This is a genomic window from Cryobacterium sp. TS_SC_7 (assembly GCF_056156285.1).
This window is the reverse complement of record NZ_CM149589.1, coordinates 3,141,444-3,198,163: the sequence shown is the minus strand read 5'-3', so window position 1 is coordinate 3,198,163 and position 56,720 is coordinate 3,141,444. Positions and strand designations below refer to the sequence as shown.

Annotated in this window: 50 protein-coding genes and 1 pseudogene (2 of these 51 cut by a window edge); 22 read left to right on the top strand and 29 right to left on the bottom strand. The window is 69.6% G+C overall.

Annotated elements, in window-relative coordinates; translation table 11 throughout:
• Both AC0J5J_RS14695 and AC0J5J_RS14690 read left to right on the top strand, forming a co-directional pair.
• Positions 1-34: the final stretch of a 3-oxoacyl-ACP reductase gene (locus AC0J5J_RS14695; protein ID WP_166785575.1), read on the top strand. Its footprint begins 758 nt before the window's first position; 34 of the gene's 792 nt are visible here — the last part of the coding sequence; the start codon falls outside the window, past its left edge; it ends in the stop codon at positions 32-34.
• 64 nt (positions 35-98) lie between these two features.
• The gene (locus AC0J5J_RS14690; protein ID WP_241972852.1) at positions 99-848 is read left to right on the top strand and encodes a FadR/GntR family transcriptional regulator; all 750 of its coding nucleotides are present in this window, start codon (positions 99-101) and stop codon (positions 846-848) included.
• A gap of 25 nt (positions 849-873) precedes the next feature.
• Here the strand turns inward: AC0J5J_RS14690 and AC0J5J_RS14685 are convergent, their stop codons facing one another.
• The 3 genes from AC0J5J_RS14685 to AC0J5J_RS14675 all read right to left on the bottom strand — a co-directional run bounded on the left by AC0J5J_RS14685 (position 874) and on the right by AC0J5J_RS14675 (position 4,567).
• Positions 874-1,179 carry a hypothetical protein gene (locus tag AC0J5J_RS14685; RefSeq protein WP_241972853.1) on the bottom strand — a complete coding sequence of 102 codons (306 nt, stop codon included), beginning with the start codon at positions 1,177-1,179 and terminating at the stop codon, positions 874-876.
• Between the two features lie 154 nt (positions 1,180-1,333).
• Positions 1,334-2,728 (bottom strand): NCS2 family permease, encoded by a 1,395-nt coding sequence (locus AC0J5J_RS14680; RefSeq protein ID WP_166785576.1) that lies wholly within the window; start codon positions 2,726-2,728, stop codon positions 1,334-1,336.
• Between the two features lie 228 nt (positions 2,729-2,956).
• Complete coding sequence (locus AC0J5J_RS14675; RefSeq protein WP_474898670.1) at positions 2,957-4,567, bottom strand: carboxylesterase/lipase family protein; 1,611 nt, start codon at positions 4,565-4,567, stop codon at positions 2,957-2,959.
• A gap of 60 nt (positions 4,568-4,627) precedes the next feature.
• On the opposite strand from AC0J5J_RS14675, the gene AC0J5J_RS14670 reads away from it, so the two are divergent.
• Positions 4,628-5,908 carry a uracil-xanthine permease family protein gene (locus tag AC0J5J_RS14670; RefSeq protein WP_134425694.1) on the top strand — a complete coding sequence of 427 codons (1,281 nt, stop codon included), beginning with the start codon at positions 4,628-4,630 and terminating at the stop codon, positions 5,906-5,908.
• Between the two features lie 256 nt (positions 5,909-6,164).
• Here AC0J5J_RS14670 and AC0J5J_RS14665 read toward each other — a convergent pair whose 3' ends face one another.
• From AC0J5J_RS14665 to AC0J5J_RS14655, 3 genes are all read right to left on the bottom strand, one after another.
• Positions 6,165-6,497, bottom strand: coding sequence for a peptidase (locus AC0J5J_RS14665; protein WP_474898669.1), 333 nt, complete (start codon positions 6,495-6,497; stop codon positions 6,165-6,167).
• On the bottom strand, positions 6,494-7,684 hold the full coding sequence (locus AC0J5J_RS14660; protein ID WP_474900242.1) for an inorganic phosphate transporter: 1,191 nt from the start codon (positions 7,682-7,684) through the stop codon (positions 6,494-6,496). Before AC0J5J_RS14660 ends, AC0J5J_RS14665 begins: the two co-directional genes overlap by 4 nt.
• 86 nt (positions 7,685-7,770) lie before the next feature.
• A complete protein-coding gene (locus tag AC0J5J_RS14655) occupies positions 7,771-8,244 on the bottom strand; it encodes an 8-oxo-dGTP diphosphatase (RefSeq protein WP_134425696.1) in 474 nt (157 codons plus the stop codon).
• A 60-nt stretch (positions 8,245-8,304) separates the two neighbouring features.
• Between AC0J5J_RS14655 and AC0J5J_RS14650 the strand changes: the two genes are divergently transcribed.
• Complete coding sequence (locus tag AC0J5J_RS14650) at positions 8,305-8,559, top strand: mycoredoxin (protein WP_134425697.1); 255 nt, start codon at positions 8,305-8,307, stop codon at positions 8,557-8,559.
• Between the two features lie 103 nt (positions 8,560-8,662).
• Here the strand turns inward: AC0J5J_RS14650 and AC0J5J_RS14645 are convergent, their stop codons facing one another.
• From AC0J5J_RS14645 to AC0J5J_RS14625, 5 genes are all read right to left on the bottom strand, one after another.
• Positions 8,663-9,691 (bottom strand): 6-phosphofructokinase, encoded by a 1,029-nt coding sequence (locus tag AC0J5J_RS14645; RefSeq protein ID WP_134425698.1) that lies wholly within the window; start codon positions 9,689-9,691, stop codon positions 8,663-8,665.
• Between the two features lie 112 nt (positions 9,692-9,803).
• Positions 9,804-11,984 (bottom strand): DEAD/DEAH box helicase, encoded by a 2,181-nt coding sequence (locus tag AC0J5J_RS14640; RefSeq protein ID WP_474898668.1) that lies wholly within the window; start codon positions 11,982-11,984, stop codon positions 9,804-9,806.
• A 204-nt stretch (positions 11,985-12,188) separates the two neighbouring features.
• Positions 12,189-12,524, bottom strand: a complete 336-nt coding sequence (locus tag AC0J5J_RS14635) for a DUF6804 family protein (protein WP_134425700.1) — start codon at positions 12,522-12,524, stop codon at positions 12,189-12,191.
• Positions 12,524-14,416 carry a DUF2207 family protein gene (locus AC0J5J_RS14630; RefSeq protein ID WP_474898667.1) on the bottom strand — a complete coding sequence of 631 codons (1,893 nt, stop codon included), beginning with the start codon at positions 14,414-14,416 and terminating at the stop codon, positions 12,524-12,526. Before AC0J5J_RS14630 ends, AC0J5J_RS14635 begins: the two co-directional genes overlap by 1 nt.
• Before the next feature lie 37 nt (positions 14,417-14,453).
• Positions 14,454-16,694, bottom strand: coding sequence for a heavy metal translocating P-type ATPase (locus tag AC0J5J_RS14625; protein ID WP_474898665.1), 2,241 nt, complete (start codon positions 16,692-16,694; stop codon positions 14,454-14,456).
• Positions 16,695-16,790: 96 nt separating this feature from the next.
• On the opposite strand from AC0J5J_RS14625, the gene AC0J5J_RS14620 reads away from it, so the two are divergent.
• Both AC0J5J_RS14620 and AC0J5J_RS14615 read left to right on the top strand, forming a co-directional pair.
• A complete protein-coding gene (locus tag AC0J5J_RS14620; RefSeq protein WP_134362981.1) occupies positions 16,791-17,069 on the top strand; it encodes a metal-sensitive transcriptional regulator in 279 nt (92 codons plus the stop codon).
• A 128-nt stretch (positions 17,070-17,197) separates the two neighbouring features.
• Complete coding sequence (locus tag AC0J5J_RS14615; protein ID WP_166785577.1) at positions 17,198-17,365, top strand: hypothetical protein; 168 nt, start codon at positions 17,198-17,200, stop codon at positions 17,363-17,365.
• Positions 17,366-17,420: 55 nt separating this feature from the next.
• Here the strand turns inward: AC0J5J_RS14615 and AC0J5J_RS14610 are convergent, their stop codons facing one another.
• On the bottom strand, positions 17,421-17,981 hold the full coding sequence (locus tag AC0J5J_RS14610) for a GDSL-type esterase/lipase family protein (protein ID WP_474898664.1): 561 nt from the start codon (positions 17,979-17,981) through the stop codon (positions 17,421-17,423).
• Positions 17,982-18,060: 79 nt separating this feature from the next.
• Positions 18,061-19,611, bottom strand: coding sequence for an SDR family oxidoreductase (locus AC0J5J_RS14605; protein ID WP_474898662.1), 1,551 nt, complete (start codon positions 19,609-19,611; stop codon positions 18,061-18,063).
• Positions 19,612-19,733: 122 nt separating this feature from the next.
• Between AC0J5J_RS14605 and AC0J5J_RS14600 the strand changes: the two genes are divergently transcribed.
• Positions 19,734-20,600 (top strand): TOMM precursor leader peptide-binding protein, encoded by an 867-nt coding sequence (locus tag AC0J5J_RS14600; protein ID WP_474898660.1) that lies wholly within the window; start codon positions 19,734-19,736, stop codon positions 20,598-20,600.
• Here the strand turns inward: AC0J5J_RS14600 and AC0J5J_RS14595 are convergent.
• The 4 genes from AC0J5J_RS14595 to nudC are packed head-to-tail and all read right to left on the bottom strand — an operon-like array spanning position 20,593 to position 24,687.
• Positions 20,593-21,234, bottom strand: a complete 642-nt coding sequence (locus AC0J5J_RS14595) for a nucleoside/nucleotide kinase family protein (RefSeq protein WP_474898659.1) — start codon at positions 21,232-21,234, stop codon at positions 20,593-20,595. The two genes, AC0J5J_RS14600 and AC0J5J_RS14595, sit on opposite strands and share 8 nt — an antisense overlap.
• Before the next feature lie 11 nt (positions 21,235-21,245).
• Positions 21,246-21,986 (bottom strand): SGNH/GDSL hydrolase family protein, encoded by a 741-nt coding sequence (locus tag AC0J5J_RS14590; protein ID WP_474898657.1) that lies wholly within the window; start codon positions 21,984-21,986, stop codon positions 21,246-21,248.
• A gap of 26 nt (positions 21,987-22,012) precedes the next feature.
• A complete protein-coding gene (locus tag AC0J5J_RS14585) occupies positions 22,013-23,728 on the bottom strand; it encodes an ATP-dependent helicase (protein WP_134425707.1) in 1,716 nt (571 codons plus the stop codon).
• Positions 23,719-24,687: an NAD(+) diphosphatase gene (nudC, locus tag AC0J5J_RS14580; RefSeq protein WP_474898655.1), complete on the bottom strand. Its 969-nt coding sequence runs from the start codon at positions 24,685-24,687 to the stop codon at positions 23,719-23,721. Before nudC ends, AC0J5J_RS14585 begins: the two co-directional genes overlap by 10 nt.
• 90 nt (positions 24,688-24,777) lie before the next feature.
• Here nudC and AC0J5J_RS14575 point away from each other — a divergent pair.
• Positions 24,778-25,542 (top strand): annotated as a pseudogene (locus tag AC0J5J_RS14575) (phosphotransferase); the annotation flags it as partial.
• Between the two features lie 281 nt (positions 25,543-25,823).
• Here the strand turns inward: AC0J5J_RS14575 and AC0J5J_RS14570 are convergent.
• Entirely contained in the window at positions 25,824-29,306 is a 3,483-nt protein-coding gene (locus tag AC0J5J_RS14570; protein ID WP_474898654.1) for a UvrD-helicase domain-containing protein, read from the bottom strand.
• The gene (locus tag AC0J5J_RS14565) at positions 29,303-32,641 is read right to left on the bottom strand and encodes an ATP-dependent helicase (protein WP_474898653.1); all 3,339 of its coding nucleotides are present in this window, start codon (positions 32,639-32,641) and stop codon (positions 29,303-29,305) included. Before AC0J5J_RS14565 ends, AC0J5J_RS14570 begins: the two co-directional genes overlap by 4 nt.
• 98 nt (positions 32,642-32,739) lie before the next feature.
• On the opposite strand from AC0J5J_RS14565, the gene AC0J5J_RS14560 reads away from it, so the two are divergent.
• Positions 32,740-32,964, top strand: coding sequence for a DUF3107 domain-containing protein (locus AC0J5J_RS14560; protein ID WP_134362971.1), 225 nt, complete (start codon positions 32,740-32,742; stop codon positions 32,962-32,964).
• A 6-nt stretch (positions 32,965-32,970) separates the two neighbouring features.
• Entirely contained in the window at positions 32,971-33,279 is a 309-nt protein-coding gene (locus AC0J5J_RS14555) for a hypothetical protein (RefSeq protein WP_474898651.1), read from the top strand.
• Between the two features lie 65 nt (positions 33,280-33,344).
• On the opposite strand, the gene AC0J5J_RS14550 is transcribed toward AC0J5J_RS14555, so the two are convergent.
• Positions 33,345-34,058, bottom strand: coding sequence for a ferritin-like fold-containing protein (locus tag AC0J5J_RS14550; RefSeq protein WP_134425713.1), 714 nt, complete (start codon positions 34,056-34,058; stop codon positions 33,345-33,347).
• 201 nt (positions 34,059-34,259) lie between these two features.
• Between AC0J5J_RS14550 and AC0J5J_RS14545 the strand changes: the two genes are divergently transcribed.
• Together AC0J5J_RS14545 and AC0J5J_RS14540 are read left to right on the top strand one after the other, a co-directional pair.
• A complete protein-coding gene (locus tag AC0J5J_RS14545) occupies positions 34,260-35,822 on the top strand; it encodes a DEAD/DEAH box helicase (protein ID WP_474898649.1) in 1,563 nt (520 codons plus the stop codon).
• Between the two features lie 246 nt (positions 35,823-36,068).
• On the top strand, positions 36,069-38,105 hold the full coding sequence (locus AC0J5J_RS14540) for a glucose PTS transporter subunit IIA (protein WP_474898647.1): 2,037 nt from the start codon (positions 36,069-36,071) through the stop codon (positions 38,103-38,105).
• Positions 38,106-38,173: 68 nt separating this feature from the next.
• Here AC0J5J_RS14540 and AC0J5J_RS14535 read toward each other — a convergent pair whose 3' ends face one another.
• Positions 38,174-39,043 (bottom strand): PHP domain-containing protein, encoded by an 870-nt coding sequence (locus AC0J5J_RS14535; RefSeq protein ID WP_134425716.1) that lies wholly within the window; start codon positions 39,041-39,043, stop codon positions 38,174-38,176.
• A gap of 74 nt (positions 39,044-39,117) precedes the next feature.
• Between AC0J5J_RS14535 and AC0J5J_RS14530 the strand changes: the two genes are divergently transcribed.
• Together AC0J5J_RS14530 and AC0J5J_RS14525 are read left to right on the top strand one after the other, a co-directional pair.
• Entirely contained in the window at positions 39,118-40,155 is a 1,038-nt protein-coding gene (locus AC0J5J_RS14530; RefSeq protein ID WP_474898645.1) for an endonuclease/exonuclease/phosphatase family protein, read from the top strand.
• Between the two features lie 72 nt (positions 40,156-40,227).
• A complete protein-coding gene (locus tag AC0J5J_RS14525; RefSeq protein ID WP_474898644.1) occupies positions 40,228-41,784 on the top strand; it encodes an aminopeptidase P family protein in 1,557 nt (518 codons plus the stop codon).
• A gap of 74 nt (positions 41,785-41,858) precedes the next feature.
• On the opposite strand, the gene AC0J5J_RS14520 is transcribed toward AC0J5J_RS14525, so the two are convergent.
• Positions 41,859-42,431, bottom strand: a complete 573-nt coding sequence (locus AC0J5J_RS14520; RefSeq protein WP_134425719.1) for a YflT domain-containing protein — start codon at positions 42,429-42,431, stop codon at positions 41,859-41,861.
• 54 nt (positions 42,432-42,485) lie between these two features.
• Here AC0J5J_RS14520 and AC0J5J_RS14515 point away from each other — a divergent pair, with 54 nt between their 5' ends.
• Genes AC0J5J_RS14515 through AC0J5J_RS14500 form a run of 4 tightly spaced genes read left to right on the top strand, consistent with a single transcriptional unit; the run spans position 42,486 to position 47,136 of the window.
• On the top strand, positions 42,486-43,817 hold the full coding sequence (locus AC0J5J_RS14515; RefSeq protein ID WP_134425720.1) for a magnesium transporter MgtE N-terminal domain-containing protein: 1,332 nt from the start codon (positions 42,486-42,488) through the stop codon (positions 43,815-43,817).
• Positions 43,804-44,400: a DUF1003 domain-containing protein gene (locus AC0J5J_RS14510; protein WP_134425721.1), complete on the top strand. Its 597-nt coding sequence runs from the start codon at positions 43,804-43,806 to the stop codon at positions 44,398-44,400. The genes AC0J5J_RS14515 and AC0J5J_RS14510 overlap by 14 nt, the downstream gene beginning before the upstream one ends.
• Positions 44,363-45,559 carry a P-loop NTPase gene (locus AC0J5J_RS14505; RefSeq protein WP_474898642.1) on the top strand — a complete coding sequence of 399 codons (1,197 nt, stop codon included), beginning with the start codon at positions 44,363-44,365 and terminating at the stop codon, positions 45,557-45,559. The genes AC0J5J_RS14510 and AC0J5J_RS14505 overlap by 38 nt, the downstream gene beginning before the upstream one ends.
• A gap of 26 nt (positions 45,560-45,585) precedes the next feature.
• Entirely contained in the window at positions 45,586-47,136 is a 1,551-nt protein-coding gene (locus AC0J5J_RS14500) for a succinic semialdehyde dehydrogenase (protein WP_474898640.1), read from the top strand.
• 40 nt (positions 47,137-47,176) lie between these two features.
• On the opposite strand, the gene ppk2 is transcribed toward AC0J5J_RS14500, so the two are convergent.
• Positions 47,177-48,151, bottom strand: a complete 975-nt coding sequence (ppk2, locus tag AC0J5J_RS14495; RefSeq protein ID WP_134425724.1) for a polyphosphate kinase 2 — start codon at positions 48,149-48,151, stop codon at positions 47,177-47,179.
• A 104-nt stretch (positions 48,152-48,255) separates the two neighbouring features.
• On the opposite strand from ppk2, the gene AC0J5J_RS14490 reads away from it, so the two are divergent.
• Positions 48,256-49,032 carry an IclR family transcriptional regulator gene (locus tag AC0J5J_RS14490; RefSeq protein WP_474898638.1) on the top strand — a complete coding sequence of 259 codons (777 nt, stop codon included), beginning with the start codon at positions 48,256-48,258 and terminating at the stop codon, positions 49,030-49,032.
• Here the strand turns inward: AC0J5J_RS14490 and AC0J5J_RS14485 are convergent.
• Positions 48,999-49,379 (bottom strand): sec-independent translocase, encoded by a 381-nt coding sequence (locus AC0J5J_RS14485; protein WP_134425726.1) that lies wholly within the window; start codon positions 49,377-49,379, stop codon positions 48,999-49,001. The two genes, AC0J5J_RS14490 and AC0J5J_RS14485, sit on opposite strands and share 34 nt — an antisense overlap.
• A gap of 86 nt (positions 49,380-49,465) precedes the next feature.
• On the opposite strand from AC0J5J_RS14485, the gene AC0J5J_RS14480 reads away from it, so the two are divergent.
• Positions 49,466-50,098, top strand: a complete 633-nt coding sequence (locus AC0J5J_RS14480) for an O-methyltransferase (protein ID WP_474898636.1) — start codon at positions 49,466-49,468, stop codon at positions 50,096-50,098.
• Here the strand turns inward: AC0J5J_RS14480 and AC0J5J_RS14475 are convergent.
• The 5 genes from AC0J5J_RS14475 to dapE all read right to left on the bottom strand — a co-directional run bounded on the left by AC0J5J_RS14475 (position 50,095) and on the right by dapE (position 54,764).
• Entirely contained in the window at positions 50,095-50,289 is a 195-nt protein-coding gene (locus tag AC0J5J_RS14475) for a hypothetical protein (protein ID WP_474898634.1), read from the bottom strand. The genes AC0J5J_RS14480 and AC0J5J_RS14475 overlap by 4 nt on opposite strands.
• The gene (locus AC0J5J_RS14470; protein ID WP_474898632.1) at positions 50,286-51,827 is read right to left on the bottom strand and encodes an HNH endonuclease signature motif containing protein; all 1,542 of its coding nucleotides are present in this window, start codon (positions 51,825-51,827) and stop codon (positions 50,286-50,288) included. Before AC0J5J_RS14470 ends, AC0J5J_RS14475 begins: the two co-directional genes overlap by 4 nt.
• A gap of 364 nt (positions 51,828-52,191) precedes the next feature.
• A complete protein-coding gene (locus AC0J5J_RS14465) occupies positions 52,192-52,368 on the bottom strand; it encodes a DUF3117 domain-containing protein (RefSeq protein ID WP_104099180.1) in 177 nt (58 codons plus the stop codon).
• A 63-nt stretch (positions 52,369-52,431) separates the two neighbouring features.
• Positions 52,432-53,703: a hypothetical protein gene (locus tag AC0J5J_RS14460; protein ID WP_474898630.1), complete on the bottom strand. Its 1,272-nt coding sequence runs from the start codon at positions 53,701-53,703 to the stop codon at positions 52,432-52,434.
• Entirely contained in the window at positions 53,679-54,764 is a 1,086-nt protein-coding gene (gene dapE, locus AC0J5J_RS14455) for a succinyl-diaminopimelate desuccinylase (protein WP_134425776.1), read from the bottom strand. The genes AC0J5J_RS14460 and dapE overlap by 25 nt, the downstream gene beginning before the upstream one ends.
• Before the next feature lie 26 nt (positions 54,765-54,790).
• On the opposite strand from dapE, the gene dapD reads away from it, so the two are divergent.
• Together dapD and AC0J5J_RS14445 are read left to right on the top strand one after the other, a co-directional pair.
• Positions 54,791-55,771: a 2,3,4,5-tetrahydropyridine-2,6-dicarboxylate N-succinyltransferase gene (gene dapD / locus AC0J5J_RS14450; RefSeq protein WP_474898629.1), complete on the top strand. Its 981-nt coding sequence runs from the start codon at positions 54,791-54,793 to the stop codon at positions 55,769-55,771.
• A 78-nt stretch (positions 55,772-55,849) separates the two neighbouring features.
• On the top strand, positions 55,850-56,720 hold the beginning of the coding sequence (locus tag AC0J5J_RS14445) for a penicillin acylase family protein (RefSeq protein ID WP_474898627.1). The gene runs 1,835 nt beyond the window's last position; only the first 871 of its 2,706 coding nucleotides appear in the window; the start codon lies at positions 55,850-55,852; the stop codon falls past the right edge of the window.

The following is a 56,720-nucleotide window of genomic DNA, read 5'->3' as shown; positions in this document are numbered from 1 at the left end:
CGGCATCAGCTCGGCCTACGTGACGCCGATGTAGCGGTCCGGGAGGGCAGGCAAACCGTGATGGGATGGGAGACCGACCAGAAGCCAGGACCAGGACAGTGACCGACGACGAACAGCCCGGACTCGACAGCGGACTGCTGCTGCGCCCCGTGCACAGCGGCAACGCCTTCGAGGAGACGGTGCAGCGGCTGTTGCAGACCGTTCGTCTCGGCCTGATCGCACCCGGTGAGCGGCTTCCCGCCGAACGTGAACTCTCGACCATGCTCGCCGTGAGCCGGGACACGTTGCGGGATGCGATCGCGTCCCTGGCCGAGGCCGGCTACCTGGTCTCCCGGCGCGGCCGCTACGGCGGCACTTTCGTGAGCGAGTCCCTCCCCCGGCAGACCCCCGGCCCGGGCGCCGAGGGCGGCCTGGCGGCACGCCGGGACATCCCCGTGGCCGAGATCGAGGATGCGCTCGCCCTGCGGGAGATCCTAGAGGAGGGCGCCGCCCGGCACGCCGCCGCACGCACCCTGTCCCCCGCCGAGCGCGAGGTGCTGTGGAACAGCCTGGCCGATTCGATCGGCGCCACCGGCGAGGACTATCGCCGCCTGGACTCGAGGCTGCATCTCACGATCGGCGAGCTGGCCGGCGCCCCGTCGCTGGTGCCGCTGCTGGCCGAGGTCCGGATGCGGGTGAACGAGCTGCTCGACAGCATCCCGTCGCTCGGCCCGAACATCGCGCACTCGGACCGGCAGCACGAGCAGATCGTGACCGCGATCCTGACCGGCCGGCCCGATGCCGCCGCGCAGGCGATGGCCGAGCATCTGGCCGGCACCGCCCTGCTGCTGCGGGGCTTCCTGGAGTAGGAGTGCAGCGTTGGGCTGCCGTACGTCAGATCAGGAACGCGAACGGCAGGGCCAGCAGTCCGAGCGCCAGTGCCAGCAGCACCAGCAGCAGCGAGCCGGCCAGCAGCACCGCGTTGAGCACGATGCCCCAGATCGCGAGGGTGCGCGCCTGCGGTTCCCGGCCGAGGGCGAGGATGCCGGCGACGAGGCCCGCGATGGGCACGAGGAAGGTCCAGCCGGCGAGGATCGACACGAGGCCGAGCACGAGGCTGGACACGGCCAGGGGGCTGCTCGCCGCGGGGAGGGGTTCGGCGGTGTAGGCCGGCGCCTGGTCGGGAGCGATGCGTGACATGGGTGGTTCTCCGTTCGATGGTTCGGTGGGGAGCAGCGGATGCCACTCTCCCACCGACACTACGGAGCATCCGTGCCGGCGCCCATGGGGTTAGCCCCCGAATCGAACCGGGGAGAACACGGTTGCGCCGCAGGGTGCGTCCCGGCCGACCGGGTTACGCGCCGAACCAGACCTCGATCGGGCCGCGCACGAAGAAGACCAGGAAGCCGACCGCGACCGCCCAGAGCAGCGGGCTGATCTCGCGGGCCTTGCCGGAGAACGAGCGCACCAGCACCCAGGCGATGAAGCCCGCGCCGATGCCGTTGGCGATGGAGTAGGTCAGCGGCATCACGATGATCGTGAGGAACACCGGGAGCACGATGGAGAACTCGGAGAAGTCGATGAACCGGATCTGGGACACCATCATGGCCCCGACGATGACGAGGGCGGCAGCAGCCACCTCGAGCGGCACGATCTGGGTGAGCGGGGTGAAGAACATGGCGGCGAGGAAGAGGAGGCCGGTGACGATGTTGGCCAGCCCGGTGCGCGCACCCTCGCCGATACCGGCGCCGGACTCGATGAAGACCGTGTTCGAGGAGGCGGAGCTGGCTCCGCCGACGACGGCTCCCACTCCCTCCACGATCAGGGCCGACTTCAACCGGGGGAAATTACCCTTCTCGTTGGCGACGCCGGCCTCATTGGCCAGGCCGGTCATGGTGCCCATGGCGTCGAAGAAGTTCGTGAACACGAGCGTGAACACGAGCATCGAGGCCGCCAACACGCCGATCCGGTCGAAGGCGCCGAAGGAGACCTGGCCGACGAGGCTCAGGTCGGGCAGCGAGACGATGGAGGTAGGCAGCACCGGGGCGTTCAGGTTCCAGCCGTCCGGGTTCTGCCCGAACGACGGCCCCACTTTGAAGATGGCTTCGAGGACAACGGCGATCAGCGTGGTGGCGACGATTCCGATCAGCAGCGCTGCCTTCACCTTGCGGGCGACCAGGATGCCGAGGATGATCAGGCCGAGCACGAACACGGCCGTCGGCAGGCTCACGACGGAGCCGTTCTCGCCCAGCTGCACGGGCGGCGACGCCACACCGCTCGAGCGCACGAATCCGGAGTCGACCAGGCCGATGAAGGCGATGAACAGGCCGATGCCGACCGTGATGGCGATCTTCAACTGACGTGGCACGGCGTTGAAGATGAGCTCCCGCATGCCGGTCGAGGCCAGCAGCACGATGATGAGCCCGTTGATGACGACGAGCCCCATGGCCTCAGGCCAGGTCACCTGGCCGACGACGCTCACGGCCAGGAATGAGTTGATCCCGAGACCGGCGGCGAAACCGAACGGCAGCCGGGCGATGGCGCCGAACAGGATCGTCATGACGCCGGCGGTGAGAGCGGTGACAGCAGCGACCTGACCGTTCGGCAGCCAGCCGCCGACCACGTCGACCGCCGCCTGGTCGGCGCTGAAACCGCCGAGGATGAGCGGGTTGAGGATGACGATGTAGGCCATCGTGACGAACGTCACCAGGCCGCCGCGGATCTCACGGCCGTAGGTCGAACCGCGCATCGTGATTTCGAAGTAACGGTCGATGCGGGCCTTGAGCCCGGGGTTGGGCGTGCCGACCGGGGTGTCCGGCTTCGGGGCAGGCGTGGATGACGTGTGGGTCTCTGTTTCAGAAATGGGGTGCTCCTGGTGTCCGACTCAGCTAATTCTCAGTTGTCCAGTTTACGGCCCCGGAGAACGCGCCGAGAACGCCGGGAGTGTCGGACGGTCGGCGGAGCCGGCGCATGCGGGTCAGATATGCGGCACGAAGGCGTCCCAGGCCCGTCGCCGCTCACGGTGCGGGTCGGCTTCCACGGTGTCGACGGCGTCGATGACCAGGGTCAGTCGTTCGGCCTCGTCGTAGAGCGGCCACGCGTCATCCGGAACCCCGGTGGTTGCGAAACCGAGCCACCAACCCTGCATGCGGGCGCCGATCCGCTGCAGGTCGCGGCGCCCGCCGAGCACGGTCATGCCGCGGCCGAACCAGCCGTCGAGCCGGTCGAACAGCGGGAACAGCTCGAGGCCGTGGGTGGCGTCGAGCCCCATCAGGCGCACCAGGCGCGGCGCAGCGTCGAATCGGTAGAACCGTACAGGCGCATACCGGGAGTGCCGTTCGCCCACGCGCACACTCGGATACCAGAACGAGAAGTCACCGCCGAAATCGAGTGCCGGCCGCAGGGCGGGGATGCCGGGGTACTGCGCGTTCAGCCGCGAGCGGGCCTTCTTCGTGGTGTTCGCGAAGACGGCACGGATGCGTCGGGGCGTCGTGGCGAGGATGTCGATGCGCCCGCTGAACAGCGAGCCCTCCCGGGCGTTCGTGCCGATGATCAGGGGGATCCGGTGGGCGCGTCCGTCGCGGAAGGCGTCAAGGGGGCGTTCGGGCAGGAAAACGCCGTCGATCACTGGTGAGAGCGGGATGGTTCCCGGGTAGCGGTCCGGCGCACGTCGGGTGAGGTCGCCGGTGGCCTCCGCCAGCCGGGCCGGGTCGGCCTGACAGAGCAGAGCCGCGGCATCCGTCACCGCGTGCGCCGGGGCCGGACCGGTAGGGGTCGGGCCGGCGGTCCGGCCGGCGGCGGGCAGGTCGGCCTGTCGTGTGCGTTTGGCCAGGAGCCGCACGAAATGCGCCGCCCACTCCGCGGTCACCTCGGGCGCGTAGACGGCGTTCGGCGGGGCGCTCTGCGCGATCGCGCGCTGGAACAGGCCGGCCGCGGCCGGCACGGTCATCAGGGTGGTCACGGCGTTGGCGCCGGCGGATTCACCGAACACGGTGACGGCGTCCGGGTCGCCGCCGAACGCCCGGATGTTGCGCCGCACCCAGGCGAGCGCCGCCACCTGGTCGCGCAGCCCCAGGTTGCTCTCGATCGGCCGCTCCGCGGTGGAGTAGCGACTGAAGTCGAGGTAGCCGAGCGCCCCCAGCCGGTAGTTGAAGCTGACGTAGACGATGCCGCCGCGCCGCACGAGCCCCTCCCCCTGCCGAGGCACCTCCCGCGAGGACCCGACGCTGTAGGCGCCGCCGTGGATGAAGACCATGACGGGCCGCAGCATCCGGGGGTCGACCGGTTCGTCGGGAGCGATCACGTTGAGGTTGAGGCAGTCCTCGCCCTGCGGGATCGTGGGCTTCGCTCCGATGAACTGGCCGCGGTGGCTCTGCGGGGCGACCAGGCCGAAGTCGCGCGCGTCGCGCTCGCCCGACCAGGGCTCGGCCGGCTGGGGGGCCCGGAATCGAAGGTCACCCACCGGCGCCAACGCGTACGGGATTCCCCGCCACGCACGCACCCCGCGTACCCGGATCCCACGCAGCGAACCGGTCTCAATCTGCACCGAGAGGGGTTCTGTGTGGGCAGGCTGAACGGATGGTTTCACCGTCCGAGCCTAATTGTTCACTACCATCGGGAATACGTACGACACGGAAACGAGAATCACATGGCACTGCCCTGGACCCTGCACGGTGACGGAAAAACGGTCGGAGCCACGGATGTCGTCGGTCCCGGCGAGCGCCTCAACTGGCCGCTGACCATCGGGATCGGCACCCAGCATGTCGTCGCCATGTTCGGCGCCACGTTCCTGGTGCCGCTGATCACCGGCTTCCCGCCCAGCACGACGCTGCTCTTCTCCGGTATCGGCACTTTGCTGTTCCTGCTCATCACCCAGAACAGACTGCCCAGCTACCTGGGCTCCTCGTTCGCCTTCATCGCGCCGATCACCGCCGCGACCGCCACGGCCGGTATGGGCAGCGCCCTGTTCGGCATCATCGTCGTCGGTCTGCTCCTGGCCCTGATCGGCCTGATCGTCCAGCTCACCGGCACCGGCTGGATCGACGCCCTGATGCCTCCCGTGGTTTCCGGGGCCATCGTCGCCCTGATCGGGTTCAACCTGGCGCCCGTCGCGAAGTCGAACTTCACGGAGGCTCCGCTCACCGCGATCATCACCCTTCTCGCCGTGGTCCTTTCCACCGTGCTGTTCCGCGGCATCCTCGGCCGGCTGTCGATCTTCATCGGTGTGATCGTCGGTTACGTGGCTGCCGTCGTGGCCGGCGAGGTCGATTTCAGCGGTGTTGGCGAAGCAGCCTGGATCGGCCTGCCCCCGTTCACCGCCGCGATGAACCCGTTCGCGGATCCGTCCGCCGCCTTCGGCGTGCTGCCGGCCTTCCTGCCGGTCGTGCTGGTGCTGGTGGCCGAGAACGTGGGCCACATCAAGGGCGTCGCCCAGATGACGGATGCGAAGGTGAACCGCTTCACGGGTCGCGCCCTGATGGCCGACGGCCTGGCCACCATGCTCGCCGGCTTCAGCGGCGGATCGGGCACCACCACCTACGGCGAGAACATCGGTGTCATGGCCGCCACCCGCATCTACTCCACGGCCGCCTACTGGGTGGCCGGCATCACCGCGGTGCTGCTCGGGCTCTCCCCCAAGATCGGCGCGGTCATCAACACCATCCCGGCCGGCGTGCTCGGCGGCGTCACAACGGCCCTGTACGGCCTGATCGGCATCATCGGGGTCAAGATCTGGCTCGACAACAAGGTCGACTTCAGCAAGCCGGTGAACCAGTTCACGGCGGCCACCGCGCTGATCATCGGCATCGCCGACTACACCTTCTCCGCCGGCACCCTCAGCTTCAACGGCATCGCGCTGGGCACGGTCGCCGCCATCGTGATCTACCACCTGATGACGTGGGTGGCCCGGGTGCGCGGCACCGCGCGGTAGCCGCCGCGTACAGCCACCGAGAGTGCCCGTTCCGGTCGACAGTGACCGGCGTAACGGGCACTCTCGACCGGAACGGGCACGCTAGCAGGCCCGACGGCTGCCGAGGTTCACCCCTCCACCCCGTGCTCAGCGTTGCGCGCGTGCTGCGCCGCTGTGCGCACGGCGTGCCACCCGCGCCCAGGCGCAGCCTCGGCGCAGACTCGGCGCACCGCCGAGTCGGCGCACGACCGGAACGGTGCGGACGGCGCAGCGCCGGTCAGCGGTGCAGAGCCGGCACGATCAGGTAGACGCCGTAGAGCACGGCCGCGCTGCAGAGCACGAAGCACGCGTACGCGCCCATCAGGGCGATCTGCTTCTGCTGGGGACTCAGCGGGCTGGCGGACGCCGCTTTGCGCGCACGCTTGGCTTCCTTGGCCGCACGTTTGGGGGTCAGCACGGTGATGGCCCCGGTGAACTCGGCCGGCTCGACCACGGGAACGCGGCCGGCGGTGGTGAGTAGTCGCAGCCCGAGCGAATACAGGCTGACCACGACCGCGGAGGACAGGAGCGACGCGAACGCGACGACGAGGAATGCAGACCAATCGATCACAGCGCGATCTTCTTTCGATCCGAGTGGGACGCCTTGCGGGGGGTCTTCCTGATTTTCACGACCCGTCCGGCATCGTCGATGTCATGCAGGTTGTCGTGCGTGACCCGGGTCGCGAGGGACCTGCGGAACAACAGCGCAACGACCAGGGAGCCGACCACCAGGTCGAGCACGATGCCGATCGGGCCGATCAGGGCCAGTCCGGCCGCGAAGGCACCCATGATGGCGGACGCCGGCAGGGTGAGCACCCAGCCGAGGGCGATCTGGCCGGCCATCCCCCAGCGCACGGTCGAACCGCGTCGGCCGAGGCCGGAGCCGATCACCGAACTGGATGCGACCTGCGTGGTGGACAACGCGAAACCGAGGTGGCTGGACGCGAGGATGGTGGCCGCGGTGCTGGTCTCCGCCGCGAAGCCCTGGGCCGGCTTGATCGCGGTGAGTCCGCGACCCATGGTGAGGATGATGCGCCAGCCGCCGGTGTAGGTGCCGATCGCGATCGCGAGGGCGCAGGTGGTGATGACCCACAGCTGCGGGCCCGTGCCGACGTCCTGCATCCCGCTGGCGATCAGGGTGAGGGTGATCACGCCCATGGTCTTCTGGGCATCGTTGGTGCCGTGCGCGAGGGCGACCAGCGATGACGAGAAGATCTGCGCGTAGCGGAAACCGCCGCGGCCATCCGCTTTGCCGGCGTCGCGGCGGGTGATGGAGTAGGCGAGCTTGGTGGCGAGGAAGGCCACGATGCCCACCGTGAGGGGGGCGATCAGCGCGGGCAGGATGACCTTGGCCAGCACGACGTCGTAAGCGACGGCCTGCGAGCCCACGCCGATCACCGTGGCGCCGATGAGCCCGCCGAACAGGGCGTGGCTCGAGCTGGACGGCAGACCGCGCAGCCAGGTGATCAGGTTCCAGACGATGGCGCCGATCAGCCCGGCGAAGATGATCTCGGGGGTGATCTGCACTCCCGATTCACCCTCCTTGATGATGCCGCCGGAAATGGTCCTGGCCACCTCGGTGGAGAGGAAGGCCCCGACCAGGTTCAGGATGGCGGCGAGTCCGACCGCGACCTTCGGGCGCATGGCGCCGGTCGCGATGGGCGTGGCCATCGCGTTCGCGGTGTCCTGGAAACCGTTGGTGAAGTCAAAAATCAGTGCGAGCGCGATCACGAGCGCCACGATCAGGGTGAAATCCACCGTTGTCATCCTCTGGGTGTGCGACAGCCGGGATTATCTCAAGCTGCAAAGAGACAAGCGTGACACTCCCGGGCAGGCAGGTCAATTCAGAGCCGGTCGACCACCGTGGCGAGGTCCTCGCCGAACGTGAAGGTGGCGCGCACCGGCACGCCGGCCAGCACGCCCGGCAGCCAGTGGCGGGCGTCGTCCCACATCTCGTCGACCGGCAACGCGGCCACGTCGAACCAGACCGGGTTCAGTTCGTCGGACTCGCGCGGCGTACCCGTCCATTCGGTTGCGACGAACACGCTCGACTCCTGGCTCCACGCCTCCCGATGCGGGAACAGGTAGGTCAGCAGCCCCAGCGGCGTGAGCGCGGAGGCCGCCACGACCAGGCCGGACTCCTCCTCGATTTCGCGCACCATCGCCTGCTCAGCGCTCTCCCCCGGCTCGAGCTTGCCGCCCAGCCCGACGATGTTGCCGAGACCCAGGCCCTTCTTCTTACGGCCGAGAAGAACCTGCAGCTCCCCCGACGGGGAACGGCGGGTGAGATAACACACGCAGACCTGGGGAAGCGACATTCCTCCATGGTAGCGACGGTGAACCGGCACTCCGTCAGTGGGACTTGTTAGGCTGCGCACATGAACTTTGTGCCTGAATCCGGAACCATCACCATGTTCACGACGACCTGGTGCGGCTACTGCACGCGCCTGAAGACCCAGTTGGTCAAGGCCGGCATCGCCTACACCGAGGTCAACGTGGAAGAGGTCGAGGGAACCTCGGAACTCGTGATGAGCCTGAACAACGGCAATCGTACGGTTCCGACCATCCTGTATCCGGACGGCTCGAGCGCCACGAACCCGTCGCTGGCCCAGGTTCAGGCCAAGCTCGCCTGAGCCGCACCCGAACATCCGAACGAACAGAAACGAACAGAGGGGTCCGGGTCTGGTTCGCCGAGCGGCGGAATCGGACCGGGACCCCTCTGGGTCGCGTGCGGGTTTAGCCGAACAGCACCGCGGCCTCGTCGTAGCGCGCCTGCGTCACGGTCTTGAGACCGATGGTCGCGTCGGCGATGCTGACGATTTCCATGTCGGTGCCGCGCAGGGAGACCATGGAGCCCCACTGGCCGGCGTAGACGGCGTCGACGGCTGCCATGCCGAGGCGGGTGGCGAGCACCCGGTCGTAGGCTGACGGGGATCCTCCGCGCTGGGTGTGGCCGAGGACGGTGGCGCGGGTTTCGATGCCCGTGCGCTCCTCGATCATCGGGGCGATCATTTCGCTGATGCCGCCGAGGCGGGGGCGGTTGAACGCGTCGAGGCCCTTGGTGGAGAGCGCCTCGTCCATCCCGGCGAGCTTGAAGCCCTCGGAGACGACGATCACCGGCGCGCGGCCACGGTCGCGAACGTGCATGACCCACTCGCAGATCTGCTCAATGGTCTGCGGCTGCTCGGGGATCAGGATGGCGTGGGCGCCGCCGGCCATGCCGGAGTGCAGGGCGATCCAGCCCACGTGGCGACCCATGACCTCGACGATCATGCAGCGGCCGTGCGACTCGGCGGTGGTGCGCAGACGGTCGATGGCCTCGGTGGCGATCTCGACGGCGGTGTTGAAGCCGAACGAGTAGTCGGTGGCCTCGAGGTCGTTGTCGATGGTCTTGGGAACGCCGACGATCTGCAGGCCGGCATCCGTCAGACGGCGTGCCGCGGTGAGGGTGCCCTCACCGCCGATCGCGATGATCGCGTCGATTCCTTCCGCGTCCATCGTCTTCTGAATGTTAATGGGGCCGCCGTTTTCGCCCTCGAACGGGTTCGTTCGGGAGCTGCCGAGGATGGTTCCACCCTGACGGGAAAGACCGCGCACGCTGTGCCGGTCCAGTGTCATGAAGTCGCCCTCGACCAGGCCTTTCCAGCCGTTGCGAATGCCGACGAATTCGGCATCGAGGACGCGGATGCCTTTAAGGACGGAGCCGCGAATAACAGCGTTCAGTCCGGGGCAGTCTCCGCCGCTGGTGAGGATACCAATTTTCATTTGTCGTTGCTCCTTGTTGCGCAATTAATGTAATTGGCGCCCACACCGCCGCCACTCAATCATGGACCCCAAGCGGGGCCCGGTTCAAATCCACGCCGGTGAGGGGCGCGTTCTACAACTCCCCGTCGAGTGCGAGGGTGAGCAGGTAGATCAGGGCGCTGGCCTGCACGGAATCGGCGGACGAGACTTCTTCCGCGACGCCGTCGAGGGCCCGGGCCGCGAGGCCCTGCTTGCTTCCGATGAGTTCGGCGATGCGCGCGTCAATGGTGTGCGCGGCGATGATCCGCCATGCGGTGACGGGCTCGTCCTGGCCGATGCGGTGCACCCGGTCGATGGCCTGCGTCTGTTCCGCGGCGGTCCAGCTCAGCTCGGCCAGCACGACGTTGGAGGCGGCCTGCAGGTTGACGCCGACTCCGGCGGCCGACAGGGAGCAGACCACGACGGCCACCCCCGGGTCGTCGTTGAAGGAGTCGATCGCGGCCTGGCGGGCCAGAGCGCTCTGGTCGCCGCGCAGGGAGACCGTGCGCAGCCCGCGCCTGGCGAAGATGTCCTCCGCGGCATCCATCACGTCGATGTGCTTGGCGAAGAAGACGACCTTGCCCACCGAGTGCGCCAGCTGCACGGCGTAGTCCGCCGCGAGGGCGGCCTTCGCCTGGCCGATTTTGCGCACCATGGTGAAGACGTTCTCGCCGGTGGTCTGCCCCTTCGATTCCTCGAGCTCGGCGTGCGCGACCGCTCGGATGAAGGCGGCGCGCTGCTCGCCGTCGAGCACGGGCGGGGCCTGGCCCGGATGGCGGGCGGCGACAAGAGAGTGGTACCGGGTGACGAGGCGGGCGGCGAGTTCCCGCTCCGCCTGGCGGATGGAGCGTCCGAGGTCGTCGTCCAGCTCCACCGGGATGTCGGCGATGCGCTTGGCCGGCAGGTCGGCGGCAACGTCGACCTTGCGCCGGCGCACGATGCCGAGGTCGATCACGGCGGCGCGTGCCTCGGCGTAGAAGCCGGGGTCGGCGGGTGTCAACCCGATCTCCTCGAGCTTCTGCATCAGCCGGGGTGTCGGCTTGTCACCGTCGATCCAGCCGAGGAACTGCCAGATCGCGCGGAAGTCGTCGACGTCATTGATCAGCGGGGTGCCGGTCAGGGCCATCAGCAGCGGGTTGCCCCCCGGCGTGCGACGCCGGATCTGCTCGGCGAGGGCCAGCACATGCTTGGACCGCTGTGACTGCAGGTTCTTGATGAAATGCGCCTCATCGACGACCATGCCCTTGAATCCGAGAGTTCCCAGCCAGGCGCGGTGCCGGTCGAGCACGTCGTAGTTGACGATGACGACGTCGGCGAAGGCGTCGAGGGTGTCGCCGTCGCCGTGGATGACGGTGGCCCGGCGGTTCGGAGTCCACAGTTCGACCTCCCGCACCCAGTTCATCTTGACGACGTTGGGAACGATGGCCAGCAGCGGGTAGGACCCGCTGACGGATGCCGCGAGCAGGCTCTGCGCCGTCTTTCCGAGGCCCGGCTCGTCGGCGAGCAGGTAACTGCGATGGCCCAGTCGCGCGCTTTCGACGAAGCGGGCCTGGTGACGCATCAGCTCCATGCCGCGAGGAGAGAGCCGGTCGACGCGGGGTGCCTCGGGCAGGTCCATGCTGGCGGCCTGGCCGCCGGAGCCGTACTCGAAGGACTTGAACAGCGGGCCGATGAGTTCCCAGTTGGCGAGCCGGCGACCGGAGACGACCGGCTGGGCGGCCGCGGCGCTGAAGTCGGGCGCCAGGAACGGGTTGGCGAGCTGCCGGGCCTTGACCGACTGCGGGATGACCTGGTTGACCGGGACCTCGGCCTTGGCCTCCGGTTCGCGGGTGATGATGAGTTCGTCGGGGGTGAGTTCGGCGCCGGACTCGATCAGCCAGTCGCGGCGGAAACGCTGCGCGACCGTGGACACGCCAGCATCCGGTTCCAGCAGGGTGATCAGGCTGGTGTCGCGGGCCGCGGTCTTCGCCAGGATCTGGGCGATGCCGTCGAGGCGCTTGAGCAGTTCCGCGCGGTTCGCGTCGGTGAGTTCCTTGTCGCCCTTGACCCGGGCGCGCTCCTCACGCATGAGCAGCGCGATGACCTGGTACTTGGTGCGGTTGGTCGGGCCCAGCTTGGCACCGGTCTGCGCTTTGGCCTCCACCTCGCGCACCTTGCGGGCGAGGATGGGGATGATGGGCGCGTCATCGTCGCGGGAGCGCGGTCGTTGACGTGCGCGACCTCCGGAGGCAACTCGGTTGTTCGAACCGGCGGCCTGGTGGCGGGTGTAAGCCATTCTTCTCCAACTTCACAGCAGCACAGCGGTCAAGGGCCATGCTCGACGTGGTGCGGCATCCGTGGATGCCGGTGCGATCGATACGTCGAAGCCTGAATCGAGCAACGTGCCAACCATATTTGCGCCACCGGCATTTGGGATGCAGCGGCACGGTCAAGACGGTAATCGGGCTATTTCAACGTGAATCCAGTCTACGCCCGCGCGTCAATCCCGGTGCACAGGCACCTTGGTGACGACGCCGACGAGAATGAAGACCAGCGCGGCGATGAACTGGGCGGACACCCAGCCCTGGCCGGACAGGTCGGTGACCACGATCGGATTCCAGAGCACCGCGATCGGCACCAGACCGATCAGCCACAGCCAGGCCTTCGCCTGGATGGCGAAGACACAGAGGATCAGCGCGAGAATGCTGACCGCGTAGCGGATGATGATGAAGCTCTCGGAGTCCAGCAGCGCCAGCCCGCCGAGCAGGATGATTGCTCCGAGCAGGCCGGGGGCCAATGCGGAACGCGTGAATGTGGGTTCGACCGGGGTGCCCATCAGACGCCTCCTCCTCCGCCGCCGCCGCCACCGCCGCCGACGGAGCCTCCCCCACCCGAACCGGAACTGGAGGAACTCGACGCGCTTCCCGACCAGGAGGCCGAGGTGGAGCTCGTGAACGAGCTCAGCCCGGCGGCGAACCAGACCGGGTTGAACGGAGCGGAGCCAGCGTACCAGTCCGGCTGTGCGTTGCTCCGGTCGTAGTATTCGCCGAGCACCCGCGACCATTCCTTCTCCTGGCCGAAGAGCACCGCGAACGGCAGCAGGCGTTCGTAGAGCTTGAGCACCTGCCCCGGCTGGCCCGGATCGGGCACACCGGAATCGGGCAGTCCGAGAACGGATGCCGCATCCGGCCGGTAGGGCGACCGCAGCGCGCCCGCGGGGCTCTGCAGTACCCGCAGCCGGTCGGCCTCGGCTATGTCGATGTACAGCTTCACGCCGGCCAGATAGTCGCGCAGCTCGGCGCCGGCGGCGGTGAGCGGGCGCACGCTCGCGGCGACGCTGAGGGTCGTGACCGAGGCGCCGATGCCGAGCACCAGCACGAGGACCGGCCACCCCCCGCCGACCTCCGTGATGAACGCCCCCAGGCAGCCGGCCACAGTCATCATGCCGGTGAGCACGGCGGCGGCGAGAAGCCACCGGCGCAGCCGGCCGCCCTTCTTCTCCCGCAGGCCGTCGGTCAGCACCTGGGTGGTGACGGCCTGGAGTTGCTTGGTCAGCCCGGTGCCGAGCGTGGTGTCCTTGTTCTTGAGGTCCCGGGTCGTGCCCTCGTGCAACCCCGGGAAGAGCAGCCGAAGCACCGTGCGCTCGGCCGGTTCGAGGCCTCGCGTGTGCCGCAGCTCGAGCAGGTAGTGCTTCTTGCCCTCCCCCTCGAGCACCCGTACGTTTCCGCGCACCGCGAAGCTGAGGAACAGGGCGGTCATGGCCTTGGCACTGGTGCGCGTCACGTTGCCGGCCTCGAGCAGGGTCACGCCCTTCGGCGGCAGGTACTCGGCGATGACGGTCGGCCGGCCGGGGGCGTTCCGCCACCGGGTGACCCGGGCCAGGATCGCCAGCCCGGCGCCGATCAGGCCGAGCAGGGCCGCGGCGAGGCCGAGGATCGGGAACGGGTTCGCCGTGAAGGACTGGTCGCGGGGCACGAAGGTGCCCGGTTCGAACCCGACCGCCAGGGTCAGACCCTCGGCGGGGGCGAGCGCGCCGGCGGCGACGTCGATCGTGACGGCCGAGCCCGCGGCATCCGTTGAAAGTGACGCGCAGGGCTCCGAGGAATCGCTGCCGCCCTGGTAGCAGGCAGCGTCCCCGGTGAGGCGGGGAGCGATCTCCGGGTCGACGGTGAGGGTGGCCGAGACGTCGCCGAACGGCTGCGCCCAGCCGGTGCCGTTGACCTCCCGGTAGAACTCCTGGATCGGGGCATCCGTGGGAGCCAGCGTGATGTCGACCTGCCGGTACGTGATCACGTAGGTCTGCGCACCGTGCACGTAGTCGTCGGCGGCGATCGTCACCTCGAGGAACTCGTCATCGACGTCGTCGCTGGTCGTTTCGGTGTCGGTGTCGCGCTGCTGCCCGTTCTCGTCGGTCACGCTGACGAGTTCGAGGTCGGTCGGATGCCCGTCGTAGTGAGTCGGGATGGCGCGCCGGATGCCGCGGTTCTGGTCGGTCTCCGGGAAGCGGGCCACGATCGTCTCCGTGGTGGTGAGCGCCGAGTGGCCGTCCTCGGTGAGCCCGAGCCGGAATTCGGAGTGGAACGAGTCGAAGGTGAAGTCGGCGGTGTCGGCCGCCACGACGGACGATGGCCCGACCGGTGCTGCGGCGGCAGGGCCGGGGATGGTCAGCCCAGGCAGGGCGAGTCCCCCGAGTATGGCTGTGAACAGGAAGATTACTGCACGACGCATGCCTTCACTCTACTCAGCACCCGCCGGGCGCGGCCTGCTACCGGAAGCTGTTCAGGCGCAGGCTGTTCAGCACCACGAACAGGCTGGAGAACGCCATCGCGGCTCCGGCGATCATCGGGTTGAGCAGCCCGAACGCGGCCAGCGGCAGGGCCGCCAGGTTGTAGGCGAAGGCCCAGAACAGGTTGCCCTTGATCACGCGCAGCGTGCGGCGGGAGAGCCGGATCGCATCGGGCACCGTGCCGAGGTGGTCGCGCACGATGGTGACATCGCTGGCCTCGATGGCCACGTCGGTGCCGGTGGCCAGGGCGATGCCCAGGTCGGCCTGCGCGAGTGCAGCCGCGTCGTTCACGCCGTCACCGACCATGGCGACGACGCGACCCTCGGACTGCAGGCGCCGGATGGTGGCGACCTTGTCCTCGGGGAGCATGGCGGAGAAGACCTGCTCGATGCCCACCGCCGCGGCGACCTGGCCGGCGGTGCGGGCGTTGTCGCCGGTGAGCAGGATCGGGGTCAGCCCGAGGGAGACGAGTTCGGCGAGCGCGGCCGGGGCCTCGGGCCGCACGGTGTCGGCGATGTCGAGCACGGCCCGGGCCTCATCGCCCCAGCCGACCACGACGGCGGTGCCGGTGGAGGCGTCGATCGCCGCGATCAAACGCGGGTCGAGCGGGCCGGGGAAGAGCGAGGGACGGCCCACGATCACCGCATGGCCCTCGACCGTGCCGGAGACCCCGAGGCCGGCCGTCGCCCGGAAGCCGCTCACGTCGGGCAGAGCCGTGCCGTGGGCGCCGGGTGCGGCGGCCGCGGCGGCGACGATGGCGCGGGCGATCGGGTGCTCGGAGGCGCTCTCCAGGGCGGCGGCGTAGCGCAGGGCCGTATCGGCGTCACCGGTGGCGGTGACCTGGCCGAGCGACATCCGCCCGGAGGTCAGGGTGCCGGTCTTGTCGAGCAGGATGGTGTCGACCCGGCGGGTCTGCTCGAGAGCTTCCGGGCCCTTGATCAGGATGCCGAGCTGGGCGCCCCGGCCGGTTCCCACCAGCAGGGCGACGGGCGTGGCCAGGCCGAGCGCGCAGGGGCAGGCGATGATCAGCACGGCCACCATGGCGGTGAAACCGGCCTCCACGGGGCTCCCGGTCGCGATCCACACCACGAAGGTGGCCAGGGCCAGCACGACGACGGCCGGCACGAAGACGGCGGCGACCCGGTCGGCGAGGCGTTGGATGTCTGATTTGCCGAGCTGGGCATCCTCGACGAGTTTCGCCATCTGGGCGAGGCGTGTTCCCGCGCCCACCTGGGTGGCGCGCACCAGGAGGCGGCCGCCCTGCGCGACCGTGGCGCCGACGACCTCGTCGCCCGGCCCCACTTCGATCGGCACGGACTCCCCCGTGATCATGCTCAGGTCGACCGCGGCCTGGCCGTCGACCACGATGCCGTCGGTCGCGACCTTCTCGCCCGGACGCACCACGAACAGGTCGCCGACGGTGAGGTCTTCGATCGGGATGCTCTGCTCGGTGCGGGTGGCGGCCATCAGGTTGCCGGGGTTGGTCGGGCTCTCCCGAACGACCGTGACGTCTTTCGCGCCGAGGTCGAGCAGGGCGTGCAGTGCGGAACCGGCCCGTTTCTTCGACTTCTCCTCCAGGTAACGCCCGAGCAGCAGGAAGGTGACCACGCCGGCGGAGACCTCGAGGTAGATGTTGCCCGAGGCGTCCCCGCGGCTGATCGTGAATTCGAAGGAGTGCTGCATACCGGTCATGCCGGCCATGCCGAAGAACAGGGCGTAGAGCGACCAGCCGAACGAGGACAGTGTGCCCACCGTGATCAGGGTGTCCATGGTGGCGGCGCCGTGGCGGAGGTTGATGAAGGTGGCACGGTGGAACGGGTACCCACCCCAGACCACGACCGGCGCGGCCAGCACCAGCGACAGCCACTGCCAGTAGGTGAATTGCAGGGCGGGCACCATCGCGAGCAGAATGACGGGTGCCGAGAGCGCCGCACTCACCAGGAGGCGGGTGCGCAGCGGGGTCGACGGCACAGTCGCGACGCTGGGTTCCGATCGACGAACGGATGCCGGTTCCACCACGGACGCCTGGTAGCCGGCCTTGCCGATCTCGGCTACGAGCTCGGCGGGGGTGACACCGTCCGGGTACGTCACCCGCGCCCGTTCCGTGGCGAGGTTGACCTGGGCGGTGACGCCGTCCACGCCGTTGAGGCGCCCCTCGACGCGGCCGACGCAGCTGGCGCAGGTCATGCCCTCGATGGAGAGGTCGACGGTATTCGGCACGGTGGTCCCTTCGTTCGGTCTCGACGGCACGAGCCGGTTCGATGTCTACAACAGGATACCCCTCGGGGGTATTCCGAATCACGGTACTGTGATCCCATGATCGAAGACATCAAACGGCGTGCCCTGCACCGTGCCCGCATCCTGGAGGGTCAGATGCGCGGCCTCGAGAAGATGATCGAGAACGAGGACTACTGCATCGACATCCTCACTCAGTCGCTCTCCATTCAGAAGTCGCTGGGTTCCCTCAACAAGCTCCTCGTCGACAACCACCTGCAGACGCACGTGACCGACATGTTCGAGGCCGGCGGTGAGGAACGACAGACCGCGATCGCGGAACTCCTCAAGGTCTTCGAGCTCAATAACAACCGCGGCTGAACCGGCGGCACGCCTTCGCGTTGACATCATCCGTGGATTCAATTAGCGTCATGCGAATGCTCGCAACCCGGGCATCGGTCGTTTCCCTGAACGTGCCGGTCGTTACCCCGAGACGGATTGGGTCCCCCGTGAATTCAGATTCTTCAGCCCTGCCGAACAACGCAGGCCACACCGATCACCACGACATCACCAACCTGGTCGGCGAATACCGCCAGCGCCAGCTCAACCTCTTCCGTGAGCGCCAGCCGGAACTCGAGCCCGACGAACAGGTCACGGCCCACCTGCCCACGCACTAGCGAGCGCCTGCAGGACCTCTGGTCCGCGAGGTACGGCAGCGTCGGCCCGCCGGCGTCAGATCTGCTGGATCGGGATCGCGGTGCTCGACGGCGGTCGCTGGAACAGTGACTCCAGTGCGGGTTTGAGCTCGCTCACCCAGACCGCGTAGGCCGCGTCATTCAGGTGCAGCCGGTCCTCCGAGTAGGCCGCGTCGATCTCGCCGTCTGGTCCGGCCAGGCGCGCCCACAGATCCAGGTACTGCGCGTGCTGGGTCGGCGCGAATTGGCGCAGGTGGCGGTTGATCGAGCGCACAGTGTCGGCGAGTTCGCGTTCGCGCGGCGGCACCGATACGACCAGGATGCGCACGGCCGGCAGGCGCTTGCGCAGCGTGCAGAGCAGCGTTTCCATGTTGCGCACGACATACTCGTCCGACCGATGCCAGCCCAAATCGTTCGTGCCGACCTCGACCACGACGGCGGCCGGCTGCCGGTCGACGACCTGGTCGAGTTCGGCGACGACCTCGTCCGTCGTCTTCCCGTTCGCGCCGAGGTTGTGCACGTCGTAGTCGGGAAGCCAGTCCGACCAGAGGCCGTTCGCGGTCAGTCCATCCCCGATGAACAGCACAGATTCCGACATCACAGCCTCCCTCGCACCTCCTCCATCATGCCTCGCGGGCGCCGGAGCTGCTAGGTGATCGAGGCCGATCCGGTGACGGTCAGGCGGCGCGGCCCACGACGGGCACGTCCGAAGCGGATGCCTCCCCGCCGGCCTCCGTCACGGCGGCCTCCGTCACGGCGGCTTCGCCGACGGCGGCCGCCGTGATCCGGTTGGCCATGCCGTTGAAGATGACGCCGTGGAACGGCAGGATCGCGAACCAGTAGAGCCGGCCGCCGAGACCCCGGGGGAAGAAGACCGCGCGCTGGCGGTAGACCGAGCCGCCGCCCTCCGCCGGATCCGCGGTCATTTCCAGCCAGGCCCGGCCGGGAACCCGCATTTCGGCGCGCAGGCGCAGGAACCGGCCGGTGTCGATGCGTTCGACCCGCCAGAAGTCCAACACGTCGCCGGTGTGCAGATGGTCGGGGTTGCGGCGGCCGCGGCGCAGGCCCACGCCGCCGACGAGCTTGTCCATCCACCCGCGGATGGCCCAGGCCAGCGGGAAGGAATACCAGCCGTTGTCGCCGCCGATGCTCTCGATCACGCGCCAGAGGTCCTCGGGCTTCGCAGCGGTGTGCTTCTCCTTGAGGTCGGTGTAGACGAGATGTCCGGCCCATTCCGGGTCGCTGGGCAGCGGGTTGCTCGACGCGCCCGCGATCGACGCGTTGCGCCAGCTGGTCTCCACATCGCCGTCGCGCATGCGGCCGAGGGCCAGGCGGACGGCGGTGCGGTACCCGGTCAGGCCCTCTTTCGGCTGAGGGATGTACTGGTCGATGTCCCGTTCGTGCACCACGCAGTCGTTTTGGAGGCTCGCGATGATCGGAACGGCCAGACTGCGCGGGATGGGGGTGACCAGGTTGACCCACTGCGATGCGAGCCAGGGGGTGAAGACGGGCAGGGAGGCGATGGGCCGCTGGCGCAGACCGGCCTCGAGCGCGTATCCGTTCATCATCTGGCCATAGCGCAGCACGTCGGGTCCGCCGATATCGAAGGTGCGGTTGACCTCGCCGGGAAGCTCCGCCGCCGCGACGAGGTAGTAGAGCACGTCGCGCACCGCGATGGGCTGGATCTTGTTGCGCACCCACTGCGGAGCCGGCATATACGGCAGCACATCGGTCAGGTGCCGGATCATCTCGAACGATGTGGAGCCGGATCCGATCACGACCCCTGCCTGCAGGGCGGCCGTGGGCACGCCGGACTCGAGCAGGATGCGGCCGACCTCGGCCCGGGAACGCAGGTGCTGGGAGAGCTCCTCGGTGTCGGGGTGCAGCCCGCCCAGGTAGACCATTCGGGAGACACCGGCCTCGGCGGCGGCCGTGGCCACGTTCGTCGCCGCCAGGCGTTCCGTGCTCTCGAAATCACCGCGCGTGCCCATCGAGTGCACGAGGTAGTAGAGAACGTCGATGCCGGCCACGGCGGACCGCACACTGGCCAGGTCGCCGAGGTCCCCCTCGGCCACCTCCACCTGCTCGACCCACGGGACATCCTTGAGCTTCTGCGGCGTGCGCACGAGCACGCGCACGTCGTAGCCGGCTTCCAGGAGCAGGGGAACCAGCCGGCCGCCGATATAGCCGGTGGCGCCGGTCACAAGTACACGTCGTTGCGTCGTCATAGCGAAAGCCTAGGGGCGGAGGCTGGACTGACGCCGAGGATCCGGCCGATCCGGCACCCTTCACGGCAGGAGGCTGTGGATGACTCGCGCGGGCCGGCGGGCGGGTGCGGCATCATCGCCGCATGACTCTTCGACTTGACCCGCGGCATCCGGTGGTCTGGCGTTCTCCCCGCAGCATCCAGATCGGCATCGACCACCCGCTCGTCGTGATCACAGCGATGAGCGACGGGCTCGAACGTGTGCTCGCCGCGCTGTCGGTCGGTGTGCCCCGCTCCGGCGCTCTCATGATCGGGCGGGAGGGCGGCGCCTCCGACGAGTCGATCCTGGGGCTGCTCCGCGCCCTGCGGCCCGCCCTGCTGGTGACCGGGGAGACCCTGCCGAGCCCGGCCCCGCTGCCGACGGAGCCCACCGAACCGGATGCCCCGCCCGCGGTCTGCGTGGACGGGACAGGGCCGACCGGAGCGCTGATCGGGTCGCTGCTCGGCACCCTGGGGCTGCGGTTGACCGGCGCCGACGACCCCGGCGCCGGCCTGGCCGTGATCGTGGGGCACTACGCGCTCGAACCGGAGCGGCACGGGCACTGGCTGCGCCGGGACGTGCCACACCTGCCCGTGGTCTTCAGCGACAGCGAGGTGCGCATCGGCCCTCTGGTCGAGCCGGGAGCGGGGCCGTGCCTCTCCTGCCTGGAGCTGGCCCACCTGGATTCCGACCCGTCCTGGGCGGCCATCGCCTGCCAGCTGCTCAGCCGGCAGGCCCCCACGGAGACCCCGCGAACCGCCCTCGATGTGGCCGCCCTCGTAGCCGGGATCGCCCAGGACCGGCTGCTGTTGGGACGCTCGACCCTTACCGAATCGGCGCTCGTCTTCGAGGGCGGCTCCGGGGTGCCCGCACGCCGGGACTACCGGCCGCACGAGCGGTGCGGCTGCCGCAGCGTGCCCGGCAACGTGACCGCGCTGCCCGGGGCCCGGCGCCCCGACCCGGTCAGCTGAGCCGGATCACGTGGTCGGCCAGCCCGCGGGTGCGTTCGATCAGCCGCGCGTTGGCCTCATCGGGGCCGAGCGCCCAGGCCTGAGCCTCGCCGGGCGTCTTGCCGTAGCGCTCGTGCCGGGCCACCAGCCGGCTGAGACGGATGCCCTGCTCCAGCCCCACGAACAGGGTCAGGTCGAGCAGCGGCCGGGCCGCGGCCCAGCCGCCCTCGTCGTGCAGCAGGTAGTTGCCCTCCACCACCACGAGGCTCCGCTCCCGGCCGATCCGAATGGCGCCGGGGGTCGCTTCTTCGATCCGCCGGTCGAACCCGGGTGCCGTGACGGTGCCCCGGGCCGCCCGGAGCCGCAGCAGCAGCGCCACGAACCCGTCGACGTCGAAGGTGTCGGGAGCTCCCATCCGATCGCGCCGGCCCAGCTCCACCAGGCGGGCCTGAGGCAGGTGGAAACCGTCCATCGAGACCAGCTGTGCGCGGTCGCCCAACCGGGCGACGAGGGCCTCCCCCACGGTCGACTTGCCCGATCCCGGGGCGCCGGCCAGGCCGACGAGGGTGCGCGGGCCGGCATCCGTCGCCCGCACGCGGTGTTCGACCGCCCGGACGACGGCGACGACCTCGTCGAGGGTGCGGAGCACGGCCATCGGGGCCGACCTCAGCCGGCCTGGCGGCGGAGGTCCAGTCCCGGCGCCGAGTCGAAGACGAACTCGGCCCAGAGCCGGTAGCCGAGCGCGCTCGGGTGGAACTCGTCGCTGGCGAAGAAACCGTCGACGTAGGGCGGCGGGGTCGGGATCGCGACGACCCCGTCGAGGCCGCCCACGGCCAGACGGGCACCGGTGTCGAGGCTCGCGGCGTGGCGGGCCAGGGTGGCGCGCAGCGGTTCCGGCAGCAGCGCGAAGCGGTCGAAGCGCGGCATCAGCGAAACGAGCACGGCCGCCTGCGGTTCCGCGGCCCGCAGGGCGAGCACGATCCGGCGCACATCCCGGGTGAATGCGGCGCGCGAGCGCAATCCCAGGGCGTCGTTGGCACCGATGGTCAGCAGGGCCAGGTCGAAGGGGACGGCCGCGGCATCCGTCAGGAAACGCTCGCGCACGTCCCGGGCCGTGGCGCCGTTCTCGCCGATCGCGCGCCAGGTGCTGCCGCGTCCCCAGCGCTCGGCCACCTCGTGCGCGATCCAGCCCGGCAGCGCCTCGGCCTGGGTCTCGGCGCCCACGCCGGCCGCGGTCGAGTCGCCGAGGACGAGAATGCGGAGCGGGTCGGGGCCGGGGCGGGCACCGCTCCACGGCAGGGCCGCGTCGGGCAGCCGGGGCGTGTCACGCCGCAGCCGCCGCGCCTGCGTCACGAGCAGCGGCGCGAACGGCACCGCGGCCAGGCGCGTGAACGGAAAAGTGGGCACGCCCCGAGGCTACCCCGCGCCCGGGGTCAGGCGCCGCGGGCACCGGGGGCGCGCACGCCGCGCGCGCCGATCTCGGTCAGGAAGCGGGAGCGCTCGCGGGGGCTGCGCTGCTGGTGCCCGGCCGCCGACCAGCTCAGGGACAGCCGCTTGCGCGCGCGGGTCACACCCACGTAGAGCAGGCGACGTTCCTCGTCGATCTGCTCGAAAGTGCCCGCGTAGCTGATCGGCACGAGCCCCTCGGACAGCCCGATCAGGAAGACGGCATCCCATTCGAGGCCCTTCGCTGAGTGCAGGGTGGCCAGCGTCACGGCGGACACCGTCGGCTCGTGCTGGCCCGCCTGACGCTCCATCAGCTCGTCGGTGAACTGGCGGAACGTGGTCTCCGGCGGGGCCTGGTCGACCAGGCCCATGATCGCGTTGAGCGACTCCCAGCGGTCACGCACCGCGCCCTGGGCCTCCGGTGCGCTCTGACTCCAGCCGAGCGAGCGCAGCACGTCGCTGACCGATTTGAACAGCGGTTCGCCGATGATCGACACGGATGCCGCGCGCAGCTGCATCACCGCCTGCTTGACCTCGGCCAGGTCGAAGAAACGCTTGGACCCGCGGATCTGGTAGCTCACGCCCACATCGCCGAGGGCGGTCTCGAGGAAAGCGGCCTGCACGTTCACGCGGAACAGCACGGCGATGTCCTCCGGGCGGGTGCCGGCCTCGATCAGTTCGACGATGTTCTGGGCGACGCCGCGGGCCTCCGCCATGTCGTTGGGGTACTCGCGCACGCCCGGTTCGGTGCCCGCTTCGCTGGCGTGGGCGCGCAGGGTGAGGGCGCCGGCGCGTCCGCGCATGAGTTGGTTGGCGGTCGCCACGATGGCCCCGGTCGACCGGTAGTTCTGCTCGAGGCGCACGACCGTGGCGTCCTCCCAGCGTTTGGGGAAGTCGAGCAGGTAGTCGCTGCGGGCGCCGGCGAAGGAGTAGATGGTCTGGCTGGCGTCGCCGACGACGCAGAGGTCGCGGCGCTCCCCCAGCCAGAGCGACAGCAGGTCGTGCTGCAGCGGGGAGACGTCCTGGTATTCGTCGACGACGAAGAAGCGGTACTGCTCGCGCACCTGCAGGGCGACCGACGGCTCGGCCTCGATCATGCCGGCCATGGCCAGCAGCACGTCCTCGAAGTCGATCTGCTTGCGGTCGTCCTTGAGGCGTTCGTAGGACTCCATCATGGCCAGCACCTGGTCCACCGTGAGCCGGCCGGGCAGGCTGCGCTTGGCGATGCCGGCCCCGTACGCCTCGATCCCGATTCCGGATGTCTTGCGCCACTCGATCTCCGCGGCCAGGTCCCGCAGGGTGGCCGTATCGAGCTTGAGCTTGAGGGTCTCGGCGGCGTGGCCGAGCAGACGGCCCTTGCCGTCGAGGATGCGGGGCGCCTGACCGCCGACCACGTGCGGCCAGAAGTAGTTCAGCTGGGACAGCGCCGCCGAGTGGAACGTGCGGGCGGCGACGCCGCCGGCCCCGAGCTGGCGCAGCCGGCCGCGCAGCTCCGCGGCGGCGCGCGCCGTGAAGGTGAGCGCCATCACCCGGTTCGGCGAGTACGCACCGGTCATCACGCCGTAGGCGATGCGGTGCGTGATGGCGCGGGTCTTGCCGGTGCCGGCGCCGGCGAGCATGCACACCGGGCCCACGAGCGCCTCGGCCGCCACCCGCTGCTGGTCGTCGAGGCCGGCCAGCAGGGAACCGGCGGTCAACGCCATCCGTGCACCTCGTCGGGACCGAAGTCGAGCGGTTCGCCGAGCCAGTGCTCGATGATCGCCCGGGCGATCGAGGAGCGGCCGGGCAGGATGATGGCGTCGCCCGAGGCGCGCAGCTCGTCGCGGCTGAACCAGCGCAGGTCGAGGATCTCCTCCCCGTCGGGGAGCAGGGCGGCCGGGGCCTGCCCGTCGGCGAGCCGGGCCGTGAAACCGAACATGATCGAGGCAGGGAACGGCCAGGGCTGGGAACCCAGGTAGACCGGGTCGGTCACGCGGAGACCGGATTCCTCGAGCATCTCCCGGATCACGGCGGCCTCGAGGGACTCCCCCGGTTCGACGAAGCCGGCCAGGAGCGAGTAGCGGTTGCCCTCCCAGAGCGCGTTCGAGCCGAGCAGGATACGGTCGTCGGCATCGGTGATCAGTACGATCACGGCCGGGTCGGTGCGGGGGAAGACCTGGCCGCCGCAGTCGGGGCAGCGCCTCGTCCAGCCGGCGTTCTCCACCACGGTGGCGGCGCCGCAGCGGGGGCAGTGGGCGTGGGAGGCGTGCCAGTTCACCACGCCGAGCGTCTCGGTGAACAGTCCCGCGTCGCGGTCCGACAGGGTGGTCGCCACGTGGCGGAGGGACGCCCAGCGGGACTCGTCCGGTTCGAGCTCCGCGGCCTGCTCGTCGCTCAGGACGGCCGCGATCAGCGCAGTGCCCACGGGTTCGGGAGCGCCGTCGGCCAGGGACCGGCCGAGGTAGAGGTGGAAGTCGGCGGCGGGGACCTGGTCGGGTGCGAGGAGGCAGAGGCGGGCGGGAGTGGCGGCCTCGATCAGGGCTGAGCCCTGCCGGAGTACCAGAACGCGAGTGCCGGCATCCGCCAGGAGGGAATCGAGCAGACCGGGTGTTGACCGGGCCTCGCCGTCGCGGTCGACCGCGTGGCGGGACAGCGGCAGACGGGAAGTGAAGGTGAACGACATGGTGCTCCTCGGGCTCAGGCAGACTGCCGAAGTTGTGTCGAGGCGTGGCGAACAACCGCGCCGAGGGGAAGTCGACCTAACCTAGAAGGTATGGTCAGATCCCCTCTCACTCTAGCCGCGCTGGCCACTGCCGCCGTTCCGGACCTCGACGTCGTGCAGGTGCGCCTGCACGGCTCCGCCGCACGCAGTCCCGGAGCCGTCGGGGCGTTCGATTCCGCCCTCCTGATCGACCGCGACGACCGTGCCCTGATCATCCGGGTTCCCACCTCGCAGGCCGCGGAGACGGAGCAGTCCGCCGATCTCGTGGCCCTGCGGGCCCTCACGGTCGGCAACCGCAGCCGGCTCCCCTTCGATGTGCCGCAGTTCGTGGGCCAGGCTCCCCTCAGCGGAACCCGGGCCGTCGTCTACGAGTTCCTGTCGGGTGATTCGTTCGATGTGGATGCCCTCACCGGCCACGCGGGCGTCTCCGGCTCGATCGGGCGCGCCATCGCCGCGGTGCACGGCCTGCCCACCGCCTTCGTCGGCACCGCCGGGCTGCCCCAGCAGAGCGCCCAGGAATGCCGCACCGGCACCATCGCCCTGCTCGACCGGGCGGCCGCCACCGGTTACCTGCCCGCCGCGCTGCTGCGCCGCTGGGAACAGGCCACCGACGACGACGCCCTCTGGCAGTTCGCGCCCTGCGTGGTGCACGGTTCGCTGTCGGCCGACTCGTTCCTGATCACCGAGGACTCCGTCTCGGCGGTACTCGGCTGGTCGGCGCTCAGCGTGGGCGATCCGGCCCGCGACCTGCACTGGCTGCTCGCCTCCCGCGGTGCGGCCGGCGAAGCCGCCGTCGCCGCCTACGCGTCCGCCCGCCAGGGCAACGACCCGCGGATCACCCAGCGCGCCATGCTGTACGCGGAGCTGGAGCTGGCCCGGTGGTTGCTGCACGGCACGGACACCCGCAACCAGGGCATCGTCGACGACGCCGTGGCGATGCTCGACGGCCTGGTCGACACCGTGCACCGGAGCGCCTCGCATCCTCTGTCACCGCCCACCGGCCCCATCCTCGACGTCGCCGGGGTGGAGAGCATGCTCGCGGCCACCCCGCGCGGCATCCCCCGCCGGGACACGGGCGGGGCCATGCACACCGACGCCTACAACCTGTCGGAGTTCGGCGGCGAGTTCGAGGACGACGACGCGACTGGTTCGGGCCCGGCTTCGTCTTCGTCTTCGTCTTCGTCTTCGTCTTCGTCTTCGTCTGACGATGTCAGCACCGGCGCGATCGGTACCGTCTTCGACGATTCCGCCGTCGATCGGACCGACGACCAGGCCCGCACCAGGTCGTCTTCGGAGTAGAGCCGGTCCGGGGCGACGATGGTGTCGTCCGCGACGAAGTAGAACACGGCGTCGACGATCTCCGGGTCGATGCCTCTCCAGCGTGCATAGGCGAGCCGGTACAGGGCGAGCTGGGTCTGCTTGAGCTCGAGGTCGGCGGAGTCCTTGGGTGCCCGGCCCGTCTTCCAATCGACCACCTGGTAGCCCGTCTCGGTGCGGTAGACCGCGTCGAGCTTGCAGACGAAGACCTGCCCGGCCAGAACGTGGTGGATCTCGATCTCGACCTCCTCGGGCTGCAGGGATCCCCACGGCGACTGTTCGAAGGTGTGTTGCAGCCGTTCGAGCTGCGCCTGCTCCAGCGGCTGATTCTGGTCGAGGTCCAGGTCGAACGCGTCGGCGTCCTGGTCGCCGAGGTCGAGCTCGTTCGCGCCCGCGTCGATCAGGTCACCGCCCGACGCCCCGCCGGCCCGCTGCTCCACCCAGGAATGGAACAGGGTGCCCAGCCGGGTGGCCCGGTACGGCCGTTCGGGCATGGGGCGGCGCAGCGCCGCCGCGACCCCGGCCGGGTCGTCGATGTAGTCCTTGAAGCGGGAGGCGGGGATGCGCGTGGGCAGCGGGGCGCTGCCCGCGCCCGCCAGGCGCAGCATCCGTTCCTTGAGCAGAAGCGTGACCGCGTGGGACCAGCGGGTGTCGCGCTCGGTCACCGCCTCGGCCTCGGCGCGCACCCGTTCGGCGGCCGCCTCCACGAGCGGGCGCCGGGCGCCGAGCGGGTCGAAGGGCCAGTGCTCGTCGACGCCCTCCCCGGCGTCCGGTTTCTCGTCGTGCTCGCTGCCGTCCGGCAGCGGGGTGATCAGCCCGGCCTCGGCGAGCTCGGCCAGATACCGGCTCGGGGTGCGCACCGTGCTGCCGCCGCCCCAGTACGAGCCGGTGAGCAGCAATTCCTGCTTCGCCCGGGTCGTGGCCACGTAGATCAGGCGGCGCTCCTCGTCGTCGTGGCGGGCGGCGAGCTGCTCCTTGTAGGCCTGGAACTCGGCGTCATAGGACAACTGGGTCTCATGCTCCTGCCAGACCAGCTCGGGCAGCTCGGCCCGGTCGCCGCGGAACGGATAGGGCAACTCGCCGAACTTCACCCAGCCGGCGCCTTCCCGGGTCTGCGCCGGCAGGCTCTTCTCGGTGAGGTTGGGGATGGCCACGTAGTCCCATTCGAGCCCCTTGGCCCCGTGGATGGTGAGCAGCTGCACGGTGCCCGTCTCCCCCATCTCGACCCGCGGACCCATGTCGTCGGCGCGTTCGGCCCGGCCCAACCAGCGCAGGAAGCTCGTCAGGCTGCCCACCTCGTCGCTGGAAAGGAAGGCGGAAACGGTGTCGTGGAAGGCGTAGAGGTTGGCCAGGCCCAGCGTGTTGGCCTCGTTGGCGACGAGCTCCACGTCGAGCAGGAGCTCCTGCTCGATCAGGCGCACGAAGTCGAGCAGCGGCAGGCCGGCTCGTGCGCGCAACCACGCCAGCTGGCGCCCGGCGGAACGCACCCGGTCGCGACCGGCGTCGCTGAAGCCCGCGAGCTGCCCGTGCGTCTCGGGGGCCGCGGCCACGAAATCGAGCGCGTCGACGAGCGATGCGCCCTCGTCGACGGCGACGGATGCCCGCATCTTCTCCTTGAGTTCCTGCGTCACCGCCTGCTGGGCCCAGTCGTGTGCCGCCAGCCAGCGCGCCACCGAGGCCAGGTGGGCCAGGTCGCGCGGTCCCACCCGGTAGCGCCCGCTGCCGAGCAGCCGCACGAGTTCGCTGCCGGCGGCCGGGTCGTGCACGACCCGGAGCACGCAGACCACGTCGGTGACCTCCGGGGTGGACAGAAGCCCGCCGAGGCCGAGAACATGGGCGCGCACGCCGCGTTCCCGCAGCACCTCGGCGAAGAACTCCATCTCGCGCCTGGCCCGGAAGAGCATCGCGCCGGATTTCTCACTTCCGGCGGTGAGGCGTTCGGCGAACCAGTCGGCCACAGCCCGGGCCTCCTCGGCACTGGTCTCGTACATCGACGCCTCGACCTGCCCGGCGGCCTTGCCGGCCGGAACCTTGAGAGTGTCGACCTGGATGCCGTCGGGCCGGGCCCGGAGCGCGTCGCTCAGCGGTGCCACCAGCGCGTTCGCGGCGTCGAGCACGGCGACCGGGTTGCGCCAGGTGTAGGAGAGGCTCATCGTCGGCGACTGCCGGTTGGAGAGGCCGGCGAAGCTCTGCGAGAAGCCCAGAAGGTTGGCCGAGCTGGCACCGCGCCAGCCGTAGATGGACTGGTGCGGGTCACCGACGGCCATCACGGGGTGCCGGTTGAAGAGGGTGTGCAGCAGTTCCGTCTGCAGCACGGAGGTGTCCTGGTATTCATCGAGCAGCACCACCCGGTACTGGTCGCGGTAGCGGGCGACGACCTGCTCCACCTTCTGGCAGACCTGCAGGGCCAGGGCCACCTGGTCGGAGAACTCGATCAGTCCGAGGCGGCGCTTCTCGCTGCTGTAGCGCTCGGCGAGTTCGAACAGCACGGGAAGCGGCGCGACCGCCGCGAGCGACTCGACGACGGAGGCATACGGGATCTTCTTGCGCGGGTTGCCGTAGGGCAGGTCCTGCAGATACGCGAAACCGGCGGCGAGGCCGGTCAGGTCGTGCGGCGCACTCGGAACGCCCGGAATGAAACGCGGGGGGTTCTCGGCGAGGGAACGGCTGAAGGCGAGCACGGCATCCGTCACCGCGTCGAGGTTCTTGCCGAACGGCACGAGGCGGCTGTCGCCGTGCTCGATGACCACCCGACGGGCGAGCAGCCAGGCGCTGGTCTCGCTGAGCAGCACCGATTCGGGCTCCCGCCCGAGCAGCAGGGCGTTGTCGGTGAACAGGCGGCTGGCGAACGAGTTGTACGTCGACACCGTCGGCGCGTTGAAGAGGTCGGACGAGTCGATCGTGACCGCGCCGGGCGCGGGCGCCGGGGGCCTGGGCAGCAGCCCCTTCGCGTCGAGCTGGTCGATGCGGTCACGGATGCGCTCGGCCAGTTCACCGGCGGCCTTGCGCGTGAAGGTGAGGCCGAGGATCTGGTCGGGCCGGGCGTGCCCGTTGGCGAGCAGCCAGAGCACCCGGTTCGCCATGGTCTCGGTCTTGCCGCTGCCGGCGCCGGCCACCACGAGGGTGGGGGCCAGCGGCGCCTCGATCACGGCCTGCTGTTCGTCGGTGGGCGGGAACATGCCGAGCGCCGCGGCGATCTGCAGGGCCGAGATCGGCGGAATCGCCGGGGCAGGGTCGAGCGCGGGAGTGACGGGCTGATTCATGAGCTGACCTGCTTGATGACGTGGATTCGGCAGGACCCGTGCGAGCGCGGGTCGAGGCAGTGGGAACTGATCTCGGCGAGGAAGGTGGCGCCGCCCATGCCGACGGCGTCGGTGCCGACCCGGGTTCGGAAGGCCGCGAGCTCCTCGGGTGTGAAGGTGGGCTGGGTGGGGTTGCGGTAGTTCTGCCTGACGGTGCCGCTGGACACGATCAGGAGCCGCGCGCCCGCGAGCGGAGTGCCGGCGGGGATGCCCTCGATCGCCCCCTCACTGAACGCGAGTTGGTAGGCGCCGAGCTGCGGATGTTCGACCACGCCGGCGTCGCTGATCGGGTCGCCGCGGCCGGTCTTCAGGTCGACGATGACCGCCCGCCCGTCACCGAGACGCTCGACCCGGTCGACCGTGCCGGAGAGCACGGCGCCGTCGACGTCGAGCTGGAAGGTACCTTCGGCACTGAGCAGGCTGCCGCCGCTGCGGTCGAAGTCGAGCAGGTAGGACGCGAGCCGGTCGGTGAGCGCGCGCGCCTCGACCTTCTGCACCCGGGACTGCCAGTCGGCATCGAATTGCAGCTCGTTCCAGCGCGCCTCGACCCCCTGCCAGAGTGCGTCGGGGTTATGCGTGGTGGCGTCTTCCATCACCTTGTGGATGATCGTGCCGAGGTTCGCCGCCGTGTTGGAGGTGCCGCCGCCGACCTGTCCGATCACCCAGTGCAGCGGGCAGGTTTCGAACGCCGCCATGCGGGACGGCGAGACCCGCACCGGGGCGTCGCCGGCCTCCGGGTCGTTGAGCGGGCGCACGGTGCTGGGTTCGTTCAGGCCGTACCACTGCTCGGGGGCGGCGCCGGCCACGTTCTCCCGGGCCAGGCGGGCCAGGGTCGCTGCGGCATCGGTCGCCCGGCTCGCGGTCTCGTCGCCGCCGCGGGTCGTCGCGGTGCCCCGGGTCAGGTCGCGCCGGAGCCGTCCCACCAGCCCGCGCAGGGACAGCGGGTAGCGGCTGGTGTCTCCGGGCTCGTGAACGGTGGCCGGAAGGGGCGCCGGCAGCAGCCGGAAGAAGACCGACGGCTGGTTCTCCTCGTTGTCGATGGCCGTCACGAGCAGTTCGGTGCGGGCCCGGCTGGCCGCCTGGGCGAACATCCGCAGCTCGTCGTGCAGCACGGCCGTGCGGGCACCGGCCTCCTCGGGGCGCCGGCCGGCGGCGAGCGCCGCCAGGTCGCCGGCCCCGAGCAACGAGCCACGGATGCGCAGGTCGGGCCACACGTTCTCCTGCACCCCGGCGATGACGACCACGTCGAACTCGCGGCCGATCAGGCCGCTCGGGGTGGACACGACGACCGCATCGCCGAGCGCCCGCGGCGCCAGGGTGTCTTCGGGCACATCGGTGTCGACCAGGTGCTCGAGGAACAGCACCGGCGGTGCGGCCGGGGTGCGCTCGACGTAGCGCTGCGCGGCGGAGAAGAGGGCCACCACGGCGTCGAGATTATGGTTGGCCTCGTCGGCGACGATGCCCGTGCCACTGGACTGCTCCTTCCATTCCCGGGCGAGGCCGCTGCGCTGCCAGAGACCCCAGAGCAGTTCCTCGATGGTGGCGCCGGCCGCGTATTCCACGGCGGCGCTCTTCAGGCTCTCCCCACAGCTGGCGGCCCGGCGGGCCGTGCGGTTGTCGATGGACGCCAGCAGACCCGGGTTGACGAGAGCCTCCACCAGGAGCTCATCGGCTGTGCGGCTGCGCACGGAGCTGTTCAGCTCCTGCTGGCTCAGCTCCTGTTGGCTGAGCTCCTGTTGGCTGAGCTCCTGTTGGCGCAGAGCGGCCCGCAGACGACGCAGGGTGATCGGGTCGAGGCCGCCGAGCGGACCGCGGAGCAGTTCGATCGCTTCCTCCGGGCCGAGCGGCTTGCGGCCCAGGGTCACCTCGAGCGCGAGGATGAACGCGCGCACCGCGTATTCCTCGCGCAGCGCGGTCTGTGCCGAGGACACCTGGGTGGGCACCTCGAGGGCGGCCAGGCCCTTGGACAGCGCGGGTACGAGCGAGCCGCTGCGCACGACGACGGCCATCTGGCCCCAGGGCACGCCGCCGATCACGTGCCGTTCGCGCAGCCGGCGCGCGACCTGCGCGAGCTGGTCGGCCGGACTGTCCGCCAGCACCGCCTGCACGGCACTCGACTCGGGCTCCTCGGACTCGGGCTCCACGGGCTCCTCGGACTCGGGCTCCTCGGACCGGCCAGGCTCGGCGGCCACGCCGGCGGCGAAGCGCTGGGTGCCGGCCGATGCCGCTCCGATCCGGTGCGTGATCTCGCGCACCACCCCACGGATGGCCGCCTCGTGCCGGTACACCGTGCCGAGCACGAGGGTGGGCAGCACGCCGCCGGACAGGTAGGAACCCAGCCGGCCGAGGGCATCCGGGTGGGCGCCGTGGAAGGATCCGGTGCTGATGTCGGGGTCGCCGAAGGCGATGACACTCACCCCGCGCGCGGCGAACTGCGCGAGCAGGGTGAGGTTGGCCTGGGTGAGTTCCTGCGCGTCATCGAGCACGATCAGGCGGAGGCCGCCGAGGGAGCCGAGCGCCGCGGTGCCGGCCGGGGCCCCGGCCACGATGGCCGCGGCGAACTGGGCCAGCTCGGTGGAATCGTACTGCCCGGGACGGGACTGGTCTTTCACGTCTTCGTAGCCGCGGATGAACTCGGCCGCGGCCACCCACTCCGGGCGCTGTTCGCGGTGTCCGAGGGCGGCCAGCGCGTCCGGGGTGACACCGTATTCCACGGCGCGCATCATCAGGTCCCGCAGCTGGGTGCGGAAGCCGCGCAGTCCCCGCACGTCGGCGCCCAGCGTGTCGGGCCAGTTCGGCGTCGTTGCCGGCACCCCGCCCTGCCGCGGGTCGGCCTGGTCCAGCCGATGCCCCTCGAGCAGCTCGGCGATGATCTGGTCCTGCTCGCCGCCGGTGAGCAGGGTGGGGGCAGCACCTCCCGAGCGGGCCACGCCATCCCGCACGATCTGAAAGGCGACGGAGTTCGCGGTGCGGGCCAGCGCGCCGTTGGTGGGAACGCCCAGGCGCAGCGCCAGCCGGTCGCGCAGGGCCGTTGCTCCCGTACGGGTGGGTACCAGGACCAGCACCTCGCTGGGCGAATACCCCTGGTTCAGCACGCACTCGGCCACGAGCTCGACCAGGGTGGTGGTCTTGCCGGTGCCTGGTGCGCCGATCACGGCGGCGCTGGCGGCGGTCCGGTTCGGGCTCGGTTCGTCGGGCGCGCCCGGCCCGGCAACCAGGTGCAGAACGGCGCGCTGGGAGTCGTCGAGGACGACCGAATCGGGGTCTGTACGGAGCGGGATTCCCAGGAGTGTCACGTTTTCAAAGCTAGCGGGTTGCGCCGACAGTGAACGGTGTCCGGCCCGTGGGCGGTTCTGTCGTAATCTGGGCGCTTAGGCAACGAAAGGCGCATCTGGTGGATATCCGCATTGGCATCTTCAATTCTCCCCGTGAGATTGGCTTCGAGACCTCACAGCCCGCGAACGAAGTCGAGGAGACGGTCGCTGCCGCCCTCGCCGGACAGACCGGGTACCTGAAGCTCTCCGACAGCAAGGGCAAGGTCTACATCGTCCCGACCATCGGGCTCGCGTACGTGGAGCTGGGCTCCGAGGAGTCCCGCCGCGTCGGCTTCGTCGCCTGACCCACCATGGAACTCCTCTTCATCGCCCTGGGCGGTGCGGTTCTGGGGCTCGCCGCGCGGTATTCCCTGCCCGGGCGTCAGACCCACGGCGCGATCCTGATGCCGGCCATCGGCACCATGGTCGCCTCCGTCGTCTGGGTGACGTTGACCTGGTTCGGCCTGGCCTGGAACGACGGCTGGATCTGGTGGGTCACCCTCGGGGCGACCGCACTGGTATCCGTCGCCGCAGACCTCTACCTCGGTCGCACGCGTGCCGCGGGTGACGAGCGGATGCTGCACGTCCTGATGCGCGACGGGCACCCGACCCGCGCCTGACCCGCGCTGCCTGACCTGAGCTGATCGAGGCGGCCGGTGCCTCGGCACCGGCCGCCGAGCTGCGGTCAGGCGGTCAGCCCGAGGCCGTCCATGCGTCGCGTGTGTGCGGCGATGATTTCGGTGAAGACCGGTTCGATGCGGGATTGATCGCTCGTGTGACCGTCCATCGGCAGTGCCGAGCGGGCCACCAGCAGGGTGTCTCCGACCAGGCGGCGTCCCCACAGGGCGAGGTGCGAGCCGAGGGCGGCGTCGGAACGGATGGCCGCTTTCAGGTGGGTGATGAGCACGTCGGTGCCGGCATCCTGCCCCAGCAGGTGTGCGACCCGCGGGCCCACGTCGCCGGGCAGCCCGTCGGACAGCCGGATGAAGAAGTCGTCGAGCAGTCCGCCGGCGAGGTAGCAGCTGAGCAGCAGCTCATTCCAGTCGGCGCCGGTCGTCTGGTGCCGGAACGCGTCGAGCCGGGGGGCGAACGGAGCCATCACCTCGGACGGCTCACCGCCGCGCCGACGAATTTCGGCGACCAGTCCCTGGTGTTTGGCGAGGGCCCGGCCGGCGGCGGCGCTCAGCCCCTCCTTGGCGGCCAGGTCGGGCGCGATGGAGGTCGCCCGGGCGATGTTCTCGAACATGCCGAGTTCGAAGTACGCCGCCTGGCCGAGATAGGTGAGTAGCTCCGGGACGAACCCGGAGATATCGACTTTGGTGGTCGACTGGCGTTCCCCCCGGGTCGATAGCCGGGGGGTTTCCACGCGCTGTGTGCGCCGCTCGGTCCACTTGATCACGGGCCTAGCTTAGGACAGGGCCGCGCCCGCACCCCGGGTTCCGGGTCCGCGGGGGCGAATCCGCCGTCTCAGGTGCGGTATAAGCCACTTCACAGGGCTGCCCGATAAGGTGGGACCACGCCATCGGCATGGATCGGTGGCCAGGTGCCCGAAGCCAAGACGGGCGCATCCCGCTTCCAGCTAATGACAAGGCAATAATTCGTGACTTTCTCCGAACTCAATATCGACCAGGACATGGTTCAGGCCCTCGCTGATAAAGGCATCATCGAGCCCTTCCCGATCCAGGTGCAGACCATCCCCCTCGCCCTCTCCGGCCAGGACATCATCGGCCAGGCCAAGACCGGCACCGGCAAGACCCTCGGCTTCGGTCTCCCGATCATCCAGCGCCTGGGCCTCGACCCCGCGCCGGGCGTGCAGGTTCTCGTTGTCGTTCCGACCCGCGAGCTGTGCGTGCAGGTCTCCGAAGACCTCGAGATGGCATCCTCCAACCGCAACACCAAAGTCGTCTCCATTTATGGCGGCAAGGCCTATGAGGGCCAGATCGAAGCCCTCAAGGCCGGAGCGCAGATCGTCGTCGGCACCCCCGGGCGCCTGCTCGACCTGGCCAGCCAGCGTCTGCTCAGCCTCGCCAACGTGAGCGAGATGGTGCTCGACGAGGCCGACAAGATGCTCGACCTCGGCTTCCTCGCCGACATCGAGAAGCTGTTCTCGCAGACTCCGTCCACCCGCCACACCATGCTGTTCTCGGCCACCATGCCGGGCCCGATCGTCGCCCTGGCGCGCCGGTTCATGAACCGGCCCATCCACATCCGTGCGACCGATCCCGATGAGGGCCTGATGCAGGCCAACATCGAACACCTCGTGTACCGCGCGCACAACATGGACAAGGACGAGGTGATCGGCCGCATCCTGATGGCCGAGGGCCGCGGCAAGACCGTGATCTTCACCCGCACGAAGCGGGCCGCCGCCAAGCTGGTCGAGGAACTCGGCGACCGTGGCTTCAACGCCACGGCCGTGCACGGAGACCTCAACCAGGAACAGCGTGAACGCGCCATGGCCTCCTTCAAGGCCGGCAAGAAAGACATCCTCATCGCGACGGATGTCGCCGCGCGAGGCATCGACGTCGACGACGTCACCCACGTGATCAACCACACCATCCCCGAAGACGAGAAGGCGTACCTGCACCGCGTCGGACGCACCGGCCGCGCGGGCAAGACCGGTATCGCCGTCACGTTCGTCGACTGGGACGACATGCACAAGTGGACGCTGATCAACACCGCGCTCGACTTCGGAACCCCGGTTCCGATGGAGACGTACTCGTCCTCGCCGCATCTCTACACCGACCTGAACATCCCGGCCGGGTCGAAGGGGCGCCTCCGTGCGTCGCCGATCCGTGAAACCGCGGCCTCCGCGGCACGCTCGGGTGGCGCAGGACGCACCGGTGGAGCCGGGCGCTCAGACTCCGGCCGTTCCGGCGGGGGCCGCACAGGTGGCGACTCCGCTCGCTCCGGCTCGGGTCGCTCCGGTTCCGGTCACTCCGACACCGCCCGCTCGGGCGCCGGCCACTCCGGCGATCAGGCCGGCAGCCGCCCGCCGCGGTCGCGCACCCGCGTCAGCCCGACCACCACCTCGGATGCCCCGATCGTCGCCCCCGCCGCCGGCACGCACGACGGCGGCGGCGCCGAACACCACGACGGCAACAGCGCCCCGCGCCGTCGCAGCCGCACGCGCCGCCACGCCCCGCAGGCCGGCACCCCCAGCTAGTCAGTCCCGGGTCAGTCCCGGCTCGAAAAGCGCCCCCGCTCCGGCGGGGGCGCTTTTCGTTTGCCCACGGGAACACCGGCAGCACCCCCGTAAAGTATGATTTTTTTTCGGACGTGGACAATAACCGTTATCGTTGCTAACGATCATTGAATATCGACACGATCCTCTCAGCCGGCCCCTCGGTTCGCGCTGACCTGCACCGAGCGGGAATGACATATTAAGCGTGAACACCATAAGGAGATCCAGGTGGCATCAAAACCTGCTGCAGACATAATTAAAAGTATTGGAGGGGCCGATAACATCGTCGGCCTCACCCACTGTGCCACCCGGCTGCGTTTCACCCTCAAGGACGCATCGGGAATCGATCAGGCGGCCGTCGAGGCCCTGCCGGTCGTGCTCGGCGCAGTTCCCCAGAGCGGAAACCGCTACCAGGTTGTCATCGGCGGAGCCGTTGAGACCGTATACAACGACATTATGGCGCTTCCCGCAATGAAGAAGCACGCCGGCGACCACCACACGGGCGATTCGGCCGCGGACATCAAGGCCGCGGAGCGTGCGAAGGGACCACGCGGAAAGTTCTCCGGACTGGACACCTTCTTCGAGATCCTGTCCGACTCCTTCCGACCGATCCTCGGCGCCCTGCTCGGCGCCTCCCTGTTCATCACGTTCATGGCTCTGATGGCCACGCTCGGGGTCATCCCATCCTGGAACGCACCGGGCGTCACGCTTGACCCGTCCTGGCAGTTCATCAACCTGATGTGGCAGGGCGTGTTCGTCTTCCTGCCGCTGATGGTCGCCTACAACGCGTCCAAGCGGCTCGGCGCCGACCCCTGGGTCGGTTTCGGCATCATGGCCGTCGTCATGCTTCCCGGCTTCAACGCTCTGGGTCTCACCGACGGCGCCGAGACCGTCTTCGGCGGCAAGGCAGCCGTTGTGCAGATCTTCGGGTTCCCGCTGACCGTGACCGACTACAGCTCGCAGGTGTTCCCGCCGCTGCTGATGGCGGTCGTGCTCGGCCTGCTGACCAAGTACCTGAAGAAGATCATCCCCTCCAGCGTCCAGCTGATCTTCGTGCCGTTCCTCAGCATGTTGATCATGATCCCGCTGACCGCCTTCCTGATCGGCCCGATCGGCGTGTACGGAGGAGCCGGACTCGGCAACTTCCTCAAGTCGATCAACGATTTCTCGCCGTTCATCTTCGCTGTCGTCATCCCGCTGGCCTACCCGTTCATGGTTCCGCTCGGACTGCACTGGCCGCTCAACGCGATCATGCTGCTCAACATCCAGTCCCTCGGCTACGACTTCATCCAGGGCCCCATGGGCGCCTGGAACTTCGCGTGCTTCGGAGCCACCGCCGGTGTTCTGTTCCTGTCGATCCGCGAAAAGGACCGCCTGATGAAGCAGACGGCAACCGGTGCTCTCGCGGCCGGCCTCCTGGGTGGTATTTCGGAACCCTCGCTCTACGGCATCCACCTGCGGTTCAAGCGCATCTACCCGCGGATGCTCGTGGGTTGCCTCGTCGGTGGTGTCATCATCGGCCTCGGCGGCGGCGTGAAGACCAGCGCGTTCGTCTTCACCTCGCTGCTGACCATCCCCGCGTTCGACAACATCCCGCTCTACGCGGGTGCCGTCGGCGCATCCTTCTTCACCGCGATGATCCTCGTGATCCTCTCCGGCTACAAGACGCCCGAGCAGAAGGCGGAATTCGCCGCTGCTCAGGCCACGGAAGCCGTCGCGGCCGACGAGGCAGCACCTGTCTCGACCCTCGCCGCCCCGGTTGCCGCTGGTGCAGCCGGCACCGGCACCGCGACCACCGTCGCCACGGTTCTGGCGACGATCGGTTCGCCCATCGCCGGCATCGTCGTTCCGCTCGCCGATGTTCCGGACCCCGTGTTCAGCAAGGGGATCGTCGGACTCGGCGTCGGGATCGACCCGACCGAGGACACCGTGTACGCACCTGGTGCGGGCAAGGTCCTCGTTGCCCAGCCGACCGGCCATGCCTTCGGGTTGCGGCTCGACAACGGGGTTGAACTGCTCATTCACGTGGGCATCGACACCGTGAACCTGGCCGGCAAGGGCTTCTCCGTCAAGGTCGCCGCCGGCGACCGTGTCGAGGCAGGCACCCCGCTGGTGACCTTCGACCGCTCGGTGATCGAGGCGGCCGGCTACTCGCTGATCACCCCGGTTCTCGTGACGAACCCGAAGAAGTTCGGTTCGGTCGACCAGGCAGCGTCAGGACATGTGACGGTCGGAAGCCCGCTCATCACGGTCGACGCCAAGTAAGACACACCGCATAGAGAAGGTGGGCAGAGAATCCTCTGCCCACCTTCTTCGTGTGTCGGGAGGCTTTCCTAGCCGAAGACGGGCGGTGAGCCCGTGCCCTGCTCGATGATGCGGTCGAGCACCTCCGGTGCCGTGGTGTTCTCCCCCAGGCGGTTGGGCTTGCCTTCGCCGTGGTAGTCGCTGGAACCGGTGACGAAGAGCCCGTACTTCGCGGCGAGGGAACGCAGTCGGGCCGTCGCCTCCGGCTTGTTCTCCCGATGCTCGAGTTCGAGGCCGAACAGCCCGGCCTCGGCCAACTGCGCCAGGTGCGCCTCGGCGATCACGTCGCTGACCCCGCGCGTCGCGGGGTGGGCGATCACCGGCACGCCCCCGGCCGCCCGCACGAGGGAGATGGCCCGGAGCGGTTCCGGCGCGTAGTGCGGCTGGTAGTAGCCGGCCTCCCAGTGCAGGATCCCGGCGAACGCCTCACTCCGGGTGAGCGCGAACCCCCGTGCCACCAGGGCGTCGGCGATATGCGGCCGGCCAACGGTCGCATCCGGCGTGGTCTGAGCGAGCACGTCGTCCCAGGTGAGGGCGTAATCCACGCCGATGCGTTCCACCATCTGCTCGGCCCGCACCAGGCGGGCCTGGCGCACCCGGGCGGTCTCGGCCACGATGCCGGCGTTGGACGGGTCGAACAGGTACGCCAGCAGGTGCACGCTGGCGAAACCGACGCGGGTGCTGAATTCCATGCCCGGGATGAGGGTGATGCCCGCGGTGCGCGCTGCGGCGCTGGCCTCGGCCCAACCCGCGGTGGAGTCGTGATCGGTGAGCGCGACCGTGCCCAGGCCCGCGGCCACGGCGGCCCGCACGAGCTGAGACGGGGTTTCCGTGCCGTCCGACACGCTCGAATGGGTGTGCAGGTCGATCGGACCTCTGAATCGGCGTGCACCTGACATTCCCCCATGCTAGTTGCGCGGCAGGTCCGGCCCGTTCGAAGGCTTCCCAGCCAGGTCGTCTAGCGTGGTCGGACATGCTCAATCGACTCCTCAGCACCCTGTTCCTCGGCGCGTCCGCCGCCGTGCTGCTCGCGCTCGGCTGGCCGCAGCTTGTCGGCCTGCAGAACACCTGGGTGGCCGCGCACGCCGTTTCCCTGCGCGGCGTCGCCGTGGTGGTCGCGATCGCGCTGATCGCCGTGCTCCTTCTGCTCGTCGCCCTGTTCCGTCCGCTGCGCCCGGTGGCCGGGGGGCTGGTCGTGCTCCTCCTGCTCTTCGGCGCCGGAAACGCGGCCGTCCTGATGGTCCGGGGCGTCGGCGAGCCGGTCGGCACCCCTGCCGCCGCCGAGACGACGGATGCCGTCACGGTGCTCAGTTGGAACACCCTCGGCGACGAGCCGGGCGCCGACGCCATCGCCCGGCTCGCCCTCGACCAGAACGCCGACGTGATCACCCTGCCCGAGACCACGGAAGCCACCGGGGAAGCCGTGGCCGAGGCCATGCGCGAGGGCGGACGCCCGATGTGGGTGCACACCCTCGCCTTCGACCAGATCTCCAAGGCGCGCTCCACGACCCTGCTGATCAGCCCCGAACTCGGCGACTACACGGTCAGCAACGAGGCCGGCTCCGGCCCTCCCGGCAACACCAATGTGCTGCCGACCGTTGTCGCGACCCCCGTCGACGGCACGGGCCCGACCATCATCGCCGTGCACGCCGTGGCGCCCATCCGCTTCGAGATGTCCAACTGGCGCTCCGACCTGGACTGGCTCGCCGAACAGTGCACGGGCGACGACGTGATCATGGCCGGCGATTTCAACGCGACCCTCGACCATTTGAGCGGGCGTGAGACATCCGCCGGCGCCGTTCTCGGAGACTGCCGGGATGCCGCTTTGGCGACCGGTTCGGGGGCCGTCGGCACCTGGCCGACCTTCGCCCCGGCCCTGCTCGGCTCGCCCATCGACCACGTGCTGGCCACGCCGAACTGGCAGGTGCAGAGCATGAGCGTGCTGGACTCGGAGGACGACGCCGGCAGCGACCATCGCCCGATCGTCGCCACCCTCACCCCGACCTCGTAAAGTGCCCGTTCCGGCCCGGAGTGCCCGCTCCAACGGGCACTCCGGGCCGGAACGGGCACTGTGGGGCGAGGAATGGGACAATGGGCCATGGCCAATTCCAGCGAAACCGCGATCACCCCTGCTCCCCGATCGAACGAGAACCGCTCGACGACACCCGGCTCAGCCGGATTCAAGGCGTACATCTCCAGTGAATGGGCCGAGCGCGCCGAGACGCTGCCGCCCGCCCGTGAGCAGGCGCCGTTCGCGAGCGCACGCCGCGACCGCCTCTCCGCGATGCACCCCGGACAGCGGTTGATCGTGCCGGCAGGTCGCCTCAAGCAGCGTTCCAACGACACCGACTACGCCTTCCGCGCCCACTCCGCATTCGCCCACCTCACCGGCTGGGGCAGCGACACCGAACCCGGTGCCGTGCTGGTGCTCGAGCCCACCGCGACCGGGCACGACGCCACAATCTACTTCCGCGAGCGTGCCGGCCGCGACTCGGACGAGTTCTACGCCAACCCCGAGATCGGTGAGTTCTGGATCGGCCCTCGCCCCTCGATCGCCCAGGTTGCCGGCGACCTCGGCGTGCAGGTGCGCGGCATCGCCGATCTGGCCCTGGTCCTGAACACCATCGACACCGAGACGGTCGTGCTGCGGGAGGCCGACCCGGACTTCACCACCCAGGTCGACGAGGGCCGCCTGCGGTTCGCCGCCGAGAAGGTGCTCACGACGGATGCGTCCGACTCCCCCTTCAGCCTCGAGGTCAACGGCGACCACGCCGCCGACGAGCAGTTCGCCCGCGGGCTGTCGGAGCTGCGCCTGGTCAAGGACGCCTATGAGATCGCCCAGATGCGCCTTGCCGTCGCGGCCACCGGGCGCGGTTTCGAAGACGTCATCAGGGACCTGCCCCGCTCGAGCACCCACCACCGCGGCGAACGCCTGGTCGAGGGTGTGTTCAACACGCGCGCCCGCACGGATGGAAACGCCGTCGGCTACGACACGATCGCGGCATCCGGCCCCCACGCCTGCATCCTGCACTGGACCCGCAACGACGGCGCCGTCGTGCCCGGCGACCTGATCCTGATCGACGCCGGCGTTGAGGTCGACAGCTACTACACCGCCGACATCACCCGCACCCTCCCGGTCGACGGCACCTTCACCGCCGTGCAGCGCCGCGTGTACGACGCGGTGCGTGAGGCAGCGGATGCCGCGTTCGCCGTGGCTGTGCCCGGTGCCGTGTTCCGCGACGTGCACGCCGCGGCGATGGCGGTCATTGCGCGGCACACGGCCGCGTGGGGCATGCTGCCCGTCACCGCCGAGGAGGCGCTCCTGCCCGACAACGGCCACCACCGCCGCTACATGGTGCACGGCACCAGCCACCACCTCGGGCTCGACGTGCACGACTGTGCCCAGGCCCGCCGCGAGATGTACATGGACGGCGTGATCGAACCCGGCATGGTGTTCACCATCGAGCCCGGCCTCTACTTCCAGCCCGACGACCTGACCGTGCCGGCGGAATACCGCGGCATCGGCGTGCGGATCGAAGACGACATCCTGATCACCGTCGACGGCCCCGAGAACCTGTCGGTCGGCATCCCCCGCACCTCCGAGGCCGTGGAGGCCTGGATCGCCGCCCTCACCGTCTAATAATCCACGCGAGAGCGCAAAAATTGCCCCTTCACGACAGGTGAAGGGGCAATTTTTGCGCTCTCGCGAGTGCTTTAGGGCTGCGGAGCGGCGGGCGGCTCCTCGGCGCGCGGGGGCTCCGACGGATGCGGCGGGGCCGGCACCACCGCGGCGGCCGCGGCCTGCCCGGACAGCAGGTTGCGGGCGCGATTGACCAGGGCGCCGTCGACGATCACCTGATAGTTGCTGGCAATCACCTGCATGGTGGATGTGAAGTCGCGGCGACGGCGATTGAGTGCGGCACTGACCACTCCGAAGAGCATGCCGAACCCGGCGCCGATCATGACCGCGGCGAAGACGAACGGCAGGCCGGCGCCGTCGGGCGAGAAGATGAAGAACAGCAGTCCGAAGAACACGCCCAGCCAGGCGCCGGAGGCCGCACCGCCCAGCGCGACCCGCCCCCAGGTGAGTTTTCCGGTCACTCGCTCGACGCTCTTGAGGTCATTGCCGAGGATGGAGACCTGTTTCACCGGGAAGTCGGCCTTCGCCAGCGTGTCCACGACTTCCTGGGCCTCGCCGTAGGTCGCATACGTGGCGAGCACCTCGCCCTTGGGCAAAACGGGGAACAATGCGGCCCTGCGCCCGCCGAAGGGACTCTGATTGCTCATGACCTCATTCTTTCACAGGACCGATAGGCCCTGAAGGTGGCCTAGATTTGTACTGTGTCTGCCACCAGAGTCTTCGTTGCCCGTTTGGCCGGGTGTACCGTTTTCGACCCCGCCGGTGACCGCGTGGGCAAGGTCCGCGATGTTCTGGTGGTCTACCGAAAAAGCGATCCGCCCCTCGTCGTCGGCCTGATCGTTGAGATCCCGGGCAAACGGCGCGTCTTCGTGTCCATCGGACGCGTCACCAGCATCGGGTCGGGCCAGATCATCACCACCGGTTTGATCAACGTGCGCCGCTTCGAGCAGCGCGGCGGCGAAGTGCGCGTCATCGCCGAATTGCTCGGCCGCACGGTGGTCTTCAACGATGGTTCCGGCGAAGCAACCATCGAGGACGTCTCGATCGAGGAACTCCCCCAGGGTGGCTGGGCGATCAACCAACTCTTCGTGCGCCGTCCCAAGACCAGCCTGTCCCTCTTCGCGAAGGGTGCCACGACGTTCACAGACTGGGCCGAGGTGCGCGAGCAGACCACCGAGGGCCAGGCCCAGTCCGCCGAGCAGCTGATCGCCACCTACTCCGACCTCAAGCCCGCCGACCTGGCGAACACGCTGCTCGACCTGCCCCCGGAGCGCATGCACGAGGTTGCGGGTGAGTTGCCGGACGGCCGCCTCGCCGACGCCCTCGAGGAGATGCCGGAAAGCGAGCAGGTCAGCATCCTGACCCGTCTCGGCGACGCCCGCGCCGCCGACGTGCTCGACCACATGCAGCCCGACGACGCCGCCGACCTGATCGCGCAACTGCCCGAGGAGCTCGGCGAACAGCTGCTCGACCTGATGGAGCCCGAGGAAGCCGACGACGTGCGGTTCCTGCTGACCTACGCGCCCGACACCGCCGGCGGCCTGATGACCACCGAGCCGATCATCGTCTCCGCCGACGCCACGGTCGCCGAGGGTCTCGCCCTGATCCGCCGCCACGACCTCGCGCCCGCTCTCGGCGCGGCGATCTGCGTGACCCTGCCGCCGTACGAGCCGCCCACCGGCCGCTTCCTCGGCATGGTGCATTTCCAACGGATGCTGCGTTACCCGCCCCACGAACGCCTCGGCACGCTGCTCGACCAGGGTCTCGATCCCGTCACCGCGGACACCTCGGCGGCGGAGGTCACCCGCATCCTCGCCAGCTACGACCTCGTCTCCGTGCCCGTGGTCGACGAGAACCACCGACTCGTCGGGGTGGTGACGATTGACGACGTTCTCGACTATCTGCTGCCCGACGACTGGCGCAGCCAGGACGGCAACGACGATGTGCGCCGCCGGGCCGAGGCCCGCACCGAACTGACCACGGGAAGCATCCCACTGCACCACGGACGGAGGACCGGCAATGGCCCGAGCTAACCGAGCGGATCTCCGCCTCGACTCCCCCAAGGGCCTGCGCGCCCCCGCGCTGGGACGCAAACGCAAGCGCAACCGGAACCGCCCCAGCCGCGACCGCTTCGGCCGGTTCACCGAAGCCATCGCCCGCGGCATGGGCACGCCGTGGTTCCTGCTCGGGCTCACCTTCTTCGCCGTCAGCTGGATCGCCTGGAACACGCTCGCGCCGGCGCAGTGGCGCTTCGACTCGGTCTCGCTCGGCTTCATCGCGCTGACCCTGGTCCTGTCCATGCAGGCCTCCTACGCGGCCCCGATGATCCTGCTGGCGCAGAACCGCCAGGACGACCGCGACCGGGTGCAGTTCGAACAGGACCGGCAGCGCGCCGAACGCAACCTCGCCGACACCGAGTACCTTGCCCGCGAGGTCGTGGCCCTGCGCCTCGGCATGAAGGACCTGGCCTCCCGCGACTTCCTCCGTTCCGAGCTGCGCGCCCTGCTCGAGAACCTGGAGGAGCGCGAAGATCAGGACAAACAGACCCGCAAGCGCGCCCGCAAAGGCGACCGGGATCGTGACCGTGACCGTGACGAGCGTCCGCCCGGTGTCTGACCTGCTCTTCTCCACCGACCAGGTGCTGGCGGCCCTGGCCCGGGTGATCGACCCGGAGATCCGCCGGCCGATCACCGACCTCGACATGGTCGCCGGGGTGGACATCGTGGACGGCCGCGCCCTGGTCGGCATCCGGCTCACCATCGCCGGCTGCCCGGCGGCGCGGCAGATCGAACGCGACGTGCTGCAGGCGGCAGAGTCCGTGGCCGGCCCCGGCAACGTCTCCGTCTCCGTCGACGTGATGACGCGCGAGCAGCGCCGCGCCATGACGGAGAAGCTGCGCGGCGGCACGGAAGCCCGCGGCAACCAGTTCGGCCCGGATTCCCTGACCCGGGTGTACGCCATCACCAGCGGTAAGGGTGGCGTCGGCAAATCGACCATCACCGCGAATCTGGGTGTGGCGCTGGCCGCCCGCGGTCTGCGGGTCGGCATCGTCGACGCGGATGTCTACGGGTTCTCCATTCCCGGACTCCTCGGCCTGGTCACCCCGCCCGACCCCGAGACGGGCAAGTCCGCCGCGGTCAAGCCGACCCAGGTCGGCGAGATGATCCTGCCGCCGATCGCGTTCGACGTGAAGGTGATCTCGATCGGCATGTTCGTGGAGGACGGCTCGGTCGCCGTCGCCTGGCGCGGCCCAATGCTGCACCGCACGATCACCCAGTTCCTCACCGACGTGTACTTCGGCGACCTGGACATCCTGCTGCTGGACCTGCCGCCGGGCACGGGTGACGTGGCCATCTCGGTCGGGCAGCTGCTGCCGCAGGCCGAGGTCATCGTGGTCACCACCCCGCAGCCGGCCGCGGCCGACATCGCCGAGCGCAGCGGCGTCGTCGCCCGCCAGACCGGCCAGACCATCTACGGTGTGATCGAGAACATGGCGGGCATCGTGCAGCCGGACGGCACGGTCCTCGAACTGTTCGGCTCCGGCGGCGGCGCCGAGGTCGCACGCCGGCTCGGCGCCGGTCAGGAGTCCCCCGTTCCACTGCTGGCGCAGGTGCCGCTCAGCGTGCCGCTGCGCACCGGCGGGGACACCGGGGTGCCCGTGGTGCTGGGTGCGGCGTCAGACCCGGCCGCGGTGGCCATCCGTCTCGTTGCCGACCGTCTCGCGACCCGGGCGCGCGGACTTTCCGGGATGAGCCTCGGAATCACCCCGAAATAGCGGCCCGCCGCACCTAGACTTCGGGGATGTCTGCCTCCCCCCTTGACCCTGTCGAAATCGCGGGCCTCACCCGCGACGTGCGCTCCACCACCGGTGCCACGATCCCCGTGATCGCGCCTTTCACCGGCCGGGTGCTGCACGAACTGCCGGTCAGCGGTGTGCACGATGTTCAGGATGCGTATTCCACGGCCCGCCTGGCCCAGCTCGCCTGGGCGCGGGCCGGGTTCGCCCGCCGCCGGGCGATCCTGCTGCGGGCGCACGACCTGATCCTCGAACGCACCACGGCGCTGCAGGACACCGTGCAGGCGGAGACCGGCAAGACCCGCGGCCAGGCCTTCGAAGAGGTCTTCCAGGCCGCCGGCGTCACCCGGTTCAACGCCCTCGCCGCCCGTGGTGTGCTGCGCGGCGGTCGGCGGAGAAGCGCGATCCCGCTCGTCATCACGACCGCGGTGCGCTACCGGCCGAAGGGCGTCGCCGGCGTCATCACCCCGTGGAACTACCCGCTCAGCCTCGCCGCCATGGACGTCGTGCCGGCCCTCGCCGCGGGTTGCGGCGTGGTGCAGAAGGCCGATGACCAGGGCGCGCTCAGCGTCCTCTCGCTGCGCCGGGCGTTCATCGACGCCGGCGTGCCCGAGGGGCTCTGGGCCGTGGTCACGGGCGACGGCGCGGAGATCGGCGGGGCTGTGACCGGCGCGGCGGACTACGTGTGCTTCACCGGGTCCACCGCAACCGGCAAGAGGGTCGCGGCGCAGGCGGCCGGCACCCTCACCGGGGTCTCCCTCGAACTCGGCGGCAACAACCCGCTGATCGTGCTCGACGACGCCGACCCGGCCCGTGCGGCCGCTGACGCGGCCACGGCCTGCTTCACGGCGATGGGCCAGCTCTGCGTGTCGATCGAGCGCATCTACGTGCAGCGCGGGGTGGCCGACGCGTTCCTCCGCGAATTCGTGGCGGTCACCCGCTCTCTCCGGCTGGGCGCCGCGTACGACTACTCGACGGATGTCGGCTCCCTCACCTCCGAGGCCCAGCTGAACCGGGTGAGCGCCCGCGTGGCCGACGCGGTGGCACACGGCGCCACGGTGGAGGCCGGCGGCCGGGCCCGCCCCGACCTGGGACCGTTCTTCTACGAACCGACCGTGCTGACCGGGGTCACCGCCGAGATGGAGTGCTTCGCGTCGGAGACCTTCGGCCCCGTGGTCGCGGTGACCGTGATCGACTCGGAGCAGGCGGCCATCCTCGCCGCCAACGACAGCGACTACGGTCTCAACGCCTCGGTGTTCTCCGGCTCGGTGCGCCGGGCCCTGCGGGTGGCCGGCGCCATCGAAGCAGGCAGCGTGAACATCAATGAGGGCTACCGCGGGTCGTTCTCCTCCGTGGCGGCCCCGATGGGCGGCATGAAGCAGTCCGGCATCGGACGCCGCAACGGCCCGGAGGGGCTGCTGCGGTTCGTGGACGCGGTCACCGTCGCGCGGGCGACGGGACTCGTGCAGCTGCCCCGCACCGGCCGGGATTTCGAACGGCTGGCCCGGCCGATGCTGTTACTCGCCGCGGTGCTGAAGGGCGTGCGCCGCCGCTGAACCTGGGCGCGGAGCCGTCGACCGGCTCCGCGCCGCCGAGTCAGACCGTCAGTTTGGCTTCCGCCGCTTGCTGCTTCGCCGCCTGGTCGGCTGCCTTCGCCGACGCCTGCTTCGCCGCCTTCTGAGCTGCCTTCTTCGTGGCCTTCTTCTCCTGTTTCTTGATCTTGGCCTTGCCCTTGGGCTTCGCCGTGGGCTTGTCCAGCGTGGTCGTGATGTCCGGCACGGGGCGGTTCAGCTCGCGCGGCGGGCGCTCGTATTCGGCGCCGGCGGGACGCACCGGGATGGTCACCAGGGGCGGCTCGCGATGCGTGTAGGGAACGATCGACAGCAGGTGGCTGATCATGTTGAGGCGCGCGGCCCGCTTGTCCTCGCTCTCGACGACCCACCACGGGGCCTCGGGCAGATCGGTGTGCACGAACATCTCGTCTTTGGCGCGGGAGTAGTCGACCCACTTCGTGATCGAGAACAGGTCGGTCCCGGACAGCTTCCAGCGGCGCATCGGGTCGTTCAACCGCGACCGGAAGCGCCTCTCCTGCTCATGGTCCGACACCGAGAACCAGTACTTGACGAGCAGGATGCCGTCTTCGACCAGCATCCGTTCGAAGAGGGGCGCCTGGTGCAGGAACCGGCGGTACTCGTCGGGCGTGCAGTAGCCCATCACATGTTCGACGCCGGCCCGGTTGTACCAGGACCGGTCCATCAGCACGATCTCCCCGGTGGACGGCAGGTGCTCGATGTAGCGCTGGAAGTACCACTGGCCCCGCTCGCGTTCGGTCGGCACCGGCAGGGCGACGATCCGGGCGACGCGCGGGTTCAGGAACTCGGTGACCCGCTTGATCGCAGACCCCTTGCCGGCCGCATCCCGGCCCTCGAAGATCACGACGATGCGGGCCCCGGATTCCTTCACCCATTCCTGCATGGCGACCAGCTCGGTCTGCAGTCGCCGCAACTCGGCGGAATAGACAGAGAGCGGAACCCGCTTGGGCTTCGCGCGATTGTTCGACGGGTTCGGCACGGTCACACTCCTCAGATACGTGCGTTCAGCGTAGCGTGCGCACCTAGCCCGTTCTCCCCGGCGTGCCTATTCTGTCGGCACAAGTCGGAGCCCGAGGGGACAGCATGTCGGAGCAGCACCGAACGCTCATCTCGTCGGTGCAGCGCGCCCTGGGCCTCGTGGACCTCGTCTCCGCATCGGCCCGGCCGCTCCCGGTCAAGGCCCTGGCCCGCACGTCCGGGCTCAGCCTCGGCACCACCTACAACCTCACCCGCACTCTCGTGTACGAGGGCTATCTGGCGGCCGAGCCCGACGGGCTGGTGCTCGGGGCCCGGTTTCCGACCCTGCGCGCCGACAGCGCTCCGGGCGAATTCCTGGCCCGCGTGCGGCAGACCCTGCGCGGGGTGGCCCGGGAGCATGGGGCTCCGGCGCACCTGTCACGGTTCGAGTCCGGCGAGGTCCGTCTCGTCGACGTCGTCGACGCCACCGGCACCCCGCGCCTCGACCTGCGCGACACCATGTCCGGGATCGCCCCGGCCGCAGCGATCGGCCGCCAGATCCTGGCGCAGCTGAGCCGTGAACAGCGCTCCGTGTACCTTGCCCGGTTTCCCGACGAGGCGCCGACCCCACTGGACGTGGTCGACCTGCGGTCGTCCCGGCAGAGTCGCCGTCAGCCGAAACCGGATGCCGGGGGCATCCGTTCGGGCGACCGCCCCGTGGACTGCGTCGCGGTGCCCGTGCGCGCCCCGGGCGTCATCGCGGCGTTGGCCGTGTGCGTGCCGCCAGGCCGCGTCGGGCACGACCTCGACCTAGTGCTGCGACGGCTGCGGACCGCCGCCGGGTTGCTGTCCTGCCAGCTGGGAGCGGCTCAGGTGGCTTCGGAGTCGAAGGGCGCCGGCTGAGTGGCGGCCTCCCTGGCGCGTTTCCGCTGAAGGTAGGCCCCGTCGGGGTTCGGCGCGGCCCGCGATACGGTGGCCGACTGCGCCTTCAGTTCGTCTTCGTCGGTGAGCGCCTCCCGGATGATGCGGCGCGGGTCATACTGGCGGGGGTCGAGCTTCTTCCAGTCGACGTCGTCGAACTCCGGGCCCATCTCGTCCCGCATCCGGTCTTTGGCACCGTTGGCCAGGTTACGGAGCTGCTTCACGAGGCGGGCCAGCTGGGCGGCGTAGTGCGGAAGCCTTTCGGGTCCGAGCAGGAAGACGGCGACAATGCCGATCAGCAGTATCTTCTCGAACGTCAAACCGAACATTCCCCCAGAATAACCCCCGGCGAGGCCTCCACCGACCATGCCCGGGCCCCCTTAGGCTTGACCCATTCACCTACTGGAGTTGCACTGTGTCTGACAAAGATCTGAACTGGAAATTCTCCGACGACTCAGTCGTGGAGTCCGACGCTGTGGCGCGGGCCAGACAGCAGTCCCTCGAACTCGGAATCGACGCGATCTCGCCCGCCGTCGGCGCGCAGTCGGCCGTGATCGCGGCCGCCACCGGTGCGCGCAGCATCCTCGAGGTCGGCACCGGCGCGGGCGTCTCCGGCATCTGGCTGCTCACCGGCGCCCCCGGCGCCACCCTCACCTCGATCGACACCGAGGTCGACCATCAGCAGCACGCCCGCGCCAACTTCGCCGAGGCCGGCATCCCGGCGAACCGGGCGCGCCTGATCACGGGCCGGGCGGCGGATGTGCTGCCCCGCATGAACGAGAACTCCTACGACATCGTCTTCGTCGACGCGGACCCGCAGGCCGTGATCGAGTACGTCGAGCACGCCCTGCGCCTGGCCCGCCCGGGTGGAACCGTCCTCGTGGCCCACGCGCTCTGGCGCGGCCGGGTGGCCAACCCGGCCCAGCGCGACGACGTGGCTACCGGCTTCCGCACCCTGCTGACCGTCATCGCCTCCTCCACCGCCGTCATCAGTGCCCTCTCCCCCGTCGGCGACGGCCTGCTGCAGATCACCAAGCTCCGCGCCTAGGCGGTCTCCCCGCCGGTGGTCGAGCCTGTCGAGACCGAGCCCGTCGAGACCGAGCCTGTCGAGACCGAGCCTGTCGAGACCGAGCTTGTCGAGACCCAGGCGACCTGCCCCCAGGAGCTCACGCTGACGCTGGTCGAGCTTGTCGAGACCGAGCTTGTCGAGACCCAGGCGACCTGCCCCCAGGAGCTCACGTCGACGTTGGTCGAGCTTGTCGAGACCGAGCCTGTCGAGACCCGGGACCGGACCCCGCCCGATGTGCTCCCGCGGGCCGCCAGGTTCGGGTCGGGTCGTAGCAGTACGGTGCCCTGACTTCGGGTTTGCCGCGGATCATGCGGATTTCCCAGCCGGACGTGTCGATGCTGTGGTGGTGGTACCAGCAGAGCAACACCCCGTTGCTGATGTCGGTTTTCCCGCCTTGGTACCAGGGGATGACGTGGTGCACCTCGCACCAGGCTGCGGGCACGGTGCAGCCCGTGATGGCGCAGCCCCCATCGCGGGCGGCGATGGCGCGGCGCTGGGCCCGGTTGAAGAAACGTTTCTCGGTGCTCAGGGTGAGGACTTCGTTGTTCTCGCCGAACACGATCTCCTGGAACCCGCCCGCGCAGAGGGCCTGCTTCACGGTTTTCAGCGAGACGGGAGCGTCGACGCCGTCGATCCAGCCCACACCGCGGCCCGCGGTCAGGTCGGCCTGGTTCACGTGGATCATGACCGTGGGGGCCGCACCGCCCATGGTCGGGGTTCCCGCGTCGCGGGTGGCGGCCTCGAACACTCCGCGGAGGATGTCGGCGCGCTTCTGGCCGCCGTTACGATCGTCGCTCAGGGCCGCGGCCTCCGCACCCGGGATGAGTTCCCCGGCATTCATCCGCGCCTGTTCCTCGGCCGTGGGGAACGCAGGCGCGGCATGGGCGGAGAGATACGTGTCGAAGATGCCGTTCATGATGCCGCGAAGCTCGGGGGTGACCCCGCCCCGCAAAGGGTAGAGGCCGTCACGGAACAGCCCGAACCCGACGGTGCTGCGGGCCTCGGCGACGGGCTCGTTCGGGGCGGTACCGTCAGGGTCGAGGCGGGCCTGCCACTGCGTGGCGATGCCGCGCACCAGATCGGCGGGGAACGCGAAGCCTTCGCCGGGAAGCCCGACGGTTTCCTCGGTGACGGCCCCGGTCGCCGCTCCGACCAAAGCCCGCTCGGCGGTGCCGAGGTCGTCGGGTGCGACCCGGGCGGCGACCTTGTCGAGGGCCGTCACGATGTTCTCGGCCGCGTCGACACCGAGATCACCGGCGGTGAGGGCATCCGCCACGGCCGGGTAATACGGCGGCAACACGCTGGTTCCGGCCAGGCGCGGGGTGACGTTGTCGCCCAGCCGCACCCGCCGGGTCGCCTCCCGGGCGGAGATGCGCGTCAGACGCGTGATCAGGTCGGTACCGCTGGAGGCCCCGTTCTTGTAGGCCAACGAGTCGTGGCCGAGGACGCGGCGGGACCGCACCGAAATGTCGGCGGCAGAGGCGACCCTCGCAGCATCAACCCGACGCCCCAGATCTTCGACCGTGCCGAGCACCGCCATCGCATCGGCCTCGTTCAGCAAGGAGAAGGAGACCGAGTCGAGCACGGACGCGGCCAGGTCACGCGCCTGCTGCAGCTGCTGCAACTGCTCCAGGACGGAAGGCTGCACAGCGGAGGCTGCCACCTGGGTCGAGGTGGTCGGGTGGTGCGGAGTGGGGGCTCCTGCCATGCATCAATAGTAAATGACTTCGAATGATGAGTCAAGAGACTGAGTAAACTTACGAAAGTAATTACTCTAAGCATCGACGTCGTGCCGGTAATTCGGAGATTCTCGAGGGCGCGCCGGGTGAGCAGCCCGGGATGACGGCGTGTCGCGAAAAACTCCGAGATTAGCGTGAGGGCACGGATGCTGGCGGCCGAGTGTGAAGGATGGACTCGCCGGGGCTTCGACAAGCTCGACCACCGACAGGCTCGACCACCGACAAGCTCGACCAGATTCTCCGCGGTGCGCCGGATGACGGTGGGAACCCCATCCGCTCCCGGCGGGCAAAAAAAAACGGCCGCGCAGCGTGAGCTGCGCGGCCGTTCTGCGACTATACGGTCGGCTGGACTACGCCGGCAAGTGCATCGTGAAGCTCTTTGGCTTCAGCGTCGTTCACAGAGACGACAAGTCGGCCTCCACCTTCGAGCGGAACACGCACGATGATGAGGCGCCCCTCTTTTACAGCCTCCATTGGCCCGTCTCCGGTCCTTGGCTTCATGGCCGCCATGAACTCCCCTTCCATTCATTCGTCTGAACCTCCATTATCGACCATCCCGGCCCCAGACAGTAATTAGGGGGGTGTCCAGTCCGCACCGTCCACTCCCCAGCACAGCAGCAGCCAGCCCCACTGGCCGAGAATGCAGAGCAGGACGACGCCCGTCCGGTACCAGGGATTGCGTGGTTGGGCGATCGCGCCGAGCAGCGGGAACAGCGGCATCAGCAGACGGAACGTGCTCGACTGCGGGAAGAACACGGCCAGCAGGTAGAGGCCGTAGCTGGCCCCCCAGAAGCGCAGATCGACGCCGAGCCGCCGCACGGCCGGGAGGAACAAGATCCCCCCGAAGGCCACGATCAGGACGACGACGACGACGATGCCGAGCGGTATCCCCAGCCACCAGACCCCGCTCTGGAACCAGGCGGTGAACGGAACGAGCTCCTGGTAGCCGATGTACGGCGCCCGCCAGGCCAGCTCGGTGTCGGTGTACGCCGTGACGCTGCCGGTCACGATCCAGGCCACGACCGGCCAGGCCACCCCGACCAGGGCGCTGAACCCGGCGACGGATGCCGCCAGCATCCGTTCGCCGAGCGGGAAGGGGTCTCTCGCCCGGGTGAGCCAGCGGTGCACGACGTGCAGACCGAGGGCCAGCGCGAAGGCCAGGGCACTGGGCCGGGTCAAGCCCATCACGGCGATGACCGGGAACAGCAGCACGTACCGCCGATCGAGCAGCAGGAGCAGCGCGAGGGTGAGCCAGAACAGGTACATCGACTCGGCGTAGCCGAACTGCAGCACGGGCGACAGCGGAGCCACGCAGAACAACAGCACCGAGAACAGGGCGGCCGACGGGTCCAGCACCCGACGCATCAGCCGGAAGAACAGCAGCGCGGTGCCCAGGCTGAACGCGGCCGACACGAACACGGCTGCCACGTCCCACGGCTGGCCGCTGAGGGCCATCAGCACCCGCACGGCAGCGGGGAAGCCCGGCATGAACGCCCACGCGTTCTCCGCGATCTGCCCCTCCGCCGTCACCGGCAGCGTGGCTGGGTAGCCGCTGATCGCGACGATGTTGTACCAGCGGGCATCCCACATGTTCGCGAACGCGGCGTAGCCCGGCGACGCCGCCGTCCACGCGTTGGCGCCCTGCACATTCGCGAGCAGCAGCACCAACGTCGTCGTGACCACCCGGGATGCCGCCCAGATCACGACGACCCTGGCCCACCAGGGGGTGGCCCGGTAGCCGGCCCGCCAGCGCGACGGTCGGACTGCGGGCGGGACGGACGCCGGTGTGGCCCGGCGCACGGGCGGCTGGAGGGGCTTGGCTACCGGACGCTTGCGCTCAGCCATGAGCGGAGCCCGTCCTCACAGTCCGTGATCTGCGACAGGGCGACCCGCTCGTCGTCGGCGTGGGCCTTGAGCGGGTCGCCGGGGCCGTAGTTGACGGCCGGGATGCCGAGGGCGGAGAAGCGTGCGACGTCGGTCCAGCCGTATTTGGGTTTGGCCTCGCCGCCGACCGCGGTCAGGAACTGCAGGGCGAGCGGGGCGTCCAGGCCCGGGCGGGCACCCTCGGCCTGGTCGACGACCGTGATCTCGTACCCCGCGAACAGTTCTTCGAGGTGCTCGACGGCCTGGGCGGAGGTGCTACTGGGCGCGAAGCGATAGTTGATGTGCACCATGCACTCGTCGGGGATGACGTTGCCGGCGATGCCGCCGCTGATCCCGACGGCGTTGAGGCCCTCACGGTAGACGAGCCCCTCGACCTCGACCTGGCGCGCCTCGTAGCCGGCCAGGAGGGTGAGGATGGGGGCGACCTTGTGGATGGCGTTCTCGCCCACCCAGCTGCGGGCGGAGTGCGCGCGCAGTCCGAAGGCGCGCACTTCGATGCGCACATTGCCGTTGCAGCCACCCTCGATCCGGCTGTTGGTCGGCTCGCCGAGGATGGCGAAGTCACCCTCGAAGAGATCGGGCCGGTTGCGGGCGAGGCGGCCGAGGCCGTTGAGCTCGTCGGCGACCTCCTCGTGGTCGTACCAGATCCAGGTCACGTCGACGCTGGGCGCGGTGAGCTCCGCGGCGAGCTTCAGTTGCACGGCCACGCCCGCCTTCATGTCGACGGTGCCACGGCCCCAGAGGTACTCGACGCCGTCGATGGTCTCGAAGCGGGTCGGCAGGTTGCGGTTGACGGGGACCGTGTCGAGGTGGCCGGCGATGATCACGCGCTGGGCCCGGCCGAGGGTGGTGCGGGCCACGACGGTGTCACCGTCCCGGATGATCTCGAGGTGCCCGTACCCGGCGAGCGCACGTTCCACGGCGTCGGCGACGGTGGTCTCGTTCCCCGAGACCGACTCGATGTCGCAGAGCGCACGGGTGAGCTCGATCGAGGTTTGGGAGAGGTCCAGGGTCACGGGGATTTGAGGCACTCTACTAATCTAGAGCCATGATCACCGCCGTGCCCCCGACATCCGTTGCCCCCTCGAACGCCTGGGGGTACGGCCTCGCCACCGTCGCCGGAGACGGCACCGTGCTGGATACCTGGTTTCCGGAGCCGCAGCTCGGCCCGTTGCCGGCCGGCCGCGACCGTTGGATCGTGCCGTCCGAACTCGAGCAGTTCGCCGGGGAGGACCCGCGGCGCGCCGTGCGCCTCGAGGCGGTCACCGTGGAGATCGACCTCACCGCACCGCCGGCCGGAACCTCGGATGCCTACCTGCGCCTGCACCTGCTCTCGCACTTGCTGGCCCGCCCGAACACCCTCAACCTCGACGGCATCTTCGGTCACCTGCCCGCCGTGGTCTGGACCAACGCGGGGCCGATGCTGCCCGCCGATTTCACCCGTCTGCGGCCGTCCCTGCAGCGGCATGGAATCCAGGCCACCGGGATCGACAAGTTCCCGCCGCTGCTCAACTACGTCACGCCCGACCGGGTGCGGATCGCGGATGCGTCGCGGGTGCGTCTGGGTGCCCACCTCTCCCCCGGTACGACGGTGATGCACGAGGGCTTTGTGAACTTCAACGCGGGCACGCTGGGCGTCTCAATGGTCGAAGGGCGGATCTCCCAGGGCGTGGTCGTGGGCGATGGCGCCGACATCGGCGGCGGCGCGTCGATCATGGGCACGCTGTCCGGCGGCGGCACCGAACGCGTGTCGATCGGCGAGCGGGCCCTGCTCGGCGCCAATTCCGGGGTGGGCATCTCGATCGGCGCGGACAGTGTCGTGGAGGCCGGGCTCTATGTGACGGCCGGCACCAAAGTCCTGCTGCCCGGGCAGCCGCGCACCGCCGACGGGAAGACGGCGTCGGTGAAGGCCGTCGAACTCTCCGGGGTCGCCAACCTTCTGTTCCGTCGCAACTCGGTCTCGGGTGCGGTTGAGGTGCTGCAGCGCAGCGGCACCGGCATCGTGCTGAACGCCCAGCTGCACGCCTGAGCAGGGAGGCACCGCCCGCCGGAAGTTTTTCCCGCGGCGGGGCCGGCCCGGAGTACGCTGCCGTCACAGAGGAGTGACGTGGGAACCGACGCACCGCGCAGCAAACGCCACCGCCGGGTGGGGCCGGCTCTGATCGCGGTCGCCGTGGTCGTGACCCTGACCCTGGCAGGCATCGGAACCGGAATCTGGACCGTGACCCGCTCCTTCCCCCAGTTCGCGGGTGAGGCACGGCTGCCCGGCCTGGGCGCCGAGGTCACGGTGTACCGGGACGAGGCGGGCATCCCCCAGATCGTGGCCGACACCGCCGGCGACCTGTTCCGTGCCGAGGGTTACGTGCACGCCCAGGATCGGTTCTGGGAGATGGACTTCCGGCGGCACGTGACGAGCGGGCGGCTGGCCGAACTCTTCGGGGAGAGCCAGGTGGCCACCGACACCTTCATCCGCACGCTGGGCTGGCGGGCGGTCGCCGAGCAGGAGGTCGCGTTGCTCGACCCGGTCACCGCCGGCTACTACCAGGCCTATGCGGACGGCGTGAACGCGTATCTGGCCACGCACACCGGCCCTGACCTCTCCCTCGAATACGTGGCCTTGAGCCTGCAGAACCCCGGCTATACGCCCGAGCCGTGGACTCCGGCCGACTCCGTGGCCTGGCTCAAGGCGATGGCCTGGGACCTGCGCTCGAACCTTGACGACGAGATCGACCGGGCACTGCTCTCGGGCAGTTACAGTCCCGCGGAAATCGAGCTGCTGCATCCGTCGTACCCGTTCGCCGCCCACCCGACCATCGTCGACGGGGCCCCGGCCCCGGCCGCCGAGGCCGAGGCCGCACCCGAGGAGACGCAGCCGGAGACGGCATCCGCCCTCACCGGGCTCGCGGGCACGCCCGCCCAGCCGGCCCTGGCCTCCTCGCTCACGGGGCTGCGAGCCGCACTCGCCGGCGTGCCCGAGC

What these genes read in the sequence shown, in the direction of transcription:
- AC0J5J_RS14490 (WP_474898638.1), top strand. Translation starts at nt 48,256, where the DNA reads ATGTCGGAGCAGCACCGAACGCTCATCTCGTCGGTGCAGCGCGCCCTG.
- AC0J5J_RS14600 (WP_474898660.1), top strand. Translation starts at nt 19,734, where the DNA reads ATGACTCTTCGACTTGACCCGCGGCATCCGGTGGTCTGGCGTTCTCCC.
- AC0J5J_RS14630 (WP_474898667.1), bottom strand. Translation starts at nt 14,416, where the DNA reads ATGCGTCGTGCAGTAATCTTCCTGTTCACAGCCATACTCGGGGGACTC.
- AC0J5J_RS14645 (WP_134425698.1), bottom strand. Translation starts at nt 9,691, where the DNA reads ATGAAAATTGGTATCCTCACCAGCGGCGGAGACTGCCCCGGACTGAAC.
- AC0J5J_RS14620 (WP_134362981.1), top strand. Translation starts at nt 16,791, where the DNA reads ATGATCGAAGACATCAAACGGCGTGCCCTGCACCGTGCCCGCATCCTG.
- AC0J5J_RS14670 (WP_134425694.1), top strand. Translation starts at nt 4,628, where the DNA reads ATGGCACTGCCCTGGACCCTGCACGGTGACGGAAAAACGGTCGGAGCC.
- AC0J5J_RS14500 (WP_474898640.1), top strand. Translation starts at nt 45,586, where the DNA reads ATGTCTGCCTCCCCCCTTGACCCTGTCGAAATCGCGGGCCTCACCCGC.
- AC0J5J_RS14465 (WP_104099180.1), bottom strand. Translation starts at nt 52,368, where the DNA reads ATGGCGGCCATGAAGCCAAGGACCGGAGACGGGCCAATGGAGGCTGTA.
- AC0J5J_RS14485 (WP_134425726.1), bottom strand. Translation starts at nt 49,379, where the DNA reads ATGTTCGGTTTGACGTTCGAGAAGATACTGCTGATCGGCATTGTCGCC.
- AC0J5J_RS14640 (WP_474898668.1), bottom strand. Translation starts at nt 11,984, where the DNA reads ATGGCTTACACCCGCCACCAGGCCGCCGGTTCGAACAACCGAGTTGCC.
- AC0J5J_RS14470 (WP_474898632.1), bottom strand. Translation starts at nt 51,827, where the DNA reads ATGGCAGGAGCCCCCACTCCGCACCACCCGACCACCTCGACCCAGGTG.
- AC0J5J_RS14605 (WP_474898662.1), bottom strand. Translation starts at nt 19,611, where the DNA reads ATGACGACGCAACGACGTGTACTTGTGACCGGCGCCACCGGCTATATC.
- AC0J5J_RS14635 (WP_134425700.1), bottom strand. Translation starts at nt 12,524, where the DNA reads ATGGGCACCCCGGTCGAACCCACATTCACGCGTTCCGCATTGGCCCCC.
- AC0J5J_RS14555 (WP_474898651.1), top strand. Translation starts at nt 32,971, where the DNA reads ATGGAACTCCTCTTCATCGCCCTGGGCGGTGCGGTTCTGGGGCTCGCC.
- AC0J5J_RS14685 (WP_241972853.1), bottom strand. Translation starts at nt 1,179, where the DNA reads ATGTCACGCATCGCTCCCGACCAGGCGCCGGCCTACACCGCCGAACCC.
- AC0J5J_RS14585 (WP_134425707.1), bottom strand. Translation starts at nt 23,728, where the DNA reads ATGGCGTTGACCGCCGGTTCCCTGCTGGCCGGCCTCGACGACCAGCAG.
- AC0J5J_RS14610 (WP_474898664.1), bottom strand. Translation starts at nt 17,981, where the DNA reads ATGTCGGAATCTGTGCTGTTCATCGGGGATGGACTGACCGCGAACGGC.
- AC0J5J_RS14655 (WP_134425696.1), bottom strand. Translation starts at nt 8,244, where the DNA reads ATGTCGCTTCCCCAGGTCTGCGTGTGTTATCTCACCCGCCGTTCCCCG.
- nudC (WP_474898655.1), bottom strand. Translation starts at nt 24,687, where the DNA reads ATGTCGTTCACCTTCACTTCCCGTCTGCCGCTGTCCCGCCACGCGGTC.
- AC0J5J_RS14650 (WP_134425697.1), top strand. Translation starts at nt 8,305, where the DNA reads ATGAACTTTGTGCCTGAATCCGGAACCATCACCATGTTCACGACGACC.
- AC0J5J_RS14680 (WP_166785576.1), bottom strand. Translation starts at nt 2,728, where the DNA reads ATGCGCGGTTCGACCTACGGCCGTGAGATCCGCGGCGGCCTGGTGACG.
- AC0J5J_RS14510 (WP_134425721.1), top strand. Translation starts at nt 43,804, where the DNA reads ATGGCCCGAGCTAACCGAGCGGATCTCCGCCTCGACTCCCCCAAGGGC.
- dapD (WP_474898629.1), top strand. Translation starts at nt 54,791, where the DNA reads ATGATCACCGCCGTGCCCCCGACATCCGTTGCCCCCTCGAACGCCTGG.
- AC0J5J_RS14520 (WP_134425719.1), bottom strand. Translation starts at nt 42,431, where the DNA reads ATGAGCAATCAGAGTCCCTTCGGCGGGCGCAGGGCCGCATTGTTCCCC.
- AC0J5J_RS14525 (WP_474898644.1), top strand. Translation starts at nt 40,228, where the DNA reads ATGGGACAATGGGCCATGGCCAATTCCAGCGAAACCGCGATCACCCCT.
- AC0J5J_RS14535 (WP_134425716.1), bottom strand. Translation starts at nt 39,043, where the DNA reads ATGTCAGGTGCACGCCGATTCAGAGGTCCGATCGACCTGCACACCCAT.
- AC0J5J_RS14460 (WP_474898630.1), bottom strand. Translation starts at nt 53,703, where the DNA reads ATGGCTGAGCGCAAGCGTCCGGTAGCCAAGCCCCTCCAGCCGCCCGTG.
- AC0J5J_RS14530 (WP_474898645.1), top strand. Translation starts at nt 39,118, where the DNA reads ATGCTCAATCGACTCCTCAGCACCCTGTTCCTCGGCGCGTCCGCCGCC.
- AC0J5J_RS14570 (WP_474898654.1), bottom strand. Translation starts at nt 29,306, where the DNA reads ATGAATCAGCCCGTCACTCCCGCGCTCGACCCTGCCCCGGCGATTCCG.
- AC0J5J_RS14595 (WP_474898659.1), bottom strand. Translation starts at nt 21,234, where the DNA reads ATGGCCGTGCTCCGCACCCTCGACGAGGTCGTCGCCGTCGTCCGGGCG.